Source organism: Flavisolibacter ginsengisoli DSM 18119 (assembly GCF_900129295.1).
Classification (GTDB): domain Bacteria; phylum Bacteroidota; class Bacteroidia; order Chitinophagales; family Chitinophagaceae; genus Flavisolibacter; species Flavisolibacter ginsengisoli.
Genome location: NZ_FQUU01000009.1, coordinates 1 through 57,671 on the forward strand (window position 1 = coordinate 1; position 57,671 = coordinate 57,671).

Consider the following 57,671-nt stretch of genomic DNA (forward strand, 5'->3'; position numbering starts at 1 on the left):
CCTGCAAGCTCTGTTACCTTAACGGGAAGCGGCACAGATGCAGATGGAACTATAGCTTCTTACAGCTGGACCAAGTTATCCGGCGGAGCAGCTACCATTACTTCTCCTTCTTCTGCTTCTACCACTGTAACAGGTCTTACTCAAGGCAGCTATACCTTCCGTCTTACTGTAACAGACAACAGCGGTGCTACTGCCACAGATGATGTGGTGGTGACCGTGAACGCCTCCGTTCCTTCAGGTTCTTCCCTGCACATTGAAGCAGAGAACTGGAGCGCTATGAGTGGTGTGCTTACTGAAAATAGCTCTGACGTAGGCGGTACACTGGATGTGGGTTGGATAGATAATGGCGACTGGATGGATTATGCCATTAACCCTTCCACTTCTGGTATCTATACTTTAAAACTGAGAATAGCAACGCCTTACAGCACTGCAAGCCTTCAGGTGAAAAACGGCGCTACTGTGCTTGCCTCCGTGAACCTTCCATCAACAGGTGGATACCAGGCATGGCAAACAGTGACCGTAACGGTGAACCTTACAGCAGGCCCGCAAACACTGAGAATACTGTCAACTTCAGCGCAAGGCTTTAACATCAACTGGCTGGAAATTGCAAGTTCCAATGTGGTAGCTGGAAGAATAGCCGCTGCCCCTGTAAGGGAACAAATGGAGACCACAATTTCAACTGCAGCAATTTATCCAAATCCTGTCAGGGATCGGTTTTCTATGACACTTCAAAACTCTTTTTCAGGAACAATGAAGATACAGGTAGTAAACATGGCAGGAGTTTTGCAAAAGCAATTCTCAGTAAACAAGGCAAGTGATATTTTCAGAACAGATCTTTCTATCTCAGAGCTGCCAAAGGGTGAATACCTTTTACTGATTGATATGAATGGAAAGAAAGAAACAAGGAAGATCATTAAACTTTAATTATTAAACCTCTATGTAATAAATGAACTACTGCTTTACCGATATGACTCGATGAATATTAGGTAAAGCAGTACTTCATTTTAGTATAAAAATGAAGTAAGCACTTTCGGAAACGACACCAATTTTAATTTCACCCTATTTGAAAACTTTAGCAAACTATAAAACACCTAATATGAAACGCATCCTGTCCATTGCCCTAGTAACAATTATTTTTTCAGCTTGCACTAAAAACAGTAAAGAAGTACCCATTGACCCTAATAATCCTTACACAATAAAATTTGATGTTAGTGACCAGGTTGTCAAAACAACAGTTGACCAGGATACATTGCGCCTGGATTTCAACCAGGTGGTGAACTTTTTGGTAGACCCAACAGAATACCAACGTTCATGGGCACTGCACCTGACGCAGGATTTTTCCAATTCATACCTCAAAGGCCTTCATTTTACTGCTTTGGCTAATTCAGCAGGTGTTGCCACTGATTGGGTTCCCATTAACCTGAATGATGTCCACCCAAGCCAGAAAACAACTTCCGAAACGACGGTGAATGGAACTAAGTATATAAAAGTTACTATAACCAGGCTTTTTAAATTCGTAAGCGTATTGAATAGCAACCAGGCAGCAATAGATAAGCAAAATGCACTGGTGCAGGATAAGAACCAGTCAGTTGCCTATTCAGCATTCTATTCTTACAACAGTGTATACTCCCTTCCAAATAATGATGTAGCCAAGATTGTTTATACTAAATAGTCGGGGATATAGAAATTAAAAAAGAGCTCCTTTAAACAGGAGCTTTTTTATTTCCCATTGTGTAGTAATTGCATAATGATCACATGATCTTAATAACCCTGGCAGGACAGGCATTAGATACCTGGCCCGTAAATTCTTTTTCGTTCACAGGCAAAGGAAGAATGTGCAAATCATTTTTTACCGTTGCATTTAATAAAACAGCTTTGCCGTCCTTTTTACTCATCCGCCAGAATTGTGGTTGCAACTCATAACATATGCCGCAGCCAATACACTTATTCCTATAATGAATGATCTTAAACAAGGTCTGTTTCTATTATTTTATAAAGTTTATCCTTTGCCGTGATCTTCTCAGTAATTTTAAAAGTGATCCTATCACCTTTGAAAGCCGCCGAAGACTCTTCTCCATTCACTACCAGCTTTTCCATTTTATTCTTTATAAGTCCAAATGCCGGGCCCGTCACCATGAGGGTATCACCTCTTTTTATTGTTCCGGCTTCCACTATAAATTCTCCAACCCCTATCCTGGGATAATATTTTGTGCCTTTACCGATATAGACTTTCTTTTCTGTTGCCCTGGAGCCAGGATCTTCTGTCCACTCGCCTAATTTCCTTCCCAGGTAGTATCCCTCCCAAAATCCACGGTTATATACTTTTTCCAGTTCCCTTTTCCAGGCCCCAACTTTTATTGGTGAATAACTTCCATCAGCTATGGCATCCAGTGCTTCTCTATAACACCGGGTGGTTGTATAAACGTATTCGGGGCCTTTTGTGCGACCTTCTATCTTTATAACATCCACACCGCTGTTAACTACCTGGTCAAGAATATCAATAGTACAGAGATCTTTGGCAGACATGATGTATTCATTATCCACCATCAATTCCTGGTTGGTCTCTGTATCAATAACCTTATAGGAATGCCGGCAATTTTGAAGACATGCCCCCCTGTTGGCAGAAGCATTCTGCTCGTGCAGGCTCAGGTAACATTTACCGGAAACCGCCATACACAATGCCCCATGGACAAATACCTCCAGGCGAAGTGGCTCACCAGATACCCCCTTGATGCCCCGGCGCCTTATCTCTTTAGATAGTTGTTCCACCTGTTTAAGGGTTAATTCCCTGGCCAGCACAATGACATCGGAAAAAGCAGCAAAGAACAGCACAGATTCCAGGTTACAAACATTAGCCTGCGTAGATATATGCAGGGGAATACCTAATTCATTACACATGCGGATCACTGCAAAATCAGATGCGATAACAGCATCAACCTTCCGTTTTTTAGCCTCTTTTAATACCGTATGAAGCAGTTGCATATCGTGTTCATACATCACCGTATTCAAAGTAAGATAGGCTTTCACCTTATTTCTCCGAGCTATGGAAACGATCTCCTTTATATCATTTATAGTAAAAGGATTGATTGAGCGCGCCCTCATATTCAGTTGCTCCACTCCAAAATAAAATGAGTCGGCACCTGCCTTCACTGCAGCCTGCAGGCATTCAAATGACCCTACCGGGGCCAGCAACTCTACCTTATTGTTCTTCATTGATAGTTACCATTAATAAATAGTCTTTACCCTCCCTTCAAAAGGAAGGGGAACATACTACATGATTCAAAGGGGGATAGAATTCAACCTGGATTTTTTAAAGGAAGGGTCGATAACCTGCTTCAATTGAATGAGAAGCGCCTTTGCCTGTAAATGACAAAAATCTTCATGCAGTTTTTTACTTACCCCCATTAAAGACAGGTCAAAGTATAAGTCAGCATTTACAGCATGGTTTTCAAGACAGTGTTTTGAACACGCCAGGGGACAACCATCTATCACTATGATTTTTCTACCTGAGGTAGCGGTCTTAACCAGCTTTTTAACATTGCCTCCCACACCCGCAATGCAGGACATTTCGGCAACTCCCTGGCGGTCCAGTTGCACGGCCAGGTAATTAGCCATTTGAGCGGAACTGGAACAGCCGGAACATGAATATACAAGAGGCAACTTTTCTTCTGTATGTTTCATAATTTTTATTTTCACTTGTAGATAAACGTTAGAAATACTTTTAAGTTCAATAAATAGCTTCATTTACGAGCTCACTGCCAGCTTTTAATTTTTCCAGTCCCGGTATATTTCTTTTCACCTTACTGCTTCCTTTTATCATCAACCATAATAGTGGAAATACACCTCCGAGTGTGAATAAAGCACCACCTAAAATCCTCAGCCAGGTAAATGTTTGAAACCCTTTACTCTCAATAAAACTGCTGCTCCTGGCAAACCAGAATCCTTTCTCGGCAACTGTCTGGAACTGCCATATACCTACCGGGAATAAGTCAAGAAAAACCATTAATATCAAACCAACATTTATAGACCAGAAGATGATGCGCACCGTATTAGGTTTCCACCACCAACTTTTGCATAATAGCTGGCAACAGAATAATACTGCCGCAAGTGCCAGGTTGCCATAAACCCCCATCAACGCGGCATGCCCATGGTTAACGGTTAAATAGGTGCCATGCTCATAATAATTGGCGATTGGCAGGTTGATGATAAAACCCAGCACACCGGCACCAAAGAAATTCCAGAAGTTAACACCTATCAAAAACAGGAACACCTCTTTGAATCCAAATTGTTCACTGCTTGCGGTAGCACCCGAATTTTTTTCCAAAAGTCCCGGCATTTTACTAAACCTCCAGGCCTCAAGCGTTAACAAAACAAGAGGTATCACCTGCAGGGTAGAAAACACAGAGCCCAATGCCATTGTACCTACAGGCTTGGCATTCCAGTAGAAATTATGAGATATCCCCAGTAGTCCGGACCCGAGGAATAATAAAGTGGCCAGGTAAATAACACGAATGGTTGCCTGCCGGCTTACCAATCCCATTAACACCATGAAGTATCCAATAAGCACAGTAGTGAATACTTCAAAGAATGCTTCTGCCCACATGTGTATTACACACCAGCGCCAGAAGTCTGCTATTACAAAATTAGTTTTAGGGCTAGCTATAAACCCTGAAATAAGCAAAAGAAGAATGCTGGCAGTGGTATACACCATCCAGTTTGGTAAGGCCCATGGTTGTCCCCATTTCATCACAGGCCGGATGCCCCTGTATAAGGTAATGACCCAGAGAACCAGGGCAGCTGCAAGAAGTACCTGCCACAGTTTGCCCAATTCGATATATTCCCAACCCTGGTGACCCAACCAATACCAATTGGAAAGTAATCCATGCGGCCCCATAAATATACCGGCCATTGATCCGGCCACAGTTGCTACCAGCAACCAATAAACAGAATTGACTAACAGTAATTGTTTTTTTGGCTGCACCTTCAAGATTAGCGGCATCACAAAAATAGAAGCACCTACCCAGCAGGCTGAAATCCACAAAAGTGATAATTGCACATGCCAGCTCCGGGTAATGGTAACTGGCAACAGCGTTGAAATATCCCACCCGAAGAACCGCACAAATCCTACAAAATCATGCACAGTCAAAATGCCTGACAATACCTGGACGGCAAAAAGGATGATAGCAGTATAGAAAAATTTATAGGTAGCTCTTTGAATAGCATCGGGCCTGAATCTTTGCACTGCTTTGCGGGTCATGAAGTTGGATGACTTGTTTATAAAAGCATTATCATCCAGCTTGTCCATCCGTCCATGGTAATATAGCACCAGGCCTAACCCGATGATCAATCCCAAAGACCCAATGATGCTCCATAAAACAATAGCTGCACTTGGCGTATTACCTGCCTGTGGATCAAACGGCCAGTTATGTGTATAGCTGTATGTTTTACCAGGTCTTTCAACACCACATACCCAGGCCCCCCAAAAAACAAAGGCTGTAAAAGACCTGATCTCGGCAGCATTGGAAAGATACCCCGCTGGCCTGAAAGCCCCAGGTGAAGCAGGATCTGTAAACTTTGCTGTATAATAGTTTACAAGCTGGGTGGCTGCATAGGCTTGTGCATCTGACAGTACAACTGTATTGTCAGAAGCATTGTACCTATTTGATTTGATCTCCTTCTTTACCTGCTGTTTCATACCCTGGCGTAATAGGTTATCATTGCTGCCACCTTTTAATCCTGAAGCATAAAACCGGTTCATGTATAATGTTACCTGGTGCAATCCTTCCGCTGTAAAATCAGGACCCCTGTTGGCACCATCACCAAACATGCTTCCATATTCCATAAGGGCATACTTCTGAAATACTGCCTGGCCCTGTAGAATATCATCTTTGCTAAACACCCTGGTACCTTTTGAAGTAGAATAATCAGGAAGCGGAGGTGCTTCCGTATACGTGTGTATACCAATCATGGTTACACCTACCACGCTGATGGTGAAGATCACAAGCAATGGCAACCACCAATTCTTTGGATTCAGTAAATAACTGATGAAGTTTTTTTGTCTCATAAACAGCAGATTGTACCTCAATATACTAATTAAAGATATTTTTATCCTTAATTATTGCAACCGGTTAAATCATTCATTTTCATACTTAGCATCAAAAGCAATATTGAAAAAGATTACAGCCAGCCATTGCTCCTGTACCAGGATATGGTTTCTTCTATTCCCTGTTTCAAAGAATAGGCAGGCTTTTTACCTAAATGGCCCCAAACTTCCTTGCTATCGCAAAGCCAGTTGGCACTGCTGATCTCATTGAGCTTTTCACGGTTGATAAAGGGAAGCTTTTTAAATACAAGCTGGTTCACAGATTCAATGGCAGAAATGCTCATTTGAACAGGTCGCAATGGAAGCTTTACCTTAACAGTCTTCTTTCCAAGACATAATTTTGCCTCGAGCCCTAACTGTTCTTTATTATAATCCATACCATCTGAAACTATAAAGGAACGCCGCACTTCCCGTGAGCTAAGCAAAGCTATTATTGCCTTAGCCAGGTCCTTAACATAGATCAGTGAGATCATTTGGGTATGTCGCCCTACATAGGGCTCAATGCCATTATTTACGAGCTTAATAAACTGGAAAAAATCTTTATCACGCGGGCCATAAACAGCCGTTGGATGGATAATGATAAAAGGAAGATGTTCAAGCGACTTTATATAATCCGCAGCCTTCATTTTGCTCCTGCCATACGCTGATATGGGGTTTTGCTCATCTGATAGCTTTATGGGTTGCATCTTATGTTCATTGCCTGGCCCATAGGCGGCCAGTGAACTGACCAGGATAAATTTTTCAGGCACTATAGCCGCACCGCCCAGCGCTTCAACGAGGTTTTTGGTGTATTCATAATTAACAGTATGGAAGTCTTCCTTTTTATGCGCCTGTGTTATGCCAGCATTATGAATGATATGATCAAAATGGCCATATTGATTTTTAAAAGCCTGCAACTGACCCTCTAATTGATTGGCTGAAGAAAGATCCATTTCAAGAAAGCGCACCCCTGTATGCTGCAGGTACTGCTTATTACTTGAACGCCTGACGCCCGCACATACTTCATACCCATTGGCAATAGCTTCATCTACCAGGAAGCTGCCAATAAAGCCACTTGCTCCTGTTATCAGTATTCGTTTCTTCATTACCTGTCAAATTATTCATTGAAGCTGTTTGATATAACACCTTCTTCTTTTGTGCAATGTAGCATCGAAATGTTCCCATAAAGACTGTACCTTTTTATTGTCCTCCAGCTCATGGTTTGTTTCTGCAAACTGTATCCCGTTGCGTATGTAAGATTTTAATGTCTCAGACATAAGTAAAGAATTCACACCCTTTCCCTGCAGGTCTTTGCGAATGGCTACCATCAACAGGTCGGCAGTGTTGTTTTTACGCATTGCTTGTAACAGGTGTAAAAATCCAAAGGGAAACAGTCTTCCACCCGACCGCTGCAGGGCTTTGGACAAAGATGGCATAGTGATACCAAATGCTGCTAACTTATCATCTTTATCAAGGATAAGCGATACAAAATCTGCCTTGATAAAAGAGAAATATTGTTTGGTATAATAATCAATTTGTCGTTGCGTAAGAGGTACAACTCCATATAGATCTGAATAAGCTGTATTGATCAGGTCAAAAATGGCTGGAGCATAAGGCAGCAACTCTTTTGCCTTCTTAAAACGCATTACTTTCAACTGCAATCGTCTTTCAACAATAGAAGCGATCTTCTCCAGCTTTTCATCCATGCGCTGGGGCACCTTTACCCTGTATTCCACCCAGTCTGTATGCTTTTGGTAGCCCTGCTTTTCCATCAATACCGGGTAGTAAGGATAGTTATACAAAGCAGCAAGCGTGCCCACCTGGTCAAAGCCTTCAATTAAAGTTCCTTCATGATCAAGATCTGTAAAACCAAGTGGCCCGTGAACTGCATCCATTCCAAGCTCCCTTCCCCATTCTTCCACTTGTTGCATCAGCGCTTTCACGATAGCTTCATCTTCTTCAAAATCTATCCAGCCAAAACGAATATGCCTGTCTTTCCATTTTTCAATATAGGCCTTGTTAATAATGCCAGCAATGCGCCCCACTACCCTGTTACCCTTATAGGCAAGCCAGTAACGTGCCTCGCAATATTCAAATGCGGGATTCTTATCTTTTCTTAAAGTAGCCTCTTCGTCAAAGCGCAAAGGTGGTATATAATAGGGATGGTTCTTGTACAACCTGTAAGGAAGGTCAATAAATGCAGCAAGGTCTTTTTTACCCTGCACTTCTTTTATAACAATACTCATAGCTCTTCTTCTTTTAATGATCAGTGGCGCTCTGCAAACACCTGCAACTCACTGGCTATCTGCTCGATCTTTCCAATAGCTTCATCCAGCTGGCAACGTGTATGGGTTGCCATAATAGACATACGGATCAGCGATGAGTCACTGGGAACTGCAGGCGATACTACAGGGTTAACAAAGATGCCTTCTTCATATAGTCGTTGTGTAAATTGAAAGGTGACCTGGTTGTCACGGATATAGAAGGGAATAATAGGCGTTTCGGAAGTGTTGGTATCGAATCCTATGTCTCTAATTGCTTTTGAAATATAATGCGTGTTGTCCCATAAGGCTTCCATTCTTTCCGGCTCCTCCTGTATGATCTCCAGTGCCGCCAGTGCTGCCGCAGCAGCAGATGGAGGGATACTTGCACTGAAGATCATGGGACGGGAGTGGTGTTTCAAATAATTTATTACGTCTTTTGTTGAAGCCACAAAGCCTCCTATTGAAGCCAGTGACTTACTGAAGGTACTCATGATAATATCCACCTGGTCAGTGAGGTTAAAATGATCTGCAGTGCCCCTGCCCTGGTTTCCAATTACACCAAGAGCATGTGCATCATCAACCATCACCAGCGCACCATACTTTTCAGCCAGCCTTGTGATCTCTGGAAGGTTGCATATGTCACCTTCCATGCTGAACACTCCATCAATCACGATCATCTTTACTTTATCATGAGGAAAGGTTTTTAATATACCTTCCAGGTCATTCATATCATTATGAGCAAACTTCAGTACCCTGGAAAATGACAACCGGCTGCCTTCAATAATGGAAGCATGATCCAGTTCGTCAAGAATGATCACACCATGCCGTCCTACCATAGAGGCCACTGTGCCAAGGTTGGTTTGAAAACCAGTGCTATATACCAGCGCGGCTTCCTTCCCGGTAAATGCTGCCAGCTTTTCTTCCAGTTCAATGTGCAGTTGAGAAGTGCCATTTAAAAACCTGGACCCGGAACAACTGCTGCCAAAGCGGTCAATAGCTTTTTTTGCTGCCTCCTTCACTTTGGGATGGTTGGTCAATCCCATATAGCTGTTAGATCCAAACATCAGCAGTTTCCTGCCATGTATTATCACCTCTGTATCATGGTTCTCTTCAATAGGCCGGAAGTAAGGATAAATGCCAGCCCTTTTTAATTCATTCGGAGCGGTAAACTGCTCAAACTTTTCCAATAAAGCTTGTTGTATCATAGATCTTTTTAATGATAGCCTGCGTTGATTTACCTGGTTTGTATAGGGTGGTGAAAACAGAACGGTGGCAGGCCAATGGTTTATAATTGCGCAACTATGAGAACAAATGTAATAAATAAAGACAATTTTATCTTTATTTATTTACCAATCCGCTTATTTGAACTATTAAAAAATATAGGAATCAACCAATACTCATACAACCCTAAAAAGGATCAAAAAGTCTTTAATACAAAGCCTCCCTGATTTTGAATTGATTATATCTTGAATATTATTATGGTAAAAACAGGAAGGTTGCCTTATTTTGCCTGTAAATCAGTTTTGATCTAGTAAATTATAGCCAGATGTTTTCAAAAACTGCCGAATACGCTCTTCGTGCCACCATTTATATAGCCCAGAAAAGTAGTGAAGATAACAAGCTGGGTATTGAAGAAATTGCCAAATCAATTGATGCCCCAAGGTCCTTCACTGCAAAAATATTACAACTACTTACAAAAGATAATGAGGTGATCAGTTCTGTTCGTGGACCTAACGGAGGATTTTATATTACCGAAAAAGCGAAGGGTTTATCTATAAGGACCATACTTGAAACGATAAAAGAGGATGATGTTTTTACCAAATGTGTGTTAGGCCTTAAGGCCTGTTCAGAAGCCCAGCCCTGCCCTATGCATTTTCAATATAAACCGATCAAGCAACAGTTAATTCGTTTGTTTGAAACCAAGACCATACGCGACCTGGCGAAGGAATTAAAAACCGGCGAACGCTTCCTGGCCAATTTCCGTCCCAGGAAAAAGACAAGGGTTACAAAATAATAATAGCCATAGGCTCAGTTACGAAAAGCATTCAATGCAGTAGTGGGCACTCCCCTGTTATCAAATGCACCTAGAGTATACCCGTTCCAGTTAGCATATGCTTCAGGCTCCCAGTATAAAACTCCAAGGCCTTTATTACCTGGAAGGGATTTTGTTTTGGAAATAATATCTTCCAGGAAGGATCGGCAGCTCGCCTCCTGGTCCCAACTCATCCCTACCTCCACTACCATAACCTCGGTTTGGTACCTCGATACCATATCTTCCATATTGTCCAGGCATTGCATATTCAGCATGGTCCAGTTAGATGGTTGTGGATATAGTGACATCCCGATTACATCCCAGGTAGCCCCATTATTCTTAAGGCCATCAAATAACCAGCGATACATTGTATTATTAAAGCCATCAGAAAGATGAACGATCACCTTTGCATTTGGAAAAACAGCTTTTACGGCTCTATACCCCGAAGCAATGAATTTGGCAAACGTCTTCATATTGGTAGATGCCCTTCCTTCAGGCCAAAGCATCCCATCATTTGTTTCATTACCCACTTGCACCCATGCAGGCTCTATACCCTGCGCTTTTAATGCATTCAATACACCTGTAGTGTGTGTTTCAATGGCGACTTGCAAATCGGAAACAGAGAGATTGGCCCAGGCGGCAGGCTTTCCCTGCTTCCCTGGATCAGCCCAGGTATCGCTATAATGAAAATCGATCATGATACGCATACCCATGCTTTTAGCCCGCACAGCCTTGGCTATTACATCTGCCTTATTATTCCAACCAGCTTGTGGATCCACCCATACCCTAAGGCGAACGGTATTCAAGCCCATTTCTTTCAATATTGCCATGCAATCCTTTTGATTGCCTACAGGATTATAAAATTTTACACCTGAAGCTTCCATTTCCGTGAGCCAGCTAATATCTGCTCCTTTTGCAAAAACAAATGCTGATGCAGGGGGGGTAGGTTCCGGAACAGGAGCCATCTCTTTTTTATGGCAGGCCATCAGCCCACACATAATAAGAACCAGGGAAAAGGAGAGCGTTTTCCATGTTTTAAATCTATCAACCGGCATCAACTAAAATTTTTTAGGTTCGTAAAAATAACCTTCCAGGGCAAGATCTCCTGTGATCTTCATCAGCATAATAAATATAGCCAATGATTGAAACGGGCATCATTGTGCTTTCGCCCGGTCTCCGGCATACTGTGCACCCATTTCCTCCCGGTCTTCTTCCTATCAACGCCCTATCAACTGTATAGCTCCGGTATAGATACTGCGTGATCATCACGCAGTATCTATACTGTTAGTAGGGCTTTGGTTGGGAGAAGGTAGGCAGAAAGAAGGTAGAAGGTTGAAGGTTGAATAATGTTCAATAAGCAATGCTCAATGTTCAATGCTCAAGGAAGGGAAAAGCAACAAAAGTGCGCAAAGGATCAAAAGATTGCACAGCTCCTGGTAAAAGGTAAAATCTATTATAGATATCTTCCTTATCATCTTGTCAACCTGTTAACTTTCAACTTCCACTCCCAAACATTCCCAAACGTGCCAATTCGTGCCATTTTGAGCCCATTCGTTCCCAAACGTGCCCAAACGGGAAAGTGACTGTTTGCCTGTGTGTAGTTTTACAGTTATAAAATCTAATATCATATGGCAAAGCAAACAGGATACGTTAAGGCAACAGGTACAGTGGATGGTGATACCAACTTTTATTATGATCAGCTGTGGGGCTACCTGGTAAGAATGCTGCCCGGAGTGGACTCTAAGCGCTTCTGGAAGGACCCTGCCTTTGAAGGAAGCAGGAGAAGCGCTCAGAGGTTTGGTACAGGCAATATCATGTCTTCCATCATCTACCGCTTTGTACCCACTAAAAGAAGATACAGGCATTTGTTTATACAGGTGAGGACCATAGCTATTGTTGGTTTAAAGCAGGGAATGGCTAAAGGGGATGTATTCACTGCCCTGTATAGCTTCCTTTCCGAGCAAAAGCGAATCTCTTTGAACCTGGAGCAGTTTATGCTGCTGCTGGCTTCCTTTGAAAAGGAACTGGAAGCAAGGCTTAAAGAGCCAAAGAAAGAAAAGGTAAAGAAGGTGAAGAACAGGCTCGATATTACTGTGACAGCACCACTTACTGCTGAAGACACAGAGTACTTTCAACTATATATGGAGGATTATGACTGGAAGATAAAGTTTGAAGGAGATTTTCCTTCGGATTACCAGGTCCCAATATTTCTCCTTAAACATGCTGTTTAAGGAAGTTTGTAGTTTGTAGTGTGTAGTTTGTAGTTTCTTAAGTCAGAGTGAACTACTCGTGCAGACAAGTTTTATAGTATTCATCTTTGCGATCCTTTGCGAACATCTTGGCGCACTTTGCGTTACTGAGTATCGCTAAGTGCGCAAAGAGAGAATTCACGCAAAGAATACGCAAAGGAGTTCTGGTTAACCACAATAATTAATTTGTTTTTTAGGGTGAAGAGGATTTATTGTTTCGATGAACAATTATGCTTTTGCCATAGCTCCTTTCTTCATAAGGATGATTCCGCCATTCATCGGGAAAGACAGGACGAAAAGTGACCAATTGCGCACAGAATTATGTTTGAAAAATGATACTACAATTACTACTTGGTATAGCAGTATCTAATAAACATCAAAGGTTTAATATTTCTTACTTTTTACTTTTGACTTGCTTACGCACCTTGTTAACATTTCAACCAGTTAACTTGTCAACCTTTCATTTTGACTTCACCCTCTTCTACAAGCTTTGCTTTCATAACATTGACAGCAAAAGAAATCTCATCATCGGAAAACTGGCCTTTCAATTCACAGGAGTTTTGAACGATATCAAAATTATCAGAACGGACATGGTTTTGGAAATCCCACAGGTCTTTCCATGATGCAAAAACGATAGTAACTTTTTTCATTGACCTAAGAGTTAATTGAAGGAGAAGAATATTTTAGAGTAACCTCTTCAATTGGTGATTGGGGAAAGGTAGGCAATTTAATAGTAGGACTGCGTTAATTATTATCATTTAGCATATGTCATACTGCCATATTAAACCTTTTCAGTTACCCATAAATCTTACCTGGAATTTTAGAAATGTATTGTTGGTATTTTATAAATATGATCAGAAAGCCTCACCCAGGTTCAACATGATTGAACTGAAACCTTTACTTATTCCATAATCAATACCAATATTGGTATTGGATCCTTTATTGTATTTGATCCTCAGCCCGGCTCCCATAGCCGGATGCCAGGAAGTAAATAAAGTACCTGAACCACTGACCGTATTTGTATTGGCAAAAACCACAAATCCCAATAATCCATTTCGTGTAATATCTCTCCTGTATTCACTTTCCAGGTAAAATAAAGTCCTGCCCCTATAACGGTTTTGATCTATCCCTCTGCCTGAACGGTTATAAGGATCGCCGCCAATATTGGGAAGATCGAGGTAAGGACTGTTTTTATTTAGAACGGTCCACATATAAGACCAAAATGCCAATTTGTTTTGCTGGTTTGGATTTGCAGCATTCAGCGACAAATATTTTCTAACATCAACATATAGCGAATGCCAGTTGTCATTGCTTCCTAAAAAACGAGGATTCACCCGGTATATTATATTCCCATAAAAGCCAGGCAAGGGATTGAATGAATTGTTACGTGTATCATATAACAGGTTTACAGTTATGCCAGATGAAAAGGAATTTCTGCCCGTACCATAAGGGTAACCAGTGTAAGTTTTCAGATCAACCAACGAATCTGGTGTATTGATATTGAAATGATAATCCAGGTTATAACCAAGGCCTGCAAAAAAATAGGACCTGACACGATTGAGCCAGCTTTGATAGAAACGGATGTATTTATAATCAACCAGCATTTTTTCATCAGTGCCATGGCTACTACCTAACCCCCAGGTAAACTGCGGATAAACGAGAAAACGGGTATCGCCCTGGATCGTTTTTGTATTTCCGGGAAACCATATGCTGGTGCGCAGGGGTAGCCCGAATCTTCCCCCAAAGTTCCAATACGGTGCAAACGTAGCAGTTGACAAATTAGTTGTTCTGCGTGGACCTAAATAAATACCTGCTGTAGTTGCTGTAACTAAAGCTCTGCCAGTACCTCCAGGAACAGAAGCGCCAATTGGCAGTAATGAAAAATATATCTTCTGGTCTTTTTGTTCTCTTACCTTACCAGGCTTGATATGAAACAAGCTTTTGGCAATATCTATCAGGTCAGTCTGCCTGGCTGTATCTGTTTTGCTAGCATTGTTTTTTGGGATGATGGTGGTGGCATCCTGTGCATGCAAATGGCAGGGAAATAAAGGAACCATTAAAAGAAGAACTATTGTTTTTGCCAATGTTCTGGGTTTCCGCCAATAAATCTGATGCGCTTTATTTTTTATCATAAGCTGGATTAGACAAGGCAATAAATGCTTATTCGAAATTCCTTTAATCGGCATTCATTGTGTACTACAAGTTTATCTCCAAGATCGCGCACACCTCTTCATAGTAAGCTTTATATATATGCTACCCTTATATAAAGTTGTTACTTCTTTTTAGATATACATGCTCCTATCAATTGTTAAAAGCATAAAAAACAAAGAATTATGTAAGGATTATATATAATCGTGTAACAATCCTCTTTTAAATATTTCAGACCTTCATCCTGCTTTGATTTCCTTTCAACTTCCCCGTTATATAAACCGTTCCTGTAACTGTTTATCGCCAGGCAGTATTTTTCTTCAAGGGAACTATTTTTCGATAAGTGGTTTATAACAAAACTCCATAGATAGATCTTTTTATAAAACATGGAGGCATCAATAACATTAAACAACAATAAAATGATAAAGATATTCCGAGGAAGAATTACCGGTTATCACTTTGATAAATTAATCTCTTGTAATTAAAACAAGTTTAAAAAGTATATGATAAGCTCAGGAGTAAATAATTACCCAAACTCAAATACATGACAGGCAAAATAAATAATGTACTGGAAGAAACCGGGAACCAGATGCAATTCATGTCCGGGTTCTTTAAAAATATATTTCGACAGGGATTTGAATGGAATGAATTTATAAGGCAATGCTATATAATAGGATACAAGTCTTTTTCATTGGTAGGCATTACAGGTTTCATCCTTGGGTTTGTACTAACCCTACAATCTGAACCTACCCTAAAAGCATTTGGTGCAGAAAGCTTTGTACCAAGCATGGTTGCTATTTCTGTAATAAGGGAAATAGGACCTGTAATTATCGCATTAATATGCGCGGGTAAAATCTCCTCAAGTATCGGTGCGGAATTAGGAAGTATGAAGGTGAGTGAGCAAATAGATGCCATGGAAGTATCAGGAGCTAATCCAATGCAATACCTGGTAGTTCCCCGAATTCTTGCCTGCATTCTCATGATTCCTGTGTTAACCTTAATGGCAGATACCCTGGCTATACTGGGTGGATTCACTGCCTCTAACCTGGGAGGACATTTTACTTTCCTTTTATATTTCAATAAGGCTTTTGATGCCTTAACCTTTTCTGATCTGCTGCCTTCAGTTGCCAAGACCGTATTCTTTGGTTTTGCCATTGGCTTTATTGGTTGCTATAAAGGTTATAATTCTAACAGGGGAACTGAAAGCGTAGGCGTAGCTGCAAATTCTGCTGTGGTGAATGCTTCACTTTGGATCATTGTACTGGATGCTATTGCAGTGCAGCTTACAAGCATTTTTGCTTATAGTTAATAGCCAGAAACAAAATGGAAAATATTAATACAGTAAGAGCTATAAACGGAAATCATAAAGAAGCTGTTGTCCAGATTAAGGGCATGAAGAAATTCTTTGGTAAAAAGAAGGTACTGACCAATATAACCATGGACCTGTTCAAGGGTGAAAACCTGGTGGTCCTTGGGAAATCCGGACAAGGTAAATCGGTTACTATCAAATGCATCGTTGCCTTATTGAGCCACGATGAAGGAAGCCTGAAAGTATTTGGCCAGGAAGTAAAAGGATTGAAAGATGATGAATTGAAGCTTCTCAGAACAAAGGTTGGATTCTTATTCCAAAGCGCAGCCCTTTATGATTCAATGACAGTAAGGGAAAATCTGGAATTTCCTTTAACGCGGGTATTAAGAAGTACAGACATGGACATGATCAACCAACGCATAGAAGAAGTATTGGAGGGAGTTGGATTATTAGGTGCCATTGATGCAATGCCTTCAGATCTTTCGGGAGGGATGCGAAAAAGGATCGGGCTCGCCAGGACCCTGATCCTGAAACCAGAGATCATGCTCTATGATGAACCAACTACGGGCCTGGACCCTATTACCTCACGTGAAATAAGTGAGCTGATACTGGAGATGCAAAAGAAATACAAAACCTCATCTCTTATTATTACGCATGATATCGCCTGTGCAGAAATCACCGGCGACAGGATACTTGTAATGAATGATGGTGCTTTTATAGCAGAAGGAAGTTATAAGGAATTAGAAAGCTCACCCAATGACCTGGTGAGCTCATTTTTTAAATAATTAATTAATTATGAAAACAACAATGTCTCAAAAGACCCGGATAGGCCTGTTTACAGTAATAGGTGTATTGATCCTGGTAGCCGGCATCTTTATTATTGGAAAAAAGAAAAATCTTTTTGGAGATACTTTTCATATTTATGGCACATTCAATAATGTTGGAGGTTTACAGGTTGGAAATAATATCAGGTTTGCAGGGATCAATGTTGGTACCGTAGAAGATATATCAATCATATCGGACACCATGATCCGTGTGGATATGGTATTGCAGTCGAAGATCAAACCCTTTTTAAAATCCACTTCTTTTGCCAGCATTGGCTCGGATGGATTAATGGGAGATAAATTGATCACTATTACAGCAGGTGCAGCCAATACTGTAGTTCTAGCCAACGGTAGCAGGATACTTACTATTAATCCTATGGATTTTGATAAAAGCATCGCCAAACTAACCAAGGTTGCATCTAATGCAGAAATTATTTCGGGTGAGCTGGCAGCAATTACCATACAAATCAGGGAAGGTAAGGGTAGTATGGGCAGGTTATTGTACCATGATGACCTGGCTAAAGGATTAGAAGGAACCATGCAGAATGCACAAAATCTCACAGGTTCCCTGGCAGACATTACAGGTGAGATCAAAGCCGGTAAAGGGTCATTAGGCAGGTTGCTTTACAATGATACTTTAGCAAAAAGCCTGGAGGGTACAGCAGCACACGCCAGCACCACAATGGCAACCATTAATGATGCAGCTTTCGGTTTTAGTGAAAACATGAAAGCACTGCAGGGCAACTTTTTATTTAAAGGCTATTTTAAAAGACAGGCCAAAGCAAAAGAAAAAGCTGCGGCTATTGCTGCTGTTAATATAGACAGTACAGATATAGAGATGAACGATGCAGATTTGGCAGAAATTGAAGCAGCGGCACAAAAAGCACAACAGGCTATTATAGACAGGAAAAAGAAAGAAAAGGAAAAGCAATAATATCCTGACCAACCGTATCCTACAGAAAACCTATGTTCATGAATACGAATGAGGAAAATATCATAGGTTATTTAAATCACACTAATCAAATATTTCATTAATAATTCAATTATATGTCTGGAAAAAACAAAAAACAATTTGGTATCTGGATGGATTCGCACCAGGCGACCATTATTGGCAGAGAAAATATAAACAGTGGAGATTTTGTTGTCATCGCCAATGAGATCAATCCCGTCAGCGGAGGTAATTCCAATGAAAATGCAGCTAATAATTCTGAAAGAACAATGCAAGATAAATTCTTTAAAGAGATAACTACTCATATGCAAAATGCAGAAGAATTACATGTAACCGGCACTGGCCAGGTACAGGAACAATTTATCAATTACCTTGCTACAACTCCACAGTTTAAAAACACTGTGGCAAACCAAAGTACATCCAATAAAATGGGTGAGGAAAAGTTGGTTGAATATATATCAGCAAGGTTTAATTAAGCCTTTCTATTAATATTCGATAATGGCTGTTTCAGTATTCCTGAAACAGCCATTGTTTTTTTATGGAACTTGCTATCACTTGTTCTCATTATCAATACAACTACTACCATATATATTCATGCAAAGCTAAAAACTGAATAGCGTTATGTTAGAAAGCATAAAAAAGCCATGGAATAAAAATTCCATGGCTCTGGATCTGGTTCTTTCCCAGGTAAAGGATATTAATACATTAATCTAATTATTTGCCAGCTTCTGCTTTAGCCTCAGCCTTCATTTTATCATTAGCAGTAATAACAAATTCAACACGCCTGTTAGAAGCACTTCCTTCCTCAGTATCATTGGTTGCTATAGGATCTGTTTCACCCTTTCCAATAGCCGTTAAACGTGCTTTATCAATTCCAATCTGGCTGACATAATTTGTAACAGCGGTAGCACGGCTTTCAGACAGTGTTTGATTATAACTTTCAGATCCCTTGCTATCCGTATGCCCGATCACAGTAATGTTTGTTTCAGGATATTTGAGCAAGATGTTTTTTAGCTTATCAAGATTTGTTTTGGCAGTTGCATTTAAATCTGAACGGTCATACGCAAATAAAACCTTCTCTTTAAATTTAATCACAATTCCCTCACCTTCTCTGATCACTTCAGCATCACCCATTTCTTTAGCTATTTCTTCTGCCTGCTTATCCATTTTATGTCCAATTACTCCTCCGGCAACTCCACCTGCAGCTGCACCAATAATAGCACCCATTGCCGTATTTCCCATGGAATGACCTACCACACCACCAATCACGGCACCACTGGTTCCACCTATTACAGCCCCTTTTTGAGACTTAGTCATGGTTTTACATCCTGAAAGAAGTATTGCTAAAATTGTAACCAATAAGGTAAGACTCATTATTCCCTGTTTCATAGTGAGCTTATTCTTCCTGGTTGCAATAACGAGATAACTGTTTGACATTTTTTTGTATTTACCCTGCCGGTAGAATAACCTGCAAGAAATGTAATGTAAGCTTAACAATCAGTGAAATATGTTAAGAGCTTGCTTTAAATGAATACATTTTTGAGCTTAACATAGAAGGGAAATATAAGGGTCCGGATGAGGTTGAAAATAAGCATGTTGCTTACCTTTTTATGAAAATAGGATCATGCCATTTGTTTATTTCTACTGCCATTAATCTTCATATCCACTTTTAATAATGGTTGCAATTATTTTAAATTGTTTATTAGCATTGAAGCAGTGTGATGCATGTGCAGGAATAATGATCCCTTCACCTAATCTCAGGTTATATTTCTTATTATTGATAATAAGCTGTGCCTCCCCGTCAATTACCTGGATGAAAGTATCAAAAGGAGAAGTTTTCTCAGCTAATTCTTCCCCGGCATCCATTGCCATTACGGTTATGTTTCCTGTGCTTTTTTTGATTATTGTTTTTATCAAGGTAGAATTAGCTATGTATTCCAGTATTTCCACTATAATGTGCGCTTTCGACTTTGCCAGTTCAGTTGTATCTGTATGCATGCCCATAGAATTTAATTTAAGAATTCCATGTAAAGATCACACTATGCAATCAGATAATTGTTACACCATTACGTAAAGAAATTGTATGATTCAATGATTACTTCTATTTAACAATTATAATGAGGTCAAAGGTTTTCCAATGCAATAAACCTTTTATGCTTCATTTTCTTAAAAAAAGAAGGCGTTAAACCTGTAACTTTTTTAAACTGGTTGGAAAGATGTGCTACGTTACTGTAATGAAGCTTATCAGCAATTTCTGTTAGGCTCATTTCATTATAAATCAACAGCTCTTTGGCACGTTCTATTTTATGCGAAATGATAAAGTGTTCAATAGTTGTTCCTTTTACTTCAGAAAATAGATTGGAAAGATAATTGTAATCGTAGTTTAGTTTCTCAGCCAAATAACTTGAAAAGTTCCATACAGGAGGCTCATCACTATAGTGAATCATTTCAACTACTATATTCTTAATTTTTTCAATAAGCATACTTTTCTTATCCTCCATAACTTCCAGACCGAACTTCAACAACGCAGCTTGAAGATCTGCTTTCTGATATGGTGAAAGGACTTCATTAATTTCCACCTCACCCAGATCAACATAAATAATATGCAGTCCTAGTTGTTCCAATACTGACCTAACGATCATTTTGCAACGAAGGCTTACCATATTTTTAATTAACAGCTTCAATACTTTTCAAATATTTATGTTTACTTCAATTCCAGGGGAAAAAATAGGCAGGATATAACTAAAGCACCGAAAGTTACTTCTAAAAAAATAGGTTTTACAAGAATCGACGTTAAACTTCCCAATCAGTAAACTTTATAACATTTACTGCCAAAGGTGTAATAGATAATCCCTGCAATGAAATGATCTTTACATCGTAAAAGTTTTCTTATTAAAATGTCCACTTAAACTATTAATTAATCCCTTGGAAATCAAATTCTGATACAATAACTGCCATATATTAATTAACACCCATACTGACCACTTGGGATTAAATATGGTTAATTATCAATACCAATAAAAATCACCACCATTTATGCCCATTCATATTCCTTATATATTACTAATAGATGATGATGAAGATGACCTGGAAATACTTTCCTCTTCTCTTAAACTCCTGGGACTTAATATAAAAATATTTAACGCTGGTGACAAAGCTTTAGCTTATTTGGATTCAAAAATCGGGGCATTACCCATCTTAATTATTTTAGATTATAATATGCCAAGAATTAATGGTGAACAGGTGTTGCTTTTATTGAAAAGTAATGCATACACAAGAAATATCCCGGTTATTATGTATTCTACCACTATGTCCCCTATTTTTGAACATGCCATTATGGACCTGGGTGCCATGGCGTGCTTTACAAAACCATCCAGTTATTCTGATTTTAAAAAACAGGCAGGATTATTCAGGGACCTAGCTGTTTTATTTACACCTGTTACAATCATGAATTAAACTCCTGGATAAGCCATCAAACTGGCAAAAACATTTTTCTTTTTTTACTTCGCGGGGATTAATATGGCCATTTTTAACAGGAAGTGATGGTGATCATATGTGATCTTCCATAACTAATAGAAATTGAATAGGTGTAGAGAATTTTATCTGTTCATAAAATATCTTGAACTTTAAGGAATAACCTCATTCCATGTGGCCATTCAAAAAGCTCAATTCATTTGTACAATGGCTCCTCATGATCTTCCTGATCCTGGTGTTTGGAATTACAGGCTACATGATAGTTGAGGGATACAGCTTCTTTGATGCCCTTTACATGGCCGTTATTACTATATCTACGATTGGATATTACGAGGTGAGGCCTTTAACTGCAAACGGAAGGATCTTCAATATCATATTTATTATTACTTCCTTTACTACATTTACCTACGTATTGGCCAGGCTGACCCAATACATTCTCAGCGGTGAATTGGCGCACTATTTTACAACCAAACGACTTATGCAACAGTTAGCTAAAAAAGATAAGCATGTTATATTATGCGACTATGGACGTAATGGTCACCAGGCGGCTAAAACCCTGAAAGCTCACAAAATAGATTTTGTGATCATTGAGAAAAATGCAGTCAATATGCAAAACGTTGACGATCCCTCACTGGTTTTCATGATTGGAGATGCAACAGAAGATGAGATGCTAGTAAAAGCAGGCATAGAAAGAGCCAGTACTCTTTTGACCAGTTTACCGGACGATGCTGATAATGTATTCATAGTTTTATCTGCGAGGTCACTCAATTCACACCTGAATATCATTAGCCGTGCATCCAATATCAGCGCAACTACCAAATTATATAAAGCAGGTGCCAATCACGTAGTGATGCCGGATCTGATCGGTGGCACCCATATGGCTACGCTGGTATCCAAACCTGATGTCATTGAATTCATTGATTTTCTATCGGGCGAAGACGGTGAATCGATACATATTGAAGCAGTGAGCTATAATAAGCTGCCCTCCAATATCCGGGATACATCACTAAAGCATATTATGAACTGGAAGAAAACGGGCGTAAACTGCATAGGCATCAAGGATGTAAATGGCAAGTTTCTCATCAATCCCCCAGAAGAAACCATTATCACAAAAGATATGAAAGTAATTGTGCTAGGCACAAAAGAACAAATAGCAGAGATGAAGAAAAATGTTGGTGAATAGGCGATGCTACTTCCGTCAGCTTTTTAACAAAGTAGCCCTGATACTTTCTTTTGAAAAGTATATCACTGATTAAAGTCAGGTTTTATTAATACAATTATTTTCGTAGGGCACCAGGTTCACTACTTATTGTGCTACATGCTTTTCTTCTTTCATGTGTCGCAGCCGGTCATATTCTTCTTCTTCAGAAAAAAGTTTGGGAGAACTGAAGTCAAAGATATAATGGAATACCAGGCCTATTCCCCAACCTGCCAAAGGCCATATGGGCCATGGATAGCCCTGTCCTGTCATCCACCATAAAAGCCATAAAGTAGCATTGATCACACAAAAAACCACCAGGTGACGCCTGAATTCCACGCGCTTCCGGGCTAATTCACGCAATTGCGTTTCAGACAAGTTTTGCATATAATTCAATTTAACTGGTTTTGCTAATAATGGCAAGATAACTGAACCCCATAACCTGGAATAGAACCATCATCAGTGGTTTATATGCTTGTGGTCACCCCACTATATTTTGGATCTCCAAACCGAGCAAGTTCCTATAATTCAAATGGCCAAAGCTGAAGCGTGGCAACTAATTACTCAACAGTAAATTTTCCGGGTAGATTTTGTTAAGCCGTGCTAAAAAGAGGTGTTTTATATTCGAAGCATAATGTTTGAATTATTGCATCAAAAGTTTGCTGAAAAGATCTCATTAACAGAAGAGGAATTCAATTATTGCAAATCCTTATTCAAGCCCAAAAAACTGCGTAAACGGCAGTATTTTTTGCAGGAAGGTGATGTGTGTAAATACCAGGCATTCATTGAAAAAGGTATCTTACGATCCTATACCATAGATGAAAAAGGCTCAGAACATATATTGCAATTTGCAACAGAAGGATGGTGGATGGCTGACCTTTCAAGCTATGTTACCGGCGAATCCTCCCTATTTAATATTCAAGCCATTGAAGCTTCAGAACTATTACTAATCAGCAAACCTTCCTGGGATGAATTGATGCTTAGCATTCCGAAATTTGAACACTATTTCCGCATACTTATTCAGAATCACCTTGTAGCTACGCAAAAAAGACTCATGCAATCCTTAAGCGAAACTGCTGAAGAGAAATATAACAAGTTCAGCAAGACCTACCCTGATTGCCTGCAACGAGTACCAAAACATATGATCGCATCTTACCTGGGTGTAAGCAGGGAAACTTTAAGTCGCCTGCGTAAGAACATCATCCTTTAAATTATATGTGACATAGGTCACAGTTATTACTTACCTAATCTCAATGGAGTGAGCCCATCCCCGGTTGTAGTTTTGTAATACAATAAAAACAAACAACAATGGCAAATATCAAATGGGTTATAGACCCTACACATTCAGAGATCCAGTTTAAAGTAAAACACCTCATGATCACAACAGTTACGGGGTATTTTAAAAAATTTGATCTTCAGGTAGAAACCAGGACAGATGACTTTTCCACAGCAAGCAAGATTGAATTTACAGCAGACATTAGTTCAATAGATACGAATAACGAGCAAAGAGATACGCACCTGAAATCCGCTGATTTTTTTGATGCATCAAACTTTGATCAAATACGCTTCGTGGGCACACAATATGAAATTGATGTTGATGAGGCTATATTACACGGCTCGCTGACCATCAAAGGGGTTACCAAACCAATCACATTGCATATTGAACAAGGTGGAATGGTTGTAGATCCTTATGGTCAAACTAAAGCAGGATTTACTGTTACCGGAAAGATCAGCCGTAAGGAATTCGGGTTAACGTGGAATGCGGTAACCGAAGCAGGTAATGTTGTAGTGAGTGATGACATTAAAATACATGCAGAGATACAGCTGGTAAAACAAACTGTGGCTGTTAATGCTTAATATAATTAGTATGGAAAATAAAATATTAGGGCTACATCATATAACTGCAATAGCAAGTGATGCCCAACGCAATTATAATTTTTATACTAAAGTATTAGGTTTCAGGCTGGTGAAAAAGACTGTCAATTTTGATGACCCTGGAACCTACCATTTTTATTATGGTGATGAAACGGGTACACCAGGCTCCATCCTTACCTTCTTTCCCTGGGAAGGCATCCAAAAAGGACGCGCAGGAACAGGCATGGCAACAGAGATAAGTTATTCGGTGCCAAAGGGAAGCCTGGACTTCTGGACTAAAAGATTTCAGGAAAACAATGTTAAGTATCAACCTGTAATTGAACGTTTTGGAGAGCGATACCTTCCTTTTGAAGACAGGGATGGCTTACTTCTAAACCTTGTAGAAACAGGTGAATCTGATAACAGGAAACCATGGACCATCCCCGGTATAGGAATTTCAGAAGCTGCAAAAGGATTTCATAGCACAGTGTTGACAGTGAAAAATAGCGCACCAACAATAAAAGTGGTTACAGATGTACTGGGTTATAATTTACATAGCCAGGAAGCAAACAGGTATCGGTTTGTAACCGACGCTATTGCCAGCGCTAACATTATAGATTTGGTGGAAGAGCCAAATGGCCATACTGGTAGTAATGCCGGGGGCACCAATCACCACATCGCCTTTAGAGTGAAAGATGACAGCCTTCTTAAGGAATTCAGGGAAAAAGTGCTCAAAGCAGGACTTCAGATAACGGAAAAGATAGACCGCAATTATTTTTATTCGATGTACTTCCGCGAACCAGGTGGTATATTGTTTGAACTTGCAACCGATAATCCTGGTTTTGCCATAGATGAAACAGTAGAGGAATTGGGAACACATTTGATGCTTCCTGCACAATATGAAAGAAGCCGGAAAAAAATAGAAGAAATATTGCCGGTACTTCAACCATGATACAGAGAAATACTAAACAGTTTTAGATACATTACCTGATGACTCTTTAATTGATCTTTATGAATCAACTTATTACCGGTATCCATCATGTGACGGCCATAGCCAGCAATGCGCAAAAGAATATAGATTTTTATACTGGTGTTCTGGGGTTGCGACTTGTAAAGAAAACTGTCAATTTTGATGGTCCTGATGTCTACCATTTTTATTATGGAGATGAAACGGGTAATCCAGGCACCATACTTACATTCTTTCCCTACCAGGGCCTGGTGAATGGAAGGCATGGTAAGGGAATGCTCAATACAACATCGTTTTCTGTACCTTCTTCTTCTATTAATTTCTGGCTTGACAGGCTTAGGCGTTTTGATATCAATTACAAAAAGCCACAGGAACGGTTTATAGGTGAAGTGGTCATTTATTTTGAAGATGAAGATGGTCTGGGATTGGAATTGGTTTTCAATGACATTGATACCAGGAGAGGTTTTTCAACCGGGCCTGTTCCTGAAGAACATGCAATTAAGGGCTTATATAATGTGGAGATATGGGAAGAAGGATATGAGCGCACAGGAGGTCTGTTAACAACACAGTTGGACCACCAACTGATCGGTGAAAAAGGAAACCGGTTTAGGTTTGCCGCGAAAGATGCCCCCGGCAACTATGTTGATGTTCTTTGTTCACCAGACTCTCTCAAAGGTCTAACGGGAAGTGGTATAGTTCATCATATAGCCTTTGCTACGCCAGATGCAACAACGCAAGCTGAAGTACGCCTGCGTATGGTACAGAGAATGCTCAACCCTACCCCTGTACTTGACAGGTCATATTTTACTTCTATTTATTTCCGTGAACCAGGCGGTGTATTATTTGAAGTGGCTACATCAGGTCCGGGATTTGGAATTGATGAAACACAAGCTAACCTGGGTAAGACATTGAAGTTGCCACCACAATTTGAAGCAGACCGTGAGAAGATAGAAAGTGCCCTGGCACCCATTACAGTAAACACTGACAAATACAGATAAAAATATGCACACGAAAAACAATAAAACAGCAGGAAGAGAATTGACCAAAGACAGCAAAGTGCTGGTCATGATTCATGGGCGTGGCGGCAGTGCAGAAGATATACTATCACTATCAGCACACCTCGATGTTAAAGACTTTACATTAATGGCGCCTCAGGCCACAAATCATAGCTGGTATCCATATTCATTCATGGCCCCTTTATCCCAAAATGAACCCTGGCTTACCTTAGCATTAACCCTGTTGAAAGACATGGTCAAAGACCTTAGCTACAAAGGAATTCCCACTGAGAAGATATATTTTTTAGGCTTTTCCCAGGGAGCATGCCTGGCATTGGAATTTGTAACCCGGAATGCCACCCGGTATGGTGGAGTAGTTGCCTTCACAGGCGGATTGATTGGAGATAAAATTTATACTGAACATTATAATGGTGATTTTGCGCAAACACCGGTGTTCATAGGTACGGGTGACCCGGACCCGCATGTGCCAGTGGAAAGAGTTTATGCCACTACCAATATCCTGAAAGATATGAATGCTTCAGTAATGGAAAAGGTATATACCGGTATGGGACATACGATCAACCAGGATGAAATTGAAAAGGCCAATCAAACTATTTTCAATGCAGCAACCATCCAACAATAAATAAATAAACTTAAAATACTATTTGGGTATTTATTCAATTGTGATACTTACCCTAAACAGTTAAAATAATCAACATGAAATCGCAGCTGTTTTTAAAATCAGATAGAGGATTAAAAGATATAGGTTGGCTGAAGAGCAATTTTTATTTCAGCTTTAGTGAATATTACCATCCTGTGAGAAGCGCTTTTGGAACGCTTGTAGCTTTCAATGATGATCACGTACAAGCAGGGAAAGGATTTGGCATACATCCTCATACCAATATGGAGATCATTTCGGTATTACTGAAAGGAAAGATGAATCACATAGACACTATGGGGTACAAGACCATTATTGAAGCAGGAGATGTACAGATCATGAGTGCAGGAACGGGCTTAAAACATGAGGAATACAACATTGGTGAGGATGAGGTGAACTTTCTGCAGATTTGGATAGAACCCAAGCTGCAGAACATTCCACCGCGTTACCAGCAACGCAGTTTTCCAAAAGAAAACCGGAAAAACCAACTAAAGACTATTGTATCAGGTGATGAAGGACCCAAACATTGCTGGATCAACCAGAATTCCAGGTTATCACTGGGATACTTTGATACTGCACAGGAAATTGTTTACCAATTTCAGCCTGTCAACAAATGCCTCTTCATCTTTTTACTGGAAGGAAAGATAAGAGTAAATGGTACTGATCTTTCTCCTAGAGATGGTATCGGCATATGGGAAACGGACTCCGTGCCTATTCATTGCGAAGCTGGTTCTGAATTTTTGATCATTGAAACACCTATAAACCAGAAGTAAACAATTTGGCGCTTATGAGGTAATGCAAAACCTACGACACATTTATTGTTTTATCAAACCAAATTGATAGATATAGGCAGGCTGTCCATGCTTGCCCTCCGTACTAATATATAAATTACCTGAAGGGTCAAAGCTGATACCTTCGGGCTGTTCCAGCAGGTCTTTATCTAAATAAGTGAAAGACTTTAATTGGCCATCATGGCTGAACTGTGCCATGCATTTAGTGTCCTTGGTTGAAATGACATAGATATCGTGTGTGGCAGGATGAATGGCAACACCTGATGGAAAGAACTTTACTTTATCCCCGCTCATGGCCTTCAGGTCTTTGCTTTCAATAACCAGGAAAGGCTTCTCGAGCAACTTTTCACTTTTAATATCGAGTTCATATAAGGCACGGGCCGATTTTTTTTCATCTGCTAAACCTGATTCATTTTTGCATGCTATCAAAAGGTTACCTGTAACAGGATCATAGGCCAATCCTTCCGTATTGTTTTTCTTGTCAAGGCCTGTTTCGATCTCTTTTACCTGCTTGCCCTTTTTCCAATCTGTGATCTTAAAAATACTACCATGACTCCATAAGGCATATGCATCATTTCCTATCACTGCCACATCTTCAATATCAAACTTATCCTTTGCGGTTTCGTAAAAAGAAACGGTATCAGCTATGCTTGCTTTTCCTTTGTCAAGGTTTAAGGTATACAGAGTGGGATGAAGGTCTTCAATAGCAAGGATATGATTGTTATCAATTTTTACAATCCCAGAGATCTCATTGAGTTGAGGCGGAAGTTCCCATTTGTTTACAGGCTTTGACATATCATACGTGCCCGCAGAACTAACTGCTACTGCTCTACCCGCTACTAAAGCTTTGTCGTTATCCTTTTTATCCTTGTTATTGTTAACGCATGAGCTTAATATAATTAAGCTTAAAAAAACATATTTAGTGAGGTATTGGATAGACATGAAAGTAATTTTAAGTACTATAGAAAATATAATGCCTGAGACAAGAAACGGAATTTATTCAAGTACTAGTATGTTTATTTAACGATTTACTTTAATAGTTGTCCATGTGGATGAAATGTTGAACGAGGTAATCAGCAGGTTCCACATGCAAATAATTATACATAAGGCTTATAGTTGAGGCTATATATTATGCGTATAGGAATTATGTTCTTTAGCTGATAAATTATTTAAATAACACTTCTTTGGTTAATAGATTCTATACAGGAAAACAGCAATGGGTAAATTTGCATTTCCTTTTTTTAGATGAATTATAAAAAGATAGATACAATAACAGCTTCAGCCGAACCTTCCATATGAAAAAACAAAGGACAGCCTACTCTATATTAGAACTTGCTATTGTTTCGCAGGGAGAAACAATAAAACAGACCCTTAATAACTCACTTACCTTAGCAAAAAAGGCGGAAGAATATGGTTACAAGCGAATATGGTTTGCAGAGCATCATAATTCAGACAATATAGGCAGCAGCGCTACCTCATTACTCATTGGATATATTGCAGAAAACACGAAAACCATCAGGGTAGGCTCAGGTGGCATCATGCTTCCTAACCATTCACCTTTGATAATTGCAGAACAGTTTGGCACGCTTGCCCATTTATATCCTGGTAGAATTGATCTTGGTCTTGGCAGAGCGCCGGGCACTGATCAGCAAACAGCCCAGGCTATTCGGTCAGATTTTATGCAGGCAGCGCAATTATTTCCAGACGAAGTGGCTAAAATTGAAGGATACTTTTCATTGGAAAATAAAAAATCTAATGTTAGGGCACCCATTGCTGAAGGCACGCATGTTCCTATTTATATATTAGGATCAAGTACTGATAGTGCACATTTGGCGGCTAAGAAAGGGTTGCCATATGCTTTTGCCAGCCACTTTGCATCAACTTACCTAACCCAGGCTTTAAAGATTTATAAAGAAGAATTTCAGCCTTCTGAATTTTTAAGTCATCCTTATACTATGGCTGGGGTAAATGTTTATATAGCAGATACAGACCAGGAAGCAGAAAGAATGTTCACGAGCTTAATCAGGATGTTTGTTGGAATATTAACCGGGAACAGGCAACCCTTACTCCCTCCAACAGAAATGACTGAAGAATTGAAAGAGCTGTTTCAACATCCTGCTGTTTATCAAATGCTGAAATACTCATTTGTAGGTTGCAAACAAACGGTCAAGAATAGCATACAGGCATTTCTTGATCAAACTGGTGTGAATGAATTGATAGCTGTATCAGCTATGTACGATATAAATGACCGGATAAAATCTGCCCGACTATTTGCAGAAATCATGAAGGAGACAAATGAAGGGGAATAAAATACTTTCGCTTCGTTACTTAACTAAGAATGCTTCCGATTCCAATAATTTATAAGCACTTTACAAATGGATAACAAGTTTTAGCTTTTTTATTTTCCGATACAGAACTTACTAAAAATATAATCCAGTTGATCTTCGTTTGTAATTTCTCCTGTTATTTCACCTAAGTATTGCAGGCACCTGCGAATATCAAGTGAAAGGAGATCGCCAGGAATCTTATTGTGCAATCCTTCAATCACGTCATTCAATGCTGCATGCACTTCGTTGAGCGCATGAAAATGGCGTGCATTGGTAACGATGACACTTTCATTGCTGACATCTTTTTGAAAGACCATGTCTACCATTCTCTCCTTCAACACTTCCAGGTGCAATCCACTCTTTGCTGAAATAAAAATGACACCGCTTGTATATGTAAATTTCTCACGGGCAGAATGTTCATCTACCAGGTCTACCTTATTGCCAACCAACAGGAAGTGAATTTCTTCCCTGTTCAATTCATCTATGGTTTCGGAAAGATCTCCAGGCAATTCTTCATTCACATCAAATAAGTACAAGACTACATCGGCCTGTTTTCTTTTCTGCAGGCTCTTTTCGATACCTACTGTTTCTATCAGGTCATCTGAGTGATTGCGGATGCCGGCTGTATCAATCAAACGGAAAAGAATACCATCTATATTGAGCACTTCCTCAATAGTATCACGTGTGGTACCGGGAATTTCGCTTACTATCGCCCTGTCTTCATTTAACAGCGCATTCAACAATGTTGACTTCCCTGCATTAGGCTTACCGATAATAGCCACGCTGACACCATTCTTTATCACGTTGCCCAGTTGAAAGGACTGCATTAACCTGCCTGTATGTTCCCTCGCATTGGTTACCAGTTCGAGTAACCTGGACCTGTCAACGAACTCCACATCTTCCTGGGAAAAATCCAGCTCTAATTCTATAAGGGCCGAGAATTGAATAAGTTGCTCCCGCAGGTCTTTTAACGCCTGGGAAAAGCCTCCCCTGATGTTATTCAGAGCTGTTTTATGAGATGCCTGGGTATTACTAGCTATCAGGTCAGCCACTGCTTCAGCCTGCGTAAGATCGAGCTTTCCATTTAAAAAGGCCCTCTGGGTAAATTCCCCCGGCTTTGCCAAACGTGCGCCATGTTCAATACATGTATCTATCACCTGCTGATGAATGAAGGGAGAACCATGGCAGCTGATCTCTATTACATCTTCCCCTGTATATGATCTGGGACCTTTGTAGAGTGATACTACTACCTCATCAAGGATCTTATCACCATTTTTAAGGAAACCAACATGGATTGTATGACTGGCTTGCTTTTCAAGGTTTTTGGAAGGGAATAAATCATTGATTATGGAAATGGCCTTTTCACCACTTAACCTGATCACACCAATAGCTCCAATGCCTGGTGGGGTAGCCAGTGCAACTATTGTATCATTCCAGCCAGATAATTTCAAACTCATGATCAAAAGTAAGGGGGATCAAAACAAAAATCCCTTTACCGGTGGTAAAGGGATCTGTAAATTTTATTACTGAAAAGATTATTCCGAAACTACGAAAGTGATTGGTTGTGTGTGATAGGAACGTACTTTTCTTCCGTTCTGCTCACCCGGAGACCATCTTGGACCTCTCTTCACCACATCTTCAGCACCTTTACCTAATCCATATCCTGGATCGTTAAGGGCCTTCACGTCTGTGATGCTACCGTCTTTTTCTACAAGGAAACGAACCTGTACAGTATATTGACCTGGATTCATTCCCTGGGAGGCTGCATCTTCAATGTAACGCTGCAACTGGCTTTCCAGGTGCCTTCTCCATTGCTTCACATCTACGCTGGCCTCGATCTCCACTTTCTCAAACACCTTATTCTCATCTTCAACCTTAGGAGCTGCTACTACTGCTTTACCTTCATCCACAACGGGAGGTGCAGCAATACCTTCGTCCTTAATACCTTCCTGGTTGATAACGTCAATCTTTTTATCTTCCATTTCCTTTACAGGAGGTATCTCTTCCTGCTTCACTTCTTCGTCCTTTTTGATAACGGGAGGAGTGAATTTAGCCATTTCCACTTTTGGAGGAGGTGGCGTTTTGGGTGGCGGAGGTGGCGGTGGAGGCGGCTTTTCTTCTTCCTGTTTGATATCAGCCATAACTACATCCCTTACCTCAACCTTGCCGGAATCCTTTGGACCCAGGGCTTTTGATAATAAGGAGCCCCCTATTGCCAGGATCAATACAGCAGCTGTAATTGCCAACGCTGTAATTAACCGGTTGTTATACTTTTTCCTGAGGTCGTAGGCGCCATAATCCTTATTGCGGCCCTCAAACACCAGGTCCAGTATATCGGCACTTAATATTTTATTTGCTTCCATTAGAATTGTTTGTATTTAGATGCGATTTTGTATTGTTTTCCACAAAAATTGAGCTAGTTCCATACCTATTTAGGTTCGGTAGCATGGATAAGTTTGTTCTCATCTTCTGTTATGTCAACAATAGCAAAACGTTTTACATCATTAATGGTCATTTCGTCCAGGATATCAACGGTATTCTTGTAAGTAGCGTCTTCATTGGGCTTGATCACTACCACAAAGTCTTTATCCTTGGCCGCATTTTGCCAATTAGGATCACCTGCTTCCCTGGCCTTGTTCTTTATATTCTCATCCAGTGGACTGGGTGTATAATTAGCCATCACTTCCTTTTTCTTGTCCTGGATGATCTTACGTACCTCCTTGAAAGTAGTAGACTGGAAGTTTGAGCCATCAGGTTTAATCTGACCCATGTAATAGTATACCAGGTCATTCTTTCCTAACAAAATGGTCAAAGCACCAGACTCTTTTACCTCTGTAAGATCCTTTGGATTTTTCTCATCCTTTGGCATGATTAAACCCATTGTAGTGGGCGTACTCATTGTTGTGGTGAAAATGAAAAAGGTAATGAGCAGGAATCCCAGGTCTACCATTGGGGTCATGTCTACACGTGTAGATAGCTTCTTGGCTTTTTTGACCCCCGGGCCTTTTTTATGGCCACTATCTCCACCTGAAACATCTATATCTGCCATAGTTAATCTTTTTAATTGTGAATATTATTTCCTTTTAGCTTCCTGTATTTTATATAGATCAGTTCCGGCAGGTACCCCTTCCGGGTCAGTGATGAGCTGGTACTTATTAATATCATTCTTTCTTAATGCATCAATGATGCCTTTAAAAGAAGGATACTTTGCAGCATTATCACCTTTGATCATATAGTTCAACTTATGACCCTGGAAAGCTGATACAGCAGTGGCTACCCATGTTGTCAATTCATTATTTAATGTATCTGTAACAGGAATACCAGGCTGCTTCACTTTCAGGCGGTCTTCGTCAGACATGGCAAGAAGCGATTTCAAACCAGTAAAAGGAACACCAACGGTGGTGTTTTTGGCAAAACTGTTCATTTCAGATTGGGTAAGACCAAGGTTGCGGGCTTTATTGATGCCTTCAATTACCGACTTCTTAATTCCTTCATCTGCGCTTTTCTGAACATTGACAGTAAAATACACCCTGCCATTCTTATCCATCTCTATTAAAAGTGCATCCTGCTCTTTTAATTTATCCGATGAAACAGACCTTGGCGTAGTGATCTCTACTGGTTCTGGTGGCTTGAACTTGGTAGCCAACATAAAGAAAGACAGGATCAGGAATGCCACATCCACAAAGGGTGTCATATCCGTCGCCGTGCTTTTCTTGGGTATTTTAACACTTGGCATGTTTAATAAAAAGTTTTGTATTGAGATTCAATTGTTTCAAAATTCCATAAACGCTTTTGCTCTTATTTGTATAAAGAAGCAAAAGACTGTGTTAATGTGAAACCAGACTCGTCAATACCATATGTAATGCTATCGATCTTGGTAGTGAACACGTTGTACATGATCAATGCAAGAGCTGAAGTACCGATACCAAGGGCTGTGTTATACAAGGCCTCAGAGATACCAACCGCAAGTGCACCAGCGTTACCACCACCTTCTTCACCAAGGGCAGAGAATGAACGGATCATACCGATAACCGTTCCTAAAAGGGCGATCAGGGTACCTACAGAAGTAATAGTAGAAAGAAACACGAGGTTCTTCTGCAGCATTGGTAATTCCAGTGCTGTTGCTTCTTCAACTTCTTTTTGAATAGCTATCACTTTTTGCTCTGTATCCAACTCTGTAACGTTGATCATTTCTTTGTAACGACGCAAACCAGCTTTCATAACGTTTGCTACTGATCCGCGTTGCTTGTCACACTCTGCAAGAGCAGCATCTACATTCCGGTTAGCTAAATGGTACTGTACCTTCCTGATGAAATCAGCAATAGAACCTTTACCTAAAGCTTTGCTGATGGTTAAGAAACGCTCAATAGAGAAAGTAATAACCATTAATAACATACCGATCAACAAAGGAACGATGATACCACCTTCGTAGATCCTGTGGAATGCATCTTTTGGTCCTTTATGCTCGGGCCAAAAAGCTCCCTGACCTGGCTGATTAAAGCCGTTTGGATCCCCCATCAAAAATCTCCAAATACAATAACCGGCTATAACACAAATAATGGGTGCAAGCCATGAAATAGCATTACCGCTTCTTTTAGGTTGTACTGATGTAGCCTTAACTGATGTTGCACTTGCAGTCGGTCTTGTCTCTGCCATGATCGTAATTTTTAGTTTTTAATTTAAAAAATTTCAGTATTAAAATTCAAGGTCACAATTCTACTGAAAAAATGCAATAAATAATTAGGTAGTTGCATTTTTTTCAAACAGTTTTTATAGTGAGTCCGCAATTTTTACAGGTAGCAAGTTATGTGTTTCATTAATAGAAATAAAGAACCCTCTTTATTTTATATAATTATTCATAGCGTAAAGCTTCTATCGGGTTAAGTTTCCCTGCTTTCAATGCCGGGTATAAACCAGCAAGCAAGCCAACTATTGTACAAATTAATACTCCGTAAAATACCCATTTCCAGGGAACTACAAAACCTGTATTTAAAACCATTGAAAATAAATTACCCACCAGTATACCCAGTATGATGCCAAATATGGCACCCAACACACTTATAATGATTGACTCAAGTAAAAATTGCTGACGCACAGCCTTGCTTTTTCCGCCTATTGCTTTAATCAGGCCAACTTCTTTGGTGCGCTCGGCTACAGAAACCAGCATAATATTCATCAGGCCTATTGCTGATCCTATTAAAGTAATAAAACCAATCACTATCACAGCCGCAGTAAGATAGCCCAAAACACTGATGGCTTTTTCTGCTATACTATTGCTTCTTTCCAAAACAAAATTGCTTTCTTCGGTAGTGTTTAACTTCCTGATGGACCTGAACAGTCCTTCTGCCTGGCCCATGGCGGTTTCCACCTGTTTTACATCAGGCGTCATTACACCTATTACATACCTGTCTGCACCGAAATAGCGCTTTAGATTCTTATACCCTACAATGACGATCTTATCCCTGCTGAATCCAAAAGAGGATCCGCGGCTTCCTAAAACACCAAGTACCCTGTACGGCATGTCATTGATACGTACGATCTTATTAACAGCAAGGGAAATACTTTGCTTGAATAATGCAACAGCAACATCATATCCTAATAAACAAACATTGGCCCCCGAGGTAACATCCTGGTTACTAAAATTGCGTCCTGCATCCAGGGTAAACCCATTCAGGTCGAGGTAATTCTCATCAGCCCCAAAAAGAAACACATTGGGTGTTGTTTTCTTTGAGCCATACGAGATAGTATAGTTGTTTCCTGCCATTGCAGAAATACTAACCTGGGACGGAAAGTTATAATAATCAACAAAATGCTCGGCCTGGTCCTCCGTAATAGGCTTATCAAGATTGGAGGTTTTTTCCTTCCGCTGGCCTTTCTTTGTCAGCTTCATTGTAGGACCATTCCCCCCAAAATGAATATTACGTTCCTTAAAACGGATACTGAACCCATTGGCTCCCATGGTCGAAAAACTCTCTGTAAGCTTTTGATTCATAGCCTGGATGGCCGTTATGATACCGATGAGTGCCATTATGCCTAATGCAATGATGGAGATAGTAATCCCTGTTCTTAGTTTATTACTTCGAACAGTTCGAAAGGAAAGCCTTAAAACATCTGTAGTATTCATGCAAATGGGTCTACTAAATTAGTAAACCCATTTTCAAACCACGTGAATTTTTTACAAGGGCTAAAAATATAACCAGTTAGTAAGCAAGTTAGGAAATATGCCAAGCAGTATTGTTATGCCTGCAAGTGCTGCAAGTGTATACTTAAAACCAGTAGTTGTTCCTGATATGGTGGCATTACCAGTTTTAAAATACATGGATTGTATCAATCGGAAATAATAATAAACGCTAACCGCAGCCATAAGCACGGCAAATATGGCCAGTGCCAGGCTTCCGCCATCAATAGTCGCTTTTAGCATATAAAACTTTGACAGAAATCCTGCTGTTAAGGGTATGCCTGCCAGTGATAAAAGAAATACCACTAATATACCTGCAAGGAATGGTTGTTGTTTGGCAAAGCCATTAAAGCCTTCAAAAGTGTAATCCTTCATTCTTACCAGAACGGCAAAAATGCCAATGGTTGCCAAAGAATAGGCAGCAGCATATAATATCAAACCTTCTTTGGCATCATTACTTAATGAATAAATGGCCAGCATCATGAACCCCGCCTGTGAAATGCTTGAATAGGCCAGCATGCGCTTTACACTTTGCTGGAATACAGCGGTAATATTCCCGATAAACAAAGTAACAGCAGCTACTATGCCTACTAATAATTTCCATTCGGGCCGTATGCTTCCGAATTCCTCTGCAAATAAACGCATGAAGGCTATAAATCCTGCGGCCTTTACCACGGTAGCCATAAACGAAGTGACCACTGTTGGTGCACCGTCATATACATCAGGTGTCCAGAAATGGAAAGGTGCAGCAGATACTTTGAAAGACATGGAAAATAAAAGCAGCATCATACCTGTGATGAGCAGCACCGGAACTTTTTCTGCAACGGTAATGCCTGTTTGAAAGGTTCCTGTTGCGCCATAGATCAACGCTATACCCATCAACATAAGACCTGTAGAGAAAGAGCCCATCAGGAAATATTTCAGGGAAGCTTCATTGCTTTTTAAATTGCGTTTATCACTTCCGGTAAGTATGTATAATGGAATGGACAATATCTCGATTCCCAGGAATAACATTAACAGCGACTTAAAGGAAGATGAAACTACTATACCAGCCAGTATGAAAAATAATAAAGAGAAATAATCACTGTAATGATTTCCTATTTTCTCAAGATCACGGGAAGACAATAAAAAGAATGCAAAAGTGCATACATTGGCCACCAATGTAAATAACAGGGCAAAGCGGTCAAATTCAAGCATGCCCCTTGTATCTATGTGAAAAAAGCTAATGCCTCTTAACTCGAAAATGTTGGCTATGATGGTGGCCAGCAATAAAACATGAGCCAGTACCCTGACACTGTTTTTGTTATTCAGTAAAAATGAACTGAACATCATGATAACACCACTAACAGCCGAAAAGATTAATGCGTTCATATTATTTTACAAACAGGTGAGCAACATTTATTTTATTCAACAACAGGTCTACAAAGCCATCCGTTATCCTCAATAAGGGTTGGGGGTATACCCCAAATACTACAACCATTATAACAATAACCCACAGCACCATTTTTTCATTACCATGGATATCTTTAGTTCCTTCAGTGATGCTGCTTTCAGGTCCATATAACACCTTCTGTACAGCAGTCAACGTATAAACAGCAGCCAGGATGATGCTAAGAATGGCCAGGACCGTAAACAATATATTGTAATGGGTAACAGTAGAACTCCAGATACCGCTGAACATCAAAAATTCTCCTATAAATGCATTGGTAAGCGGCAATGAAATATTTGCAAATGCCAGGATAACAAACAGGATGGCCAGTGCCGGTGCTTTTTGAGCTACACCCCCGAGTTGAGAAAGTTTGCGGGTGCCAAACTGCCGTTCAATTAATTCTACTATTATCCAGAGGCCCAGGATATTAATACCATGGTTGAACATCTGCACCATTACCCCCTGGTACCCGATTTTGGTTTCAGCAAAAAGCGTGGCAGACATCAACCCTATATGTGCAATGGAAGAATAGGCAATCAATCGTTTAAAGTCGTCCTGTTGAATGGCTATGATAGAAGCATAAATAATACCTATTACCGAAAGGCTCATAACCACATCTCCCCAGGAATAAGCTGCAATGGGCACTACCGGCAATACCCAACGGATGACACCATATACACCCATCTTAACCATGATGGCACTAAGAACCATTGTAGCAGCAGTTGGTGATTGTTCATATGTATCTGGCTGCCAGGTGTGGAAAGGGAAAACAGGCATCTTGACAGCAAAGGCCAGGAACAACAACCAGAATACCCAGCTTTGAGTGTCATTGGATAACTTCAGGGCATAAAAAGATTGCAGTGAAAAAGACCTGTCAGGCGTTTGAAAATACAGGTATAACAAGCCGATAAGCATTAATACAGATGCCGTGAACGTATAGATAAAGAATTTGAATGTAACAGGGATCCTTCTTTCACCGCCCCAGCCAGAGCAAAGAAAATACATGGGAACAAGTGCCAGCTCCCAGAAAAAGTAAAACAATAAGGCATCAGTGGCAAGAAACACACCCATAAGCCCCGCCTGCGTTAGCAGCATAAGGGCAAAGAAATTATTTGCTGTTTTATACGAAGATCTCCAGGTAGACACCAGGATAAGCGGGTAAGAAATGGCTGTTAGCAGGCAAAGGATCTGGGATAACCCATCCAGTTGCAGCGAAAAAGAACTACCCAGGCTTCCCAGCCAGGAAGAACTGAAATGCAGTTGCCCGGGTGAATGGGCAAAAGTATTTCCTGCTATGGAGATCAATAAGGTGATAACCGATGTAAGCAGCGCCCAGGTGCGAACTGTCTTATCATTCTTTATAAAGAAAGACAGGAAACCGCCGATCAGTGGAACTAAGAACAGTAATAAAACGATCATATCAATTCAGAATATATTTCAGAATGCAAAGGCATTCTTCATTATTATTATTTTCTCAGGAAGAACTGCAATACAAAGAACATCAGCATACTGATGACCATTAATAATATATAACTTCCAACCTGCCCGCTCTGCAACCAGCGCATTTGCCTGCCTCCATAATTCACCATTCTTCCCACCCCATTAACCAGTGCATCGATACCACTCTTTTCAAAATATTTATTGGCAAATACGCCCAGCTTGTTCACAGGACGCACCACAATGCTGTCATACAATTCATCCACATACCATTTATTCTCCAGCACTTTTCCAAATGCAGATGGCTGCTCTTCTTTGTAGCTTCTATAGCGCATCCAGGCTATTACTATGGCCACAATGGCAATCACTGTGGTGAGTGCCATCAATAACATTTCCGTAGAATGACTTACTTTATGTTCAGTAACAGGACGAATAACCGGGGAAAGATAATCTGCCAGTTTTTCACCGCCATGCATGAACACTTCAGGCACACCCACAAATCCACCTATAATAGCTAATACAGCCAGCACGATCAAAGGAATGGTCATGGCAGCCGGGCTTTCATGAATATGATGCCTTTGTTCTTCTGAACCCCTGAAACTGCCTCCAAATGTGATGAACAATAAGCGAAACATATAAAATGCAGTAAGTGCTGCAGTTAATACGCCTATTACATAAAGAAATTTATCATGTTCAAAGGCACCTAATAGGATTGCATCCTTAGAAAAGAAACCTGACAAGGGAGGTATTCCAGCTATGGCAAGACATCATATTAAAAAAGTAATATAGGTGATGGGCAATTTTGACCGCAGCCCTCCCATGAAACGAATATCCTGCTGGCCACTTACAGCATGAATAACAGAGCCTGAACCAAGGAACAAAAGAGCCTTGAAAAAAGCATGTGTCATTACATGGAAAACAGCAGCAACATAGGAGCCGGTACCAAGGGCAAGGAACATATAGCCTAATTGGCTCACAGTTGAATAAGCCAGCACCTTCTTGATATCGTTTTGCCTGATGGCGATGGTAGCGGCCAGTAAAGCTGTGGCCGCACCAATGATAGCTATAACAGTATTAGTAGCCGGAGCTGCTATATACAGCACATTGCTCCTGGCTATCATGTAAATACCCGCGGTAACCATGGTAGCAGCATGTATCAGGGCAGATACGGGCGTAGGGCCTGCCATGGCATCAGGTAACCAGGTGTATAATGGTATCTGTGCACTTTTACCGGTAGCGCCAACGAATAATAATAAGGTAATACCAATAAGATCGGTAGTGGATAGTTTGCCGACATTGGCAAATACATCTGTATAGTTAACAGAACCTATCTTAGAAATGATCCAAAAAAGTGCCAGCAGAAAGCCAAGGTCTCCAATGCGGTTCATTACAAAAGCTTTTTTGGCAGCCTTTGTAAAGTCAATGTTTTTAAACCAGTACCCTATCAGCAGGTAAGAACATAGTCCAACACCTTCCCAGCCGATGAACATGATCACATAATTGGCGCCTAAAACCAGCAGCAACATAGAGAAGACGAACAGGTTCAAAAAAGAAAAGTACCGGCCAAAGTGTTCACGCTTTTCTTCGTGCATATAGGCGGTGGAATATACATGGATCAAAAAGCCTACGCCTGTAATAATAAGAAGAAATAAGGTGGATAGCTGGTCTACCTGGAAGGCAAAAGGAACCTTTAATGTGCCAACGGTAAAGAAATCAAAATAATGTAATGGTGTTGCGGAATACACTTTATTGAAGAAGACCAGCAGAGAGATTATAAAAGAACCCAGTACAGTACCGCAGCCTATAATGCTTACAATTCCTTTGGACAAATATTTTCTTCCCAATCCATTGATCAAAAATCCAATAAATGGCAGAAGAGGAATCCAGAATATTAAATTCTTCATATTAAATCTACAAGTTCCCCGGATTACCTGCAGGCAGTTATTGGCAGCAGGAACAGGGGAAGCTTTATTAATGTTTTAACCTGTTCAAAAAGTTCACATCCACTGAATGCGTGTTGCGAAACAACATAACAATGATGGACAACCCAACCGCAACTTCCGCCGCCGCCACTACCATAATAAAAAACACGAACAACTGGCCATCACTTCCGGCATTGGTGACTTTAGACACATTGGTCACGTAGTGCATTTTGGAAAAAGCTACCAGCAATAAATTCACAGCATTCAACATCAGTTCTATACACATAAATATAATGATAGCATTACGGCGTGTTAACACACCAATGATACCTATCACAAATAATGTGAGTGAAAGAAATATATAATAGTTTATAGGCATAATCTCAATTTGCAATGATGCGATTCCGGTATAAAATACTTGTTGATCAATTCTAAATATTTATAGCCTGTTGTGTTTCCTCTACTTTCCTCATCTCTGTTTCAACAGGAATTCTCGGCTCTTTTTTACCTAAAACCACTGCTCCTACCATTGCACTCAGAAAAAGAATGGAGCTGATCTCAAAAGGAACAACATAATCTTTAAATAGCACTTTACCCAGGTTCTGGATCAGTCCTATATCCCCTGTAACCATCTCTGTCATTTGTTTTTCTGTATGGCGCAGTCCAGCCACCAGCACCAGCAACAAACAGCCCCCGGCAACTGCACCGGCCAGCTTCAGCCATTTGCTCTTTTGAGGCTCTGTTTCCTTATTCAGATTCATCAACATAATTACGAAAAGGAATAAAACCATGATAGCACCTGCATATACAATAATATTCACCACAGCAAGGAACTGGGCATTTAATAAAATATAATGTCCTGATATGGTAAAGAAGGTTACGATCAACCACAATACACTGTACACAGGATTTTTGCTAATAACAACCATCAGTGCACTGAATATTGCAGTGATAGCCAGTATCCAGAAAAGTATTTGAGTAATTCCCATTGTGCAGTCTTCAGTTATTTAATGTTTTTACCAATGTCTCCCTTCGCTTTTTCATATCCTTCAGGATCTGTATTAGGATCAGGAATTAACAAGTCTTCTTTGTTGTAAATAAATCCCTTACGACCATAGTTGGCAGGTGCAAAAGTTTGAGACAGGTAAATAGCATCTTTAGGACAGGCTTCCTCACAAAGCCCACAGAAGATGCAACGCAGCATGTTGATCTCATATTTAGCTGCATATTTTTCTTCCTTGTACAGGTGTTCTTCTCCAGGCTGACGCTCAGCTGCTTCCATTGTAATGGCTTCTGCTGGGCATGACAATGCACAGAGCCCGCAGGCTGTGCATTTCTCCCTTCCTTCTTCATCCCTGTTTAAAATATGAAGTCCCCTGAACACCGAAGAAAACGGTCTTTGCTCTTCAGGGTAATTAATTGTAGGTTTTTTCTTGAACAGGTGACTGAAAGTAATACCCATGCCTTTAAATATGGAAGGCAGGTATAGCTTTTCCCATACCGTCATCGGTTTGCGTTCAACCTGTTGTTTTCTATTCGTTAATGCTTGCATCTTCGATCCTCATTCTTCTTTAACGGTCGCAAAATTAGCCGTTTTGGTTCAGCTAATCCTAAAACCAATTATTTATGTAGTAGCAATATCACTACTGCTGTTATAAGCATATTTACCAGGGCAAGGGGCAATAATTTTTTCCAGCCAAGGTTCATTAATTGATCATACCGGAAACGTGGGATAGTCCAACGGATCCACATAAACAGGAAAATAAAAAGAGCCGCCTTGGTCATCAATACCACAAATCCTATCAGGCCTACCCACCAATGATTGCCCCAGGCTGCTTCATTTACAAAAGGAATGTCATATCCTCCAAAGAACAATGTTGACATCACAACAGCGGAAATGAACATATTAATGTATTCAGCAAAAAGATAAAACCCAAGCTTCATGGATGAATACTCCTGGTGGTAACCAAAGTTCAGCTCATTCTCTGCTTCAGGCAGGTCAAAAGGGGTTCTGTTACATTCTGCCAGTGCGCAGATAAAGAATATTAAAAACCCTAAAGGCTGGTAGAGCACATTCCATCCATTGGCTATCTGGTGATTTACAATACTGCTCATCCTCAGGTCACCTACCAACATCAGAACCGCAAGAAGGGAAAGCCCCATTGCCAGTTCATAGGAGATCATCTGCGATGCACCTCTAACAGCTGCCAGTAAGGAAAACTTATTGTTGGAAGCCCATCCACCTATCATGATGCCATACACACCAAGGCTTACCACACCAAATATGTAAAGAATGCCTATATTAATATCTGATATCTGGAGAGGCACCTGGTGTCCTTTGATATCAATGGTGGAGCCCCAGGGAATGACAGCTGAAGTCATGCAGGCTGTTATCATGGCGAGCATGGGTCCTAAAACGAAAAGAAATTTAGAAGAAGTCATTGGAATGATCTCTTCTTTCATAAAAAGTTTAAGACCGTCGGCCATAGGTTGCAATAGTCCAAAAGGACCCGCCCTGTTTGGACCGCGCCTGTCCTGTAAAAAAGCTGCGATCTTCCTTTCTGCATAGGTACTATACATGGCAACCACCAGTGCGGTTGTCACTATCACCGCTACAAGTATCAGCTTTTCAAAAAATATCCACCAGTCAATTTGCAATAAATACATGTTGTTCACTTCTGGTTTGCTGCAGTTTCCTGCACATTACCTTTTTTTGTTAGTCCAATTATATCTATCTACCTACCTGCCACTCAAAAGATTTCGCTTAAGGCGTGTCAGGATTGGTTGAATCAGTTCCTGCCATGTTCCTTCCTACACCTTCTTTCACATCAGTAGGATTGTTTCCCATGGAGAGCGGATCGCCATTAAATGTCTTTCCTGTTGCCGGACCCGGAATATTGTTCAGGTCAACCTTATTTACGTTGCTCACCGCGTGAATATCCATTAAAAGCTTTGGCTTGCGATGCATCAAAGGCTCAAAGGTTTCACCTGGTTTTTTGATGCCAGTATAATGTCCCTGTGATATCACAGAGTGCCTGTTTACTGTAGTAGGTCCTTCAATGACCCAATCCGAAACTTTCTTTTTTTCAAAGCGGCAGTCATTACAGATCCAGTCTTCCACTTCACCCCATTGGTCCTTTCTTCCGGTTACCCTTAATACATCATCACCGCGCATCCATAAACGTACCTTTCCTTTACAGGTCGGGCAATCACGGTGTGCTTCTACAGGCTTGGTGAACCAAACCCTGTTCTTAAACCGGAAGGTTCTGTCTGTCAGTGCGCCTACCGGGCAAACATCTATGACATTACCTATGAATTCACTATCCAGGGATTCCCTGATGTATGTGGCTATTTGCGCATGATCTCCTCTATCCAATACACCATGTTCGCGTTGGCCAGCCACCTGGTTGGCAGTATGCACACAGCGGTAGCATAATATGCACCGCGTCATATGCAGCTGGATATAAGGGCCAAGATCAATACGCTCAAAAGTTCTTTTACGAAACTCAAAGCGGCTGCCCTCAGTACCATGTGCATAGCTAAGGTCCTGGAGATCACATTCCCCTGCCTGGTCGCAGACAGGGCAATCCAGCGGATGGTTTATTAAAAGGAATTCAACCACTCCTTTTCTTGCTTCAAGCACGGCTGGATTGGTAATGTTCTCTACGATCATTCCATCCATTACATTGGTCCTGCAGGAAGCTACCAGCTTAGGCATAGGCCGTGGATCTGCTGTAGATCCGGCAGCCACTTTCACCATGCAGGTGCGGCAATATCCACCCGTGTTCTTCAACTTGCTGTAATAACACATGGTGGGGGGGACAATATCACCACCTATCATCCTTGCAGCCTGCAGAATACTCGTCCCCGGCTCCACCTCAATGGTGATGTTGTCTATAGTTACCTTGAATAATTTCTTTTCTTCAGCCATCTTATTAAGTCAAAAGTCAAAATTAAAAAGTCAAAATGCTTATTCTTTACCCACTTGTCCTGCTTTCACAATGACACTTGCTATTATCTTCGAAATTTCATCTGCTTCTTTCAGCAGACCTTCAATTCTTTCTTTATCAATATCCATTGTATCTCTAATCAAACACAACCAGTACTTCGTTTCATTTGCGGATTTCAGAGCTATGGTATTAAAGTTTTTCCAATCTCTTTTGGAACTGCCTGCTTTGCCTTCCACCAGGTTAGCTCCTATTGAACTCGCACTTTTTATTAATTGATTAAACAATGAATTATATACATTATCAAACATTGCATCTTTTACCAGGAATATCACGTCCCTGGCAAAGAAAAAGCACCTATGCCTGATATTATATGGTTTACCGGGTTCTTCTATGATATTCTCAAAATCCATATTACCTGTTCTAAGTCAAAATCCTAAAGCAACTTCCTATTTTTTACTTTTTACTTTTGACTTTTGACTTCTATGCTACTGATACTTCCAACGGATCCGCATAATGCGCTAATCCAAAGTTTCTCTTCTGAGCTTCTTCCGGATTGAGCACATGCCATTCAAACTCGTCACGGAAATGCCTTATGGCTGCAGCTACCGGCCAGGCAGCAGCATCACCCAATGGACAAATGGTATTGCCTTCTATCTTACTTTGAATATCCCAAAGAAGGTCAATATCACTCATCTTTCCTTTTCCATATTCAATATTATGCAGGATCTTTTCCATCCATCCTGTCCCTTCCCTGCAGGGCGAACACTGTCCGCAGCTTTCATGACGGTAGAAACGGGCAAGCGTCATCGTATGCCTCACCACGCACTGGTCTTCATCCAGTACAATAAAGCCTCCGGACCCCATCATGGAACCAGTGGCAAAACCACCATCAGCAAGGCTTTCATAGGTCATCATCCTTTTCTCTCCCTTCACTGTTTTCAGCAACAGGTTGGCTGGCAGGATGGGAACTGAAGAACCTCCTGGTATACAGGCCTTTAATTTCTTTCCATTGGGAATACCACCGCAATATTCATCGCTGTAAATAAATTCCTCCACGGATATGGTCATATCTATCTCGTAGATGCCGGGCTTATTGATGTTACCACAGGCAGAGATCAGTTTCGTACCTGTAGATCGGCCCACGCCTATTTTCGCATACTCCTCTCCGCCAATATTTAATATAGGCACTATGGCAGCCAGTGTTTCCACATTGTTTACAACTGTGGGACAGTCATATAATCCTTTCACCGCAGGGAATGGTGGCTTGATACGTGGATTACCTCTTTTACCCTCAAGGCTCTCCAGCAATGCTGTTTCTTCACCACAGATATAGGCACCTGCGCCCCGCTGCACATAGATCTGGCAGTCGAAGCCTGTTCCTAAAATATTCTTTCCCAGGAAGCCCGCCTGGTTGGCCTCGGCTATGGCCTGTTCCAGGATATCCACTATCCAGGCATATTCTCCGCGTATATAGATATACGTTCTGTTAGATCCTAAAGCAAAGGATGAAACGATCAATCCCTCTATAAGCAAATGGGGAATGAATTCCATCAGGTAGCGATCCTTAAAAGTGCCTGGTTCTGATTCATCAGCATTGCATACCAGGTAGCGCGCTACTCCTTCAGGCTTAGCCAGGAAACTCCACTTCATCCCGGTAGGGAAGCCCGCACCACCCCTTCCTCTCAATCCACTTTTCTTTACCTCCTCTACAATATCTGCTGGTGCCATTTTAAAGGCTTTTTCAACGGCGGCATAGCCACCATTCCGGCGATATACATCGTAGTTGCGGATGCCTTCAATATGTGCTTTATCTAATAATAATTTTCGGCCCATCTTATAAAGTCAAAAGCGAAAGGTCAAAATTAAATAGGCTGATCCCGACCCTGTGCTTATTAATATTTATTTTTTAATTGTTCTGAGCTGCTGTTCTCCTGCATTCATCAATGATCTGGTCCACTTTTTCCGGTGTCAGGTGTTCCTTATAGTATTTTCCCATTTGCATCATAGGCGCATAACCACAGGCTCCAAGACATTCTACAGTTTTTAAAGTGAACATTCCGTCGCTTGTAGTTTCACCAACACCAATATCCAGTTTCTTCTTGATATAGTTAATGATCTCATCACTGCCTTTCAGCATACATGGCCCGGTCTGGCAAACCTCGAAAAGGTATTTGCCTACAGGCTTTAAATTGTACATGCTATAAAAAGTGGCCACTTCGTATACTTCAATGGGCTTCAACTGCAGTAAACCGGCCACAAGATCCATGGCTTCCACACTAAGCCAACCGCCATTTTCCTCCTGTGCAAGGTGCAATAATGGTAACAGTGCACTTTTTTGTTTCCCCTCAGGGTAACGTTCAATGATCTCCTGTACCTTTTTTAATTTTTCTTCTGAAAATTTCATTTCCAATGCAAAATATAAGGGTAATGCAAAACAGGTTTACCGCTATGCATTATTATGATTTACAAATTATCCATCCATCTCTCCTGCTATCAGGTTCAATGAAGACATTACAATGATGGCATCACTCAACATACTTCCTTTGGTCAGTTCTTCAAATGCCTGGTAATAAATAAAGCATGGCCTGCGGAAGTGAAGGCGATAGGGTGTCCTTCCTCCATCACTTATCAGGTAAAAACCAAGTTCTCCATTAGCTCCTTCCACGCTATTATATACTTCTCCCGGTGGAATGTCAACCTCGCCCATAACTATCTTGAAATGATAAATAAGGGCCTCCATCTTCGTGTAAACATCCTTTTTCTCTGGCAGGTAGTATTCCGGAACGTCGGCATGGAAAATAGTAGCTTCCTCACCTTTAAAGTCCTGTATCTTTCTATAGGCCTGCTCAATGATCTTCAACGACTCACGCATTTCCTGGTTTCTCACCAGGAAGCGGTCATAACAATCACCAGTTGTACCCGTAGGAATAATGAAGTCAAAATCCTGGTAGGAACTGTAAGGTGTATGCACCCTCACGTCATAGTCAACACCTGCAGCCCTGAGGTTAGGACCCGTGAAACCATAATTCAATGCACGTTCAGCACTGATAGGCCCGGCTCCAATGGTCCGCTCCATAAAAATGCGGTTGCGTGCAAAAAGGTTTTCAAACTCTGTAAGTACGCCAGGGTATTCCTTCAGGAATTTTTCAAGCTTGGTAAAGGCTATATCATTAAAGTCTCTTTCAAATCCACCAATACGCCCAATATTCGTTGTTAGCCGCGAACCACACACTTCCTCCCATATCTCGTAGATCAACTCACGGTATTGCATTACATACAGGAAGCCGGTATAAGCCCCTGAATCTACCCCAACTATAGAATTACAGATCAAATGATCGGCAATACGGGCCAGTTCCATAATGATCACCCTTAAGTAATCAACTCTTTTGGGCAACTGGATACCAAGCAATTTTTCGCAGGTCAAATGCCAGCCCATATTATTGATAGGGGCAGAACAATAGTTTAACCTGTCTGTTAGAGGGGTGATCTGGTAAAGAGGTCGGCGTTCAGCAATCTTTTCAAATGCCCTGTGAATGTAACCAATGGTTTGTTCAGCAGAAACAATACGTTCGCCATCCAGTTCAAGGATATTTTGAAACACACCATGTGTTGCCGGGTGCGTAGGCCCCAGGTTCAACCGGGTGGTTTTGGTTTCAATACTTCCTTCAGAAAGTGTGATATGTTTATCAGTCGTAGACATGAAATTTATTAGTCAGCTTTAATCCCCTTGGGGAGTTCTTAAAAATGTTTCTGCCCTTTATTATTTCTTCTCTGCTTCGCTTATAGTTGTAGGCGAACCATCTGCCTGCTTGTTACCAAAGTCAAAACTTCCTCCCCTGCCAAACATTTCATCATCCTTATCTATCCTTGTCTGGTCTTCCAGCGGAAACTCTTTGCGCTGGGGGAAGTAATCCATTTCTTCCACATTTTGAATACGTATAAGATTGGGGTGACCAACAAAGTTGACCCCATAAAAATCATATGCTTCTCTTTCCTGCCAATTGGCAGAAGCGTAAATATTTACGGCACTGAAAACATCAGGCTTATTAATATCTGTAAAAACCTTGAAGCGAATGCGGCAGTTATCAACCAGGTTATGCAGGTGATACACCACAGCCAGCTCTCTTCCTTTATAAGCAGGATAGTGAACAGCAGTAAGATCTGTAAGAAACCTGAACTTTAGTTCCTCATCATCATATAGAAACTGGAGCATTTTAAGGTTCAGATCTTTGGGAACCTCGAAAGTGAGCATACCATAAGGCTCCTCAATGTTAGTGACCTGGTCACCAAATTTTTCAGTTAGTCGTTGTTTTATTAGGTCGTTCGATAAAGACATAGTTTCTAACTCCAGCTAAACCCGCTTTGGGCGGGCCTGAGCTTATTTATTGAATTCCGTAGCTTTCTAATAATTTTTTATAGTGCTCACTGTTGCGGCGGCGCAGTTCTTCCTTTCCTACAAGATCCTGCACTTTCATAAAACCGTCCAGGATAGCTTCAGGTCTGGGAGGACAACCCGGCACATACACATCCACAGGCACTACCTGGTCAATACCCTGTAGTACGCTATAGCTGTCAAAGATACCTCCACTGCAGGCGCAGGCACCTACTGCCATTACCCAACGGGGTTCAGCCATTTGCAGGTAAACCTGTTTTACCACAGGTGCCATTTTCTTAGCTATAGTACCCATTACCATTAATAAGTCACACTGACGGGGTGAAAACCCTACCCTTTCAGAACCAAAACGTGCAAGGTCATAGTGGGACGCCATGGTGGCCATGAACTCAATTCCACAGCAAGAAGTAGCAAAAGGTAAAGGCCAGATGGAATTCTTGCGCGCCAATCCTACCACATCGCTCAACTTGGAAGCAAAGAAGCCCTCGCCCTGGTAGCCTTCCGGCATATCAACCAGGCTAATATCACTCTCCAGGGGCTTTTGTTTTATATTATATGAAACAGGACGTGCCATAATAATTCAGTTTTAATTGTTCTATTTAATAATTCTCAGCTAAGCAGCCCGCTTCGTTATTAAATATTAATCTTCCCAATCCAATGCTCCCTTTTTTATAATGTAGATAAATCCACAAAGGAAAAAAGCCACAAACATTAAGACAGCCCAAAAACCGCTCCAACCTAACCCCCTGAAATTAACAGCGTAAGGATAGAAAAAGATCACTTCCACATCAAATAATACAAAGAGGATGGCTACCAGGAAATACTTGATGGCCATAGGCTGACGTGCATCACCATGACTTTCAATACCGCTTGAAAAAGTTTGCAATTTGTCCGAAGTGTGTCTTTTAGGCCCCAGCAGGTGTGTAACCACCATGAGGAAACCAATCATACCCACTACAAATAACAATTGAATACCTACAGGAAAATAGCTTCCTGCACTGCTTGCATCACTAACCGTCTGGGTTACGTTCGTTTGAAGAAGATGGAACATAAGTTTTTCAAATGGGCACGCAAAAATAAGCCACAACTATCAATCTTTAAGTTATTATTTATATGAGCTTTATCAATTGAAAAAGCCTCCCTGGAGGAGGCTTTTTATTTATATTTAAGGAGTTTTATCCTTTTTTCTTCACTTTGGTAGTACCTGTTTTGGTCTTTTCCTTGGTAGCTCCACCGGACGACCCACTATTGTTTTTAGCTGGTGCACTAGGCTTGGCGTTCAATACCCCTTCAATATTCTTCAGATTGGCATTGGTAGGATCAAATTCAAGACCCTTTTGCACGTATGCAGCAGCTGCAGCTTTATCATTTTTAATATTAAAGCTGTAGATAGCTAATGTCTGCGCCGCTCTTACACCCTGGCTTTTAAAACGCACTTTGTCTGTAGCAGCAATATCTAAAACTTTTTGATAGGCCGGCATTGCCAGTCCCTGCTCCATGCTGGTGTCAATGGAAGCAAGGGCAAGGGCGCTCCAGTAATGTCCCCAAATGCTGTCAGGAGCGATAGCTATATATGCTTTTGCAGCACTGTCAGCTTTTTGGTAAGCTCCGCCAAAGAAATAAGGTAAGGCCACACCATTGATCAACTCTGTAGCATTTCTCTGGTCAGGCTTCCTCAGGTCAAAAGAAAGCTTGTTCAATTCAGCTTCCAGCACACGCTGGTTGTTGTTTTTTGCATCAGTGGCAGCCTTTGTCAACAAGCCTATCTGGCGTGAAAGCACACTGTCTATCTGCACTGCTTTGTATACGTCTGTCCTGATAATCTCAGGATCGTTTTTACCACACGCTGTTGCATGTAACAAATAATCTTCGCCGATTATATCTTCATCTTTGGCATGCTTGAAGAAATCGTTTACAAACTGACAGGCAGTAGTAGTGTCCTTCAACTCAAGGTAGCTATATCCCATCAGGCGGTATACCCTTGGTTTAGCATTATTGTTAGTCTGTGAGATAATATTCTTACCAATGTTCACAGCATCTGAAAACTTCTTCTGAACAAAATCTGTCTGCGCTTTCAGGTAGTCGTTTTCAACACTTGGGTCTGAATTGGAAATATATTTAGTAGCAAAGGTTTCTGCAGTGGCAAAATCTTTCTTATATAAAAGATTATAATAATAAAGCTGTTCGTATGCGGGTGCAAATCGTGGATCTGCTGAAATAGCATTATTAAGATTCTCTAAAACTATATCTGAATACCCTTGCCCGGGTTGTGACTGTGTTTGGTACAGCATAGCTGTTCTGTAAATAGCAGGAGCAAAATTCCCTGCTTTACGATAGGCTTGTACAGCTTCTCCACCTAAATGTTTTTTACGGTAAGCGTTACCAAGGGTCAGGAATACATCTGGATTGTTAGGTGCTATCTGTGCTGCTTCATTGAGCTTGGCAATAGCATAATCAAGGTCTCCGTTTCTTTTGGCATCGCTATAAGCATCAACATTGGCTCGTCCTATTGCTGTTAATACTACAGGATCAGCACCTTTTCTTCCTTTACTGGCAGTTATGGCCTGCTCAAAATGCTGACGGGCACCTGTTTTATTTCCTTCCAGTAATTCAACATGACCCATACCTGCCAGGAATAACGGCGCATTGCCATTTGAAGCCAAAGCTTTTTCATATAAGCTTTTAGCTCCGCTTAAATTTTCCTGTGCCAGGTAGGTTTGCCCCAGCCAATAGGTAGCTTCTATATTGTTTGGATTGGATGCAAGTAATTTATCAAAAATTGACTTGGCACTTCCATATCGTTCTGCATAAAAATTGTTAACTCCTTCCTGGATACTCTGAGCCCGTACTACAAAGGAGAGAGCCATTGCAAAAACTAAAACAATTGCCGATTTCTTCATTTTTCGTTTTCTTTTTAGATTTAAAATTATTCAGTTTCGTTTACTTACTAGTTGTTAATGTTAGTCCTTTAACTCGGCACGGCGCACATAAAACGGCTTCTTTGCGGGTTGAAGATAAGCACGCCTGAAGATCAATTGTCCCCTGTCGCTCTTTAAAAAATTTGCAAAAGCCCCACCAAGCCCATATTGCTGTTCCCGAAGTACATATACCAAATCACGTACCATAGGATAACTTTTAGTATAAATCAGGTATTGAACAGGTAATACAAATGCATTGGCGCTGTCCGTACTCTCCAACCTTGCAAGCCTGATCCTTTTTAAAAAACTTTGCTGGCTTGTGTCTTCCTTATTCCCTACCCAGCTTACGCCAATAAATCCTACAGCATTGGGTGTTTTTGACACGTAATCAATTACGCCTTCACTGCTTTGAGCCCCCACAACGTTTTTGCCCAGGTTTTTACCTTTAAGCACTGAATCTATCATAAACCGAACCGTACTGGTGGCCTTCAGACCATCAAAAACAGGAATTAGATTTTCTTTAAGATTTCCACTCACCAGGTCACGGATACGATCCATTGTAAAAAAGGAGTCTTTTGCTTCGGGGTGAATGATCACTGCAATGGCGTCATGCGCAACGGTGGCCTGTACAGGACCCACTTTTAACGAATCGATCATGAACTTCCTCTCGCTTTCCGAAAAACCCCTCGTGGCAATGATCATCCTGATAGAATCTACTCCAAAATCACGCAGACAGTCGGCCTCCGGCTTATATTGAACATTGATATGGGCATCCGGGTAACTGGCCTGGTACACTTCAATTTCGGCATCTATGACTGGTTTGAAAGATTCGTCACAACTAATATAAATGGTACCATTATCAAACCTGTCTATTTTCTTTTCCTTTGACTTATCAGAACAAGCCTGGAAAAAAATTACCAGGAATAATAACAAGACCATCCTCACCCTACACTTGAAATTCATCTATAATAATCCTTTTTGTAACCCCTGTACATTCTCCAGATGCCATAAAATATAAATACTATACCTATAAAAACATCCATTGAAGAAGGTTGCCTGTTAAAGACATTTATGTGCAGCACCTTATTCAAACAAAAATACAGTCCTATGAACAGGATCAATGCTCCCATGGCATAATCCATAATAGAGCGCATGCGGTTGACTCTTTTCCTTTGTTCTTCCTGAAACTCTTCTATCATACCTTTAATTGGGTGGAGCAATTTAAAACTTTTTACTCTTCAAGTCCTACAAATGTTACCGGCTGCGTAAATGAAACCGTCACTGCATGACCGTTTTGAATGGCTGGTTTCCACTTAGGCATTTTTCTTAATACTCTTATCACCTCATTATCAAAAGCATAGCCACCCGAGCGGACAACCGTAAAACCTGTTACCGATCCATCGGCATCTACTATGAATTTGATCAACACTATTTTCTTTTCTCCCGGCTCCAAATCAGCAGGCGTTTGAAGATTCCTGTTCAGGTAATTAACCCACGCCCGGGCACCTCCGGGAAACTCTGGTTGCTGTTCCACTACCTCAAAAGCTGGGGCATCTGCCTTTGCAGGTGTGGCAGTAGTTTCCTTTGATTGCGCCTGGTCGGGCATGTTAGGAAGGGAAGCATCTGCAGGACCATCCACATTACTACCTCCTATGGCGCTCATTGAAATATCTTCTACCGTCTTCATCATCCTTTTCTCATCCGGGTTAGCAACTATCTTCATTTGATCAGAGTAACTCGATTGCGCCCTCCTGGGAGGCGGTGGTGCTTCAGGCGGCTTAGGCAAGGGTGTAAAAGGCGCAATTTCTATGACATGCACAAATGGTTTTTCCCGCTCTGTATAAATAATTGAATCACCAGCATTACGAAACAATAAACTCAGGAAAAGAACGGAGCTTAAAGTAAGTCCCAATGCAATTTTCAATCTTAAAGGATAGTGCCTGCGCAACGTATAGGCGCCGTACTGCTTATTGCGATTATCAAAGAGAATGTCCAGTACATCGGCTTTTAAAATTTCCCATGCTTGCATACTCATTAATTTATAAATAAGATGCTTTCAGGAAAGCTTTCCATATCAAATTATCATTATTTCTTAAAATTCTCTTAATGGTAAAATGGAAATGCCGGTTCCTGACTTCCCATTCCAGTCCCTGCAACCTACTTGCATTATGCAACGGCTATGTAACGGCTATGTGCCGCCTATGTAACGGCTCTGTAACGGCTCTTTAAAGAGGCGGTAAGGAGGCATTGCACACCTGTCACATAGAGGTTTTACAGAGCTCTTTCATAAGAATCAACCATAAATATGCTCCTAACACCATGAATAATAACAGAATCTGCCAGGAGAACTAAAGTAATGAGAATCTATACAAAGAGAGCTCACACCGGGAAAGTCTTAAATTTGCACCCCTTAAATATTGGCAATGAAAATATTGATGGTGTGCTTAGGAAATATCTGCAGGAGTCCGTTGGCTGAAGGCATTCTGCAATCTAAGGCAAAACAGGCAGGCCTGGATTGGCAGGTGGATAGTGCCGGAACAAATGGTTATCATGTTGGAGAAGCTCCCCATCCCCTGTCTCAAAAAGTTGCCAGGTTAAATGGCATTGATATTTGTGAACAAAGGGCCCGTCGGTTTGTCAAAGAAGATCTCGATCGATATGATAAGATCTATGCAATGGCAGATGATGTAATAGATGATATTAAAAGCATCGTGAAAAACAGGTTTGATCAATCAAAAGTGGAATTATTCCTGAATGAATTATTCCCCGGCGAAAATGCTTCTGTACCAGATCCCTGGTATGGTCCTGAGCCGGGCTACCACGAAGTGTATAAGCTGATTGATGAAGCCTGCGATAAGATCATTGAAAAGTATGCAGGCAGGCAACAAAACAAATAACCCATTATTAGTTTTTACTTTTGACACCAGATGAGTAAACCTTCCATTCCCCAGGGCACCCGTGATTTTGGACCAGATGTAGTGAGAAAGCGGGCATTTATTTTCAATACGATTCGTTCTGTTTTTGAACTATATGGCTTTCTTCCCATAGAAACGCCCGCCATGGAAAACCTGGAAACCCTTATGGGTAAATATGGCGAAGAGGGTGATAAACTAATATTCAAGATATTAAATAATGGATTGGACAATCCAGCTAAGGAACAGCAGGTTCGGGAGGATTTTGAAAAAATATTACAGGGAAAGAACAATAAAGGCATCACCGAAAGGGCATTAAAATATGACCTTACCATTCCCTTTGCCAGGTATGTGGCTATGAATCATGGCCAACTTACTTTTCCATTCAAGCGCTACCAGGTGCAACCCGTTTGGCGTGCAGACAGGCCACAAAAAGGCAGGTACCGCGAATTCTACCAGTGCGATGCAGATGTGGTAGGCAGCAACTCCTTGCTGAACGAGGTGGAATTTGTAAATCTTTATACGGATGTATTTTCAAAGCTTGGTATCCAGGGATGCGAACTGCGCATCAACTCCCGGAAGATATTATCGGCTTTGGCTGAAGTATGTGGTGGAGCTGATAAACTAACAGATATTACCATTGCCATTGATAAACTGGATAAGATTGGCCTGGAGAAAGTAAAGGAAGAACTATCAGAAAGAGGCCTGACTGGAGAACAGGTTTTAGTTATTGAAAAATACCTGGACATCAATGGTAGCAATGAATCCAAATTGGCAGCAATCAAAGAACTGCTGTTGGATACAGAAGATGGAAAGAAAGGGGTCAATGAACTTGAGTTCATCCTCAACATAATCAATGATCAAAGATCTAAGGATGAAAATTCAAAGGCTGGTACAACAACATCACTTATCATTGACTTCACACTTGCCAGGGGCCTTAACTATTATACAGGAATTATCTTTGAAGCGAAGGCGCCCGGTACAGTAAAGATTGGCTCTATTGGCGGTGGTGGGCGCTATGATGACCTGACAGGATTATTTGGTGTGCCTAATATACCCGGGGTAGGAATTTCATTTGGCGTAGACAGGATATATGATGTAATGGAAGAACTGCAATTGTTTCCCTCAAAGGTGGAACAGGGTACAAGGGTATTGTTCTTTAATACGGGGCTTGAGGAAAGCAAAAAAGCATATGAACTTTTATCAAGCCTGAGGAGATCGGGTATCGCCGCAGAACTGTTTCATGAGCCAACCAAATTTGACAAGCAATTCAAATATGCTGAAAAAAAGCAGATACCTTTTATCATTATCATTGGTTCGAAAGAACTGGAGGAAAAAGCATTCATAATCAAAGACCTTCGCTCAGGCGAGCAACGCTCTATACCATTTGCCGATATTTCATCCTTGTCTTTTAACTGATTTCTGCACGGCAGGTGCTATAGGATGTACCATGAAGTAATTAGTAGCTGAATCAAACCTTACTTCCTTTTCGGGGGAAACATTCCTGTAGCCTGTGCGCAATTTATTCTGCCGCACTTCACGCCAGTATAAATGTGTTGAATCCATTCCCTTATACACAAGTGCCCCGGTTGGTTCATAAAGCCTCGGAATATTGATCAATTCATCAATAGGAAATACATAGGTTGATGTATCAGCCATATTAGCCATATAAAATAATTCAGGGCCATAGCTGTAGGTAAGTATGGTGTTTCCCGAGCTGTCCACTTCTGTTCTTTCTTTCGAAAATCCTTTTGGAATGATCACCGGGACAGAATATGTGCTTCCGTTTTCATTATAAGTAAATGAACTGCGTTTGTATTTGGAGAATAAAAAACATGAATTAAGAATAGTGCAAAGAATAAGGAGCGCCAGGTAGATCTTCATTTGCTATTCTATTTCAATAATTGTACTAAGGCAGGCAGCTACGCAGGCATCAGCACAATTCATATATAATAGCTGCGCCTTGTCCAACCCCTACACACATAGTAGCCAATCCATACCTTGATCTTCTTCTTTTCATTTCATGAAGCAAAGTGGTGGAAATACGAACGCCACTGCAGCCTAAAGGATGTCCCAAAGCAATTGAACCCCCGTTAACATTAACCTTACCAGGATCAATTCCCAGGTCGTGAATGCAGGCCAAAGCCTGGGAGGCAAAAGCCTCATTCAATTCGATAAGATCCATGTTAGCAATGGATAAGCTTGCCCTACGTAAGGCTTTTTGTGTGGCAGGCACAGGGCCAATACCCATTATGGCTGGATCTACCCCGGCAGTAGCCATTGATATGATCCTGGCCATAGGCTTCAGTTCATATTTTTTTACAGCTTCAGGGCTTGCCAGCAATAGGGCCGCTGCCCCATCATTAATACCAGCGGCATTACCTGCTGTGACAGTACCATCCTTTACAAAA

General features: G+C 40.8%; 62 protein-coding genes (1 of these 62 running past the window's edge). 19 read left to right on the forward strand and 43 right to left on the reverse strand.

All coding sequences use genetic code 11. The features are described 5' to 3' along the window. Positions 1-924: carbohydrate-binding protein (locus BUA53_RS11180; RefSeq protein ID WP_139256415.1), on the forward strand; the 924-nt coding region annotated here is incomplete at its 5' end. Positions 925-1,096: 172 nt separating this feature from the next. Next, positions 1,097-1,672, forward strand: coding sequence for a hypothetical protein (locus tag BUA53_RS11185; RefSeq protein WP_072835470.1), 576 nt, complete (start codon positions 1,097-1,099; stop codon positions 1,670-1,672). Positions 1,673-1,751: 79 nt separating this feature from the next. Here BUA53_RS11185 and BUA53_RS21650 read toward each other — a convergent pair whose 3' ends face one another. From BUA53_RS21650 to spt, 7 genes are all read right to left on the reverse strand, one after another. Then, positions 1,752-1,973, reverse strand: coding sequence for a ferredoxin (locus BUA53_RS21650; protein WP_072835471.1), 222 nt, complete (start codon positions 1,971-1,973; stop codon positions 1,752-1,754). Then, the gene (locus BUA53_RS11195) at positions 1,966-3,213 is read right to left on the reverse strand and encodes a peptidase U32 family protein (protein ID WP_072835472.1); all 1,248 of its coding nucleotides are present in this window, start codon (positions 3,211-3,213) and stop codon (positions 1,966-1,968) included. Before BUA53_RS11195 ends, BUA53_RS21650 begins: the two co-directional genes overlap by 8 nt. Positions 3,214-3,279: 66 nt before the next feature. Next, positions 3,280-3,681: a putative zinc-binding protein gene (locus tag BUA53_RS11200; protein WP_072835625.1), complete on the reverse strand. Its 402-nt coding sequence runs from the start codon at positions 3,679-3,681 to the stop codon at positions 3,280-3,282. Positions 3,682-3,727: 46 nt separating this feature from the next. Then, the gene (locus tag BUA53_RS11205; RefSeq protein WP_072835473.1) at positions 3,728-6,064 is read right to left on the reverse strand and encodes a nitric-oxide reductase large subunit; all 2,337 of its coding nucleotides are present in this window, start codon (positions 6,062-6,064) and stop codon (positions 3,728-3,730) included. Positions 6,065-6,177: 113 nt separating this feature from the next. Next, complete coding sequence (locus tag BUA53_RS11210) at positions 6,178-7,188, reverse strand: NAD-dependent epimerase/dehydratase family protein (RefSeq protein ID WP_072835474.1); 1,011 nt, start codon at positions 7,186-7,188, stop codon at positions 6,178-6,180. A 15-nt stretch (positions 7,189-7,203) separates the two neighbouring features. After that, on the reverse strand, positions 7,204-8,328 hold the full coding sequence (locus tag BUA53_RS11215; protein ID WP_072835475.1) for a hypothetical protein: 1,125 nt from the start codon (positions 8,326-8,328) through the stop codon (positions 7,204-7,206). 20 nt (positions 8,329-8,348) lie between these two features. Then, complete coding sequence (spt, locus tag BUA53_RS11220) at positions 8,349-9,551, reverse strand: serine palmitoyltransferase (protein WP_072835476.1); 1,203 nt, start codon at positions 9,549-9,551, stop codon at positions 8,349-8,351. A gap of 341 nt (positions 9,552-9,892) precedes the next feature. Here spt and BUA53_RS11225 point away from each other — a divergent pair, with 341 nt between their 5' ends. After that, complete coding sequence (locus BUA53_RS11225) at positions 9,893-10,360, forward strand: RrF2 family transcriptional regulator (RefSeq protein WP_072835477.1); 468 nt, start codon at positions 9,893-9,895, stop codon at positions 10,358-10,360. 14 nt (positions 10,361-10,374) lie between these two features. Here BUA53_RS11225 and BUA53_RS11230 read toward each other — a convergent pair whose 3' ends face one another. Beyond that, positions 10,375-11,433: a glycoside hydrolase family 53 protein gene (locus BUA53_RS11230; RefSeq protein WP_072835478.1), complete on the reverse strand. Its 1,059-nt coding sequence runs from the start codon at positions 11,431-11,433 to the stop codon at positions 10,375-10,377. Positions 11,434-12,006: 573 nt separating this feature from the next. Between BUA53_RS11230 and BUA53_RS11240 the strand changes: the two genes are divergently transcribed. Beyond that, positions 12,007-12,609, forward strand: coding sequence for a hypothetical protein (locus BUA53_RS11240; protein WP_072835480.1), 603 nt, complete (start codon positions 12,007-12,009; stop codon positions 12,607-12,609). A 470-nt stretch (positions 12,610-13,079) separates the two neighbouring features. Here the strand turns inward: BUA53_RS11240 and BUA53_RS11245 are convergent, their stop codons facing one another. Continuing rightward, complete coding sequence (locus BUA53_RS11245; protein WP_072835481.1) at positions 13,080-13,277, reverse strand: hypothetical protein; 198 nt, start codon at positions 13,275-13,277, stop codon at positions 13,080-13,082. Between the two features lie 204 nt (positions 13,278-13,481). Continuing rightward, positions 13,482-14,711, reverse strand: coding sequence for a BamA/TamA family outer membrane protein (locus BUA53_RS11250; RefSeq protein WP_084080040.1), 1,230 nt, complete (start codon positions 14,709-14,711; stop codon positions 13,482-13,484). A gap of 608 nt (positions 14,712-15,319) precedes the next feature. Here BUA53_RS11250 and BUA53_RS11255 point away from each other — a divergent pair. From BUA53_RS11255 to BUA53_RS11270, 4 genes are all read left to right on the forward strand, one after another. Then, complete coding sequence (locus BUA53_RS11255; protein ID WP_072835482.1) at positions 15,320-16,084, forward strand: MlaE family ABC transporter permease; 765 nt, start codon at positions 15,320-15,322, stop codon at positions 16,082-16,084. A gap of 14 nt (positions 16,085-16,098) precedes the next feature. Next, a complete protein-coding gene (locus tag BUA53_RS11260; RefSeq protein WP_072835483.1) occupies positions 16,099-16,869 on the forward strand; it encodes an ABC transporter ATP-binding protein in 771 nt (256 codons plus the stop codon). Positions 16,870-16,879: 10 nt separating this feature from the next. Continuing rightward, the gene (locus BUA53_RS11265) at positions 16,880-17,842 is read left to right on the forward strand and encodes an MlaD family protein (RefSeq protein WP_084080010.1); all 963 of its coding nucleotides are present in this window, start codon (positions 16,880-16,882) and stop codon (positions 17,840-17,842) included. 113 nt (positions 17,843-17,955) lie between these two features. Then, positions 17,956-18,333 (forward strand): hypothetical protein, encoded by a 378-nt coding sequence (locus tag BUA53_RS11270; RefSeq protein ID WP_072835485.1) that lies wholly within the window; start codon positions 17,956-17,958, stop codon positions 18,331-18,333. 238 nt (positions 18,334-18,571) lie between these two features. Here the strand turns inward: BUA53_RS11270 and BUA53_RS11275 are convergent, their stop codons facing one another. The 3 genes from BUA53_RS11275 to BUA53_RS11285 form a co-directional block, all read right to left on the reverse strand. Beyond that, positions 18,572-19,294: a YiaD family glycine zipper/OmpA-like lipoprotein gene (locus tag BUA53_RS11275; RefSeq protein ID WP_245793091.1), complete on the reverse strand. Its 723-nt coding sequence runs from the start codon at positions 19,292-19,294 to the stop codon at positions 18,572-18,574. Positions 19,295-19,507: 213 nt separating this feature from the next. Then, complete coding sequence (locus BUA53_RS11280) at positions 19,508-19,855, reverse strand: cupin domain-containing protein (protein WP_217652987.1); 348 nt, start codon at positions 19,853-19,855, stop codon at positions 19,508-19,510. A 125-nt stretch (positions 19,856-19,980) separates the two neighbouring features. Next, positions 19,981-20,481, reverse strand: coding sequence for a helix-turn-helix domain-containing protein (locus BUA53_RS11285; RefSeq protein WP_317041268.1), 501 nt, complete (start codon positions 20,479-20,481; stop codon positions 19,981-19,983). A gap of 412 nt (positions 20,482-20,893) precedes the next feature. Between BUA53_RS11285 and BUA53_RS11290 the strand changes: the two genes are divergently transcribed. Then, positions 20,894-21,313 (forward strand): response regulator, encoded by a 420-nt coding sequence (locus tag BUA53_RS11290; RefSeq protein WP_072835488.1) that lies wholly within the window; start codon positions 20,894-20,896, stop codon positions 21,311-21,313. A gap of 190 nt (positions 21,314-21,503) precedes the next feature. Next, the gene (locus tag BUA53_RS11295; RefSeq protein WP_072835489.1) at positions 21,504-22,514 is read left to right on the forward strand and encodes a potassium channel family protein; all 1,011 of its coding nucleotides are present in this window, start codon (positions 21,504-21,506) and stop codon (positions 22,512-22,514) included. Between the two features lie 123 nt (positions 22,515-22,637). Here BUA53_RS11295 and BUA53_RS11300 read toward each other — a convergent pair whose 3' ends face one another. Then, positions 22,638-22,916, reverse strand: coding sequence for a 2TM domain-containing protein (locus BUA53_RS11300; protein WP_084080012.1), 279 nt, complete (start codon positions 22,914-22,916; stop codon positions 22,638-22,640). A gap of 247 nt (positions 22,917-23,163) precedes the next feature. On the opposite strand from BUA53_RS11300, the gene BUA53_RS11305 reads away from it, so the two are divergent. The 6 genes from BUA53_RS11305 (at position 23,164) to BUA53_RS11330 (ending at position 27,776) form a co-directional block, all read left to right on the forward strand. Further along, complete coding sequence (locus tag BUA53_RS11305; RefSeq protein WP_072835490.1) at positions 23,164-23,739, forward strand: Crp/Fnr family transcriptional regulator; 576 nt, start codon at positions 23,164-23,166, stop codon at positions 23,737-23,739. A 98-nt stretch (positions 23,740-23,837) separates the two neighbouring features. Beyond that, entirely contained in the window at positions 23,838-24,386 is a 549-nt protein-coding gene (locus BUA53_RS11310) for a YceI family protein (RefSeq protein WP_072835491.1), read from the forward strand. 10 nt (positions 24,387-24,396) lie between these two features. After that, positions 24,397-25,335 carry a ring-cleaving dioxygenase gene (locus tag BUA53_RS11315; protein WP_072835629.1) on the forward strand — a complete coding sequence of 313 codons (939 nt, stop codon included), beginning with the start codon at positions 24,397-24,399 and terminating at the stop codon, positions 25,333-25,335. A gap of 59 nt (positions 25,336-25,394) precedes the next feature. After that, positions 25,395-26,348: a VOC family protein gene (locus BUA53_RS11320; protein ID WP_072835492.1), complete on the forward strand. Its 954-nt coding sequence runs from the start codon at positions 25,395-25,397 to the stop codon at positions 26,346-26,348. 4 nt (positions 26,349-26,352) lie between these two features. Continuing rightward, positions 26,353-26,988 carry an alpha/beta hydrolase gene (locus tag BUA53_RS11325; protein ID WP_072835493.1) on the forward strand — a complete coding sequence of 212 codons (636 nt, stop codon included), beginning with the start codon at positions 26,353-26,355 and terminating at the stop codon, positions 26,986-26,988. A gap of 74 nt (positions 26,989-27,062) precedes the next feature. Continuing rightward, positions 27,063-27,776: a pirin family protein gene (locus BUA53_RS11330; RefSeq protein ID WP_072835494.1), complete on the forward strand. Its 714-nt coding sequence runs from the start codon at positions 27,063-27,065 to the stop codon at positions 27,774-27,776. 42 nt (positions 27,777-27,818) lie between these two features. Here the strand turns inward: BUA53_RS11330 and BUA53_RS11335 are convergent, their stop codons facing one another. Beyond that, entirely contained in the window at positions 27,819-28,736 is a 918-nt protein-coding gene (locus BUA53_RS11335; RefSeq protein ID WP_072835495.1) for an SdiA-regulated domain-containing protein, read from the reverse strand. Between the two features lie 353 nt (positions 28,737-29,089). Between BUA53_RS11335 and BUA53_RS11340 the strand changes: the two genes are divergently transcribed. After that, a complete protein-coding gene (locus BUA53_RS11340; RefSeq protein ID WP_072835496.1) occupies positions 29,090-30,103 on the forward strand; it encodes an LLM class flavin-dependent oxidoreductase in 1,014 nt (337 codons plus the stop codon). Positions 30,104-30,192: 89 nt separating this feature from the next. On the opposite strand, the gene mnmE is transcribed toward BUA53_RS11340, so the two are convergent. The 26 genes from mnmE to BUA53_RS11465 all read right to left on the reverse strand — a co-directional run bounded on the left by mnmE (position 30,193) and on the right by BUA53_RS11465 (position 54,377). After that, positions 30,193-31,578 (reverse strand): tRNA uridine-5-carboxymethylaminomethyl(34) synthesis GTPase MnmE, encoded by a 1,386-nt coding sequence (gene mnmE / locus BUA53_RS11345; RefSeq protein WP_072835497.1) that lies wholly within the window; start codon positions 31,576-31,578, stop codon positions 30,193-30,195. A gap of 78 nt (positions 31,579-31,656) precedes the next feature. Continuing rightward, positions 31,657-32,484 (reverse strand): energy transducer TonB, encoded by an 828-nt coding sequence (locus BUA53_RS11350; RefSeq protein WP_072835498.1) that lies wholly within the window; start codon positions 32,482-32,484, stop codon positions 31,657-31,659. Positions 32,485-32,549: 65 nt separating this feature from the next. Continuing rightward, positions 32,550-33,170, reverse strand: a complete 621-nt coding sequence (locus BUA53_RS11355; RefSeq protein ID WP_072835499.1) for an ExbD/TolR family protein — start codon at positions 33,168-33,170, stop codon at positions 32,550-32,552. Positions 33,171-33,194: 24 nt separating this feature from the next. Then, positions 33,195-33,857: an ExbD/TolR family protein gene (locus BUA53_RS11360; RefSeq protein WP_072835500.1), complete on the reverse strand. Its 663-nt coding sequence runs from the start codon at positions 33,855-33,857 to the stop codon at positions 33,195-33,197. A gap of 62 nt (positions 33,858-33,919) precedes the next feature. Next, positions 33,920-34,777: a MotA/TolQ/ExbB proton channel family protein gene (locus tag BUA53_RS11365; RefSeq protein ID WP_072835501.1), complete on the reverse strand. Its 858-nt coding sequence runs from the start codon at positions 34,775-34,777 to the stop codon at positions 33,920-33,922. 196 nt (positions 34,778-34,973) lie between these two features. After that, entirely contained in the window at positions 34,974-36,245 is a 1,272-nt protein-coding gene (locus BUA53_RS11370; RefSeq protein ID WP_072835502.1) for an ABC transporter permease, read from the reverse strand. Positions 36,246-36,305: 60 nt separating this feature from the next. Beyond that, on the reverse strand, positions 36,306-37,670 hold the full coding sequence (locus BUA53_RS11375) for an NADH-quinone oxidoreductase subunit N (RefSeq protein ID WP_072835503.1): 1,365 nt from the start codon (positions 37,668-37,670) through the stop codon (positions 36,306-36,308). A 1-nt stretch (position 37,671) separates the two neighbouring features. After that, a complete protein-coding gene (locus BUA53_RS11380) occupies positions 37,672-39,147 on the reverse strand; it encodes a complex I subunit 4 family protein (protein ID WP_072835504.1) in 1,476 nt (491 codons plus the stop codon). Between the two features lie 47 nt (positions 39,148-39,194). Next, on the reverse strand, positions 39,195-39,905 hold the full coding sequence (locus BUA53_RS21555; RefSeq protein WP_245793093.1) for a NuoL/Nad5 family protein: 711 nt from the start codon (positions 39,903-39,905) through the stop codon (positions 39,195-39,197). 27 nt (positions 39,906-39,932) lie between these two features. Continuing rightward, the gene (locus BUA53_RS21560; protein ID WP_245793095.1) at positions 39,933-41,069 is read right to left on the reverse strand and encodes an NADH-quinone oxidoreductase subunit L; all 1,137 of its coding nucleotides are present in this window, start codon (positions 41,067-41,069) and stop codon (positions 39,933-39,935) included. Between the two features lie 67 nt (positions 41,070-41,136). Then, entirely contained in the window at positions 41,137-41,466 is a 330-nt protein-coding gene (gene nuoK / locus BUA53_RS11390; RefSeq protein ID WP_072835505.1) for an NADH-quinone oxidoreductase subunit NuoK, read from the reverse strand. Positions 41,467-41,518: 52 nt separating this feature from the next. Beyond that, positions 41,519-42,076 carry an NADH-quinone oxidoreductase subunit J family protein gene (locus BUA53_RS11395; protein ID WP_072835506.1) on the reverse strand — a complete coding sequence of 186 codons (558 nt, stop codon included), beginning with the start codon at positions 42,074-42,076 and terminating at the stop codon, positions 41,519-41,521. Between the two features lie 14 nt (positions 42,077-42,090). Further along, positions 42,091-42,639 (reverse strand): NADH-quinone oxidoreductase subunit NuoI, encoded by a 549-nt coding sequence (nuoI, locus tag BUA53_RS11400; RefSeq protein WP_072835507.1) that lies wholly within the window; start codon positions 42,637-42,639, stop codon positions 42,091-42,093. Positions 42,640-42,707: 68 nt separating this feature from the next. Next, positions 42,708-43,754, reverse strand: coding sequence for an NADH-quinone oxidoreductase subunit NuoH (gene nuoH / locus BUA53_RS11405; RefSeq protein ID WP_072835508.1), 1,047 nt, complete (start codon positions 43,752-43,754; stop codon positions 42,708-42,710). A gap of 97 nt (positions 43,755-43,851) precedes the next feature. Further along, positions 43,852-45,018, reverse strand: a complete 1,167-nt coding sequence (locus tag BUA53_RS11410) for an NADH-quinone oxidoreductase subunit G (RefSeq protein ID WP_084080014.1) — start codon at positions 45,016-45,018, stop codon at positions 43,852-43,854. A 39-nt stretch (positions 45,019-45,057) separates the two neighbouring features. Continuing rightward, entirely contained in the window at positions 45,058-45,447 is a 390-nt protein-coding gene (locus BUA53_RS11415) for a four helix bundle protein (RefSeq protein WP_072835509.1), read from the reverse strand. Positions 45,448-45,517: 70 nt separating this feature from the next. Next, positions 45,518-46,870: an NADH-quinone oxidoreductase subunit NuoF gene (gene nuoF / locus BUA53_RS11420; protein WP_072835510.1), complete on the reverse strand. Its 1,353-nt coding sequence runs from the start codon at positions 46,868-46,870 to the stop codon at positions 45,518-45,520. Positions 46,871-46,943: 73 nt separating this feature from the next. Then, positions 46,944-47,441, reverse strand: coding sequence for an NADH-quinone oxidoreductase subunit NuoE family protein (locus BUA53_RS11425; protein ID WP_072835511.1), 498 nt, complete (start codon positions 47,439-47,441; stop codon positions 46,944-46,946). Between the two features lie 66 nt (positions 47,442-47,507). Beyond that, positions 47,508-48,737, reverse strand: coding sequence for an NADH-quinone oxidoreductase subunit D (locus tag BUA53_RS11430; protein ID WP_072835512.1), 1,230 nt, complete (start codon positions 48,735-48,737; stop codon positions 47,508-47,510). Between the two features lie 60 nt (positions 48,738-48,797). After that, positions 48,798-49,373: an NADH-quinone oxidoreductase subunit C gene (locus BUA53_RS11435; RefSeq protein WP_072835513.1), complete on the reverse strand. Its 576-nt coding sequence runs from the start codon at positions 49,371-49,373 to the stop codon at positions 48,798-48,800. A gap of 46 nt (positions 49,374-49,419) precedes the next feature. Beyond that, complete coding sequence (locus BUA53_RS11440; RefSeq protein WP_072835514.1) at positions 49,420-50,004, reverse strand: NADH-quinone oxidoreductase subunit B; 585 nt, start codon at positions 50,002-50,004, stop codon at positions 49,420-49,422. A gap of 66 nt (positions 50,005-50,070) precedes the next feature. Beyond that, positions 50,071-50,481, reverse strand: coding sequence for an NADH-quinone oxidoreductase subunit A (locus tag BUA53_RS11445; protein ID WP_084080016.1), 411 nt, complete (start codon positions 50,479-50,481; stop codon positions 50,071-50,073). A 124-nt stretch (positions 50,482-50,605) separates the two neighbouring features. Continuing rightward, positions 50,606-52,330 carry a tetratricopeptide repeat protein gene (locus tag BUA53_RS11450; RefSeq protein WP_072835515.1) on the reverse strand — a complete coding sequence of 575 codons (1,725 nt, stop codon included), beginning with the start codon at positions 52,328-52,330 and terminating at the stop codon, positions 50,606-50,608. 60 nt (positions 52,331-52,390) lie between these two features. Continuing rightward, positions 52,391-53,311 carry a PstS family phosphate ABC transporter substrate-binding protein gene (locus BUA53_RS11455; RefSeq protein WP_084080018.1) on the reverse strand — a complete coding sequence of 307 codons (921 nt, stop codon included), beginning with the start codon at positions 53,309-53,311 and terminating at the stop codon, positions 52,391-52,393. Next, positions 53,308-53,547 (reverse strand): hypothetical protein, encoded by a 240-nt coding sequence (locus tag BUA53_RS11460; protein WP_072835516.1) that lies wholly within the window; start codon positions 53,545-53,547, stop codon positions 53,308-53,310. Before BUA53_RS11460 ends, BUA53_RS11455 begins: the two co-directional genes overlap by 4 nt. Before the next feature lie 32 nt (positions 53,548-53,579). Then, complete coding sequence (locus tag BUA53_RS11465) at positions 53,580-54,377, reverse strand: energy transducer TonB (RefSeq protein ID WP_072835517.1); 798 nt, start codon at positions 54,375-54,377, stop codon at positions 53,580-53,582. Between the two features lie 394 nt (positions 54,378-54,771). Here BUA53_RS11465 and BUA53_RS11470 point away from each other — a divergent pair, with 394 nt between their 5' ends. Beyond that, positions 54,772-55,245 (forward strand): low molecular weight protein-tyrosine-phosphatase, encoded by a 474-nt coding sequence (locus BUA53_RS11470; RefSeq protein ID WP_072835518.1) that lies wholly within the window; start codon positions 54,772-54,774, stop codon positions 55,243-55,245. 30 nt (positions 55,246-55,275) lie between these two features. After that, entirely contained in the window at positions 55,276-56,679 is a 1,404-nt protein-coding gene (gene hisS, locus BUA53_RS11475; RefSeq protein ID WP_072835519.1) for a histidine--tRNA ligase, read from the forward strand. Here hisS and BUA53_RS11480 read toward each other — a convergent pair. Together BUA53_RS11480 and BUA53_RS11485 are read right to left on the reverse strand one after the other, a co-directional pair. After that, positions 56,659-57,144, reverse strand: a complete 486-nt coding sequence (locus BUA53_RS11480) for a hypothetical protein (protein WP_072835520.1) — start codon at positions 57,142-57,144, stop codon at positions 56,659-56,661. The two genes, hisS and BUA53_RS11480, sit on opposite strands and share 21 nt — an antisense overlap. Positions 57,145-57,193: 49 nt before the next feature. Further along, on the reverse strand, positions 57,194-57,671 hold the end of the coding sequence (locus tag BUA53_RS11485) for an acetyl-CoA C-acyltransferase (protein ID WP_072835521.1). Its footprint extends 719 nt past the window's final position; the window shows 478 of its 1,197 coding nt (coding positions 720-1,197); its start codon lies off the right edge, out of view; it ends in the stop codon at positions 57,194-57,196.

Bases quoted from the DNA above. Each gene is read 5' to 3' on its own strand.
- BUA53_RS11320 (WP_072835492.1), top strand. From the start codon at position 25,395: ATGAATCAACTTATTACCGGTATCCATCATGTGACGGCCATAGCCAGC.
- BUA53_RS11210 (WP_072835474.1), bottom strand. From the start codon at position 7,188: ATGAAGAAACGAATACTGATAACAGGAGCAAGTGGCTTTATTGGCAGC.
- BUA53_RS11275 (WP_245793091.1), bottom strand. From the start codon at position 19,294: ATGTCAAACAGTTATCTCGTTATTGCAACCAGGAAGAATAAGCTCACT.
- BUA53_RS11315 (WP_072835629.1), top strand. From the start codon at position 24,397: ATGGAAAATAAAATATTAGGGCTACATCATATAACTGCAATAGCAAGT.
- nuoI (WP_072835507.1), bottom strand. From the start codon at position 42,639: ATGCAAGCATTAACGAATAGAAAACAACAGGTTGAACGCAAACCGATG.
- BUA53_RS11430 (WP_072835512.1), bottom strand. From the start codon at position 48,737: ATGTCTACGACTGATAAACATATCACACTTTCTGAAGGAAGTATTGAA.
- BUA53_RS11195 (WP_072835472.1), bottom strand. From the start codon at position 3,213: ATGAAGAACAATAAGGTAGAGTTGCTGGCCCCGGTAGGGTCATTTGAA.
- BUA53_RS11300 (WP_084080012.1), bottom strand. From the start codon at position 22,916: ATGCAAAACTTGTCTGAAACGCAATTGCGTGAATTAGCCCGGAAGCGC.
- BUA53_RS11470 (WP_072835518.1), top strand. From the start codon at position 54,772: ATGAAAATATTGATGGTGTGCTTAGGAAATATCTGCAGGAGTCCGTTG.
- BUA53_RS11395 (WP_072835506.1), bottom strand. From the start codon at position 42,076: ATGGGAATTACTCAAATACTTTTCTGGATACTGGCTATCACTGCAATA.
- BUA53_RS11290 (WP_072835488.1), top strand. From the start codon at position 20,894: ATGCCCATTCATATTCCTTATATATTACTAATAGATGATGATGAAGAT.
- BUA53_RS11245 (WP_072835481.1), bottom strand. From the start codon at position 13,277: ATGAAAAAAGTTACTATCGTTTTTGCATCATGGAAAGACCTGTGGGAT.
- BUA53_RS11230 (WP_072835478.1), bottom strand. From the start codon at position 11,433: ATGCCGGTTGATAGATTTAAAACATGGAAAACGCTCTCCTTTTCCCTG.
- BUA53_RS11415 (WP_072835509.1), bottom strand. From the start codon at position 45,447: ATGGATTTTGAGAATATCATAGAAGAACCCGGTAAACCATATAATATC.
- BUA53_RS11355 (WP_072835499.1), bottom strand. From the start codon at position 33,170: ATGGCAGATATAGATGTTTCAGGTGGAGATAGTGGCCATAAAAAAGGC.
- BUA53_RS11340 (WP_072835496.1), top strand. From the start codon at position 29,090: ATGAAAAAACAAAGGACAGCCTACTCTATATTAGAACTTGCTATTGTT.
- BUA53_RS11185 (WP_072835470.1), top strand. From the start codon at position 1,097: ATGAAACGCATCCTGTCCATTGCCCTAGTAACAATTATTTTTTCAGCT.
- BUA53_RS11455 (WP_084080018.1), bottom strand. From the start codon at position 53,311: ATGAATTTCAAGTGTAGGGTGAGGATGGTCTTGTTATTATTCCTGGTA.
- BUA53_RS11335 (WP_072835495.1), bottom strand. From the start codon at position 28,736: ATGTCTATCCAATACCTCACTAAATATGTTTTTTTAAGCTTAATTATA.
- BUA53_RS11450 (WP_072835515.1), bottom strand. From the start codon at position 52,330: ATGAAGAAATCGGCAATTGTTTTAGTTTTTGCAATGGCTCTCTCCTTT.
- nuoK (WP_072835505.1), bottom strand. From the start codon at position 41,466: ATGCCTATAAACTATTATATATTTCTTTCACTCACATTATTTGTGATA.
- BUA53_RS11280 (WP_217652987.1), bottom strand. From the start codon at position 19,855: ATGCATACAGATACAACTGAACTGGCAAAGTCGAAAGCGCACATTATA.
- BUA53_RS11325 (WP_072835493.1), top strand. From the start codon at position 26,353: ATGCACACGAAAAACAATAAAACAGCAGGAAGAGAATTGACCAAAGAC.
- BUA53_RS11445 (WP_084080016.1), bottom strand. From the start codon at position 50,481: ATGTTCCATCTTCTTCAAACGAACGTAACCCAGACGGTTAGTGATGCA.
- hisS (WP_072835519.1), top strand. From the start codon at position 55,276: ATGAGTAAACCTTCCATTCCCCAGGGCACCCGTGATTTTGGACCAGAT.
- BUA53_RS11360 (WP_072835500.1), bottom strand. From the start codon at position 33,857: ATGCCAAGTGTTAAAATACCCAAGAAAAGCACGGCGACGGATATGACA.
- BUA53_RS11440 (WP_072835514.1), bottom strand. From the start codon at position 50,004: ATGGCACGTCCTGTTTCATATAATATAAAACAAAAGCCCCTGGAGAGT.
- spt (WP_072835476.1), bottom strand. From the start codon at position 9,551: ATGATACAACAAGCTTTATTGGAAAAGTTTGAGCAGTTTACCGCTCCG.
- BUA53_RS11435 (WP_072835513.1), bottom strand. From the start codon at position 49,373: ATGTCTTTATCGAACGACCTAATAAAACAACGACTAACTGAAAAATTT.
- BUA53_RS11310 (WP_072835491.1), top strand. From the start codon at position 23,838: ATGGCAAATATCAAATGGGTTATAGACCCTACACATTCAGAGATCCAG.
- BUA53_RS11410 (WP_084080014.1), bottom strand. From the start codon at position 45,018: ATGGCTGAAGAAAAGAAATTATTCAAGGTAACTATAGACAACATCACC.
- BUA53_RS11270 (WP_072835485.1), top strand. From the start codon at position 17,956: ATGTCTGGAAAAAACAAAAAACAATTTGGTATCTGGATGGATTCGCAC.
- BUA53_RS11370 (WP_072835502.1), bottom strand. From the start codon at position 36,245: ATGAATACTACAGATGTTTTAAGGCTTTCCTTTCGAACTGTTCGAAGT.
- BUA53_RS11375 (WP_072835503.1), bottom strand. From the start codon at position 37,670: ATGAACGCATTAATCTTTTCGGCTGTTAGTGGTGTTATCATGATGTTC.
- BUA53_RS11460 (WP_072835516.1), bottom strand. From the start codon at position 53,547: ATGATAGAAGAGTTTCAGGAAGAACAAAGGAAAAGAGTCAACCGCATG.
- mnmE (WP_072835497.1), bottom strand. From the start codon at position 31,578: ATGAGTTTGAAATTATCTGGCTGGAATGATACAATAGTTGCACTGGCT.
- BUA53_RS11200 (WP_072835625.1), bottom strand. From the start codon at position 3,681: ATGAAACATACAGAAGAAAAGTTGCCTCTTGTATATTCATGTTCCGGC.
- BUA53_RS11365 (WP_072835501.1), bottom strand. From the start codon at position 34,777: ATGGCAGAGACAAGACCGACTGCAAGTGCAACATCAGTTAAGGCTACA.
- BUA53_RS11240 (WP_072835480.1), top strand. From the start codon at position 12,007: ATGGCAAAGCAAACAGGATACGTTAAGGCAACAGGTACAGTGGATGGT.
- BUA53_RS11225 (WP_072835477.1), top strand. From the start codon at position 9,893: ATGTTTTCAAAAACTGCCGAATACGCTCTTCGTGCCACCATTTATATA.
- BUA53_RS11330 (WP_072835494.1), top strand. From the start codon at position 27,063: ATGAAATCGCAGCTGTTTTTAAAATCAGATAGAGGATTAAAAGATATA.
- BUA53_RS11215 (WP_072835475.1), bottom strand. From the start codon at position 8,328: ATGAGTATTGTTATAAAAGAAGTGCAGGGTAAAAAAGACCTTGCTGCA.
- BUA53_RS11480 (WP_072835520.1), bottom strand. From the start codon at position 57,144: ATGAAGATCTACCTGGCGCTCCTTATTCTTTGCACTATTCTTAATTCA.
- BUA53_RS11465 (WP_072835517.1), bottom strand. From the start codon at position 54,377: ATGCAAGCATGGGAAATTTTAAAAGCCGATGTACTGGACATTCTCTTT.
- BUA53_RS11425 (WP_072835511.1), bottom strand. From the start codon at position 47,441: ATGAAATTTTCAGAAGAAAAATTAAAAAAGGTACAGGAGATCATTGAA.
- BUA53_RS21560 (WP_245793095.1), bottom strand. From the start codon at position 41,069: ATGAAGAATTTAATATTCTGGATTCCTCTTCTGCCATTTATTGGATTT.
- BUA53_RS11260 (WP_072835483.1), top strand. From the start codon at position 16,099: ATGGAAAATATTAATACAGTAAGAGCTATAAACGGAAATCATAAAGAA.
- BUA53_RS11255 (WP_072835482.1), top strand. From the start codon at position 15,320: ATGACAGGCAAAATAAATAATGTACTGGAAGAAACCGGGAACCAGATG.
- nuoF (WP_072835510.1), bottom strand. From the start codon at position 46,870: ATGGGCCGAAAATTATTATTAGATAAAGCACATATTGAAGGCATCCGC.
- nuoH (WP_072835508.1), bottom strand. From the start codon at position 43,754: ATGTATTTATTGCAAATTGACTGGTGGATATTTTTTGAAAAGCTGATA.
- BUA53_RS11205 (WP_072835473.1), bottom strand. From the start codon at position 6,064: ATGAGACAAAAAAACTTCATCAGTTATTTACTGAATCCAAAGAATTGG.
- BUA53_RS11295 (WP_072835489.1), top strand. From the start codon at position 21,504: ATGTGGCCATTCAAAAAGCTCAATTCATTTGTACAATGGCTCCTCATG.
- BUA53_RS11380 (WP_072835504.1), bottom strand. From the start codon at position 39,147: ATGATCGTTTTATTACTGTTCTTAGTTCCACTGATCGGCGGTTTCCTG.
- BUA53_RS11265 (WP_084080010.1), top strand. From the start codon at position 16,880: ATGAAAACAACAATGTCTCAAAAGACCCGGATAGGCCTGTTTACAGTA.
- BUA53_RS11305 (WP_072835490.1), top strand. From the start codon at position 23,164: ATGTTTGAATTATTGCATCAAAAGTTTGCTGAAAAGATCTCATTAACA.
- BUA53_RS11350 (WP_072835498.1), bottom strand. From the start codon at position 32,484: ATGGAAGCAAATAAAATATTAAGTGCCGATATACTGGACCTGGTGTTT.